The organism is Amycolatopsis sp. NPDC052450 (genome assembly GCF_044547565.1).
Classification (GTDB): Bacteria; Actinomycetota; Actinomycetes; order Mycobacteriales; family Pseudonocardiaceae; genus Amycolatopsis.
The window spans coordinates 1-56,977 of record NZ_JBIUAQ010000023.1 but is presented as its reverse complement, the minus strand read 5'-3'; the positions used below and the strand labels follow the sequence as shown (position 1 = coordinate 56,977).

The following is a 56,977-nucleotide window of genomic DNA, read 5'->3' as shown; positions in this document are numbered from 1 at the left end:
TGTTGGTGGTTTCTTTTTTTTGTGGGGGGGGGGTGTTGTGTTTTTGGGCCCCCCCCCCCCCCCCCCCCCCCCCCCACCCCCACGAAAACCGGTCATACAGCATCAACCAGACGTTTCACCACTCGAAGTGTCCCGTGCGGACATTCAAAGCGCACCGGCTCCCGGAGCAACGCCCCGAATGCCTCTTGCCTACCTTGAAGTCATCGAAGAACCTTCGTTGGAGGCCAAGCTAGGCCACGGTCATGCACACGATCGCCGCGGCGCGAGCGGACGCCGTGCGACGGCAGGTGTCATTCGAGAACCGGCACCGCCTGACCCTGGGGCCGGTAAGGTCACCCGTGCGAGGGATGCCGGGTTCGACGGTGGGCGAGGTAGCGGGTGACGGGGGAGGCCGGGCGGCTGCTGAACGGTTTCGGGCACCGTTACGCCGTCGCCGTCCGTGTCGCGACTTTGCCGCCCATCGCGGCGATCGGTCTGCTGAGAAGCTCGTCCGCGGAGTTCGCGGCCACGGTGGCGGTGGTCGCCGCCGCCATGGTCTGGACCTGCGCGCGGGGATGGTGGCTGCGGCGGGCACCGATCGGCGTGGACGTGGCGGTCCTGCTGGGTTTGTGTCTCACCGTGTTCTGGACCGACGCCGAGGCGGACGGCAACACCGGCTGGCTTCGGCTCCTGGTCATTTTCGCGTGCGTGACCTGGCAGTGGCACACCGCGCCGCTGACCGGTGCCGTCGCGGCGCTGGTCGCCGGCGGCGGGATGCTCGGCATCTTCGCCGCCGCCGGGCTCGACCTGAGCGCGTCACAGTTGTGGGTGCCGGTGATGGCCGCGATGTCCAGGGTGGCCTGGGTGCTGGTCACCCGCGCCGCCGAACGTGCCGATCGGATGGCGGCCGAGGCCGAACGGGCGCGGCGGGAGGCCGCCGTGGCGGCGGCCGTCCGCGCCGAGGAACGCGAACTCGCGAACTCACTGCACGACACCGCGGCCACCACCTTGTTGATGGTCGGCCTCGGCCAGGTTCCCCCGGACGCGAAGTGGCTGGCCTCGCAGGCACGCCGTGACCTGGCCCGGCTGAGTTTCGTCCACGACGGGCGGACATCGCCGGAGACCGACCTCGTCGAGCTGCTCGGCGCGGATCTCGGCACCGGCCACCTCATCGTCGAGCTGGACGCGCCGCCGCGGCTGCCACTGCCGTCCGACGTGGCAGGCGCGATCGCCGGAGCGGTCCGTGAGGCGCTCAACAACGTGCGCCGTCATGCGGGGACCGACCGGGCACGGGTCCGGCTGCGCGGCGACCCCCGGTCGGTAATCGCCGAAATCTCCGACGAGGGAAAGGGATTCGACGCCGGCGACAGCGTGCCGTCGCGGCGGGGGCTGCGGGAATCCGTGCACGGCCGGATGGACCGGGTCGGCGGCACGGCGACGATCACATCGGCCGAAGGGGCGGGCACGATGGTTCGGTTGGAGTGGTCGTCATAAGCGACGACGAAGCCACCCAGGAACAGCTGAGACGCGGACTGCGGATCGCCGTGCTGGTCGTCGCGGTGCTGACGGTCGACGTGCTCGGGCTGACCAATCTGGTGCGGGGACTGAGATCCCACGACCTGCCGGCGGCCCAGTTCACCGCGCTCGCCGCGTTGACCGCGGTGCTGGCCGTCGAGCTGGTGCTGGTCGTGCGACGGCGGCCGTGGGGAGTGTCGCGGTGGCCCGCCGTCGCCGTCGTGCTGGCCACGTCCACGTTGGCGTACCTGACGTTGCCGGACGGGAAGACGGCGACCACTGTGGACTGGTTGTTCGGAGCGGCCAACTGGGTCGGCATCGTCGTCCTGCTCGATCGTCCTTTCCGGACGATGCTTGCCTTCCTGCTGACGCACGAGTCGCTCGCACTGGCGAACCTGCTGTTGTTCCACGACGTGAGCCGGTCGGTGCTGGCGCGGTTCGCCACCGGTTCCGTGACGGTGTTCGGCCTTCCGCTGTGCGTCGCCGTGGTCGCGGCCGTGCTGGGCCGGATCGGGGCGCGGGCGGCCACGGCAGGCCGGGAACTGGAACGGGTGCGCACCGCGGAAGCCGTCGCGGCGGGCGCGCACAGCCGTCGCACGCGGCGATTCGCCGAGCTCGCCGACACGACCGTGCCGTTGCTGGCAGGACTGGCGGACGGTTCGCTCGCGCCTTCGGATCCCTTGGTGCAGCGGGGATGTGCGATCGAAGCGGCCCGGATGCGCCGGCTGTTCGCCGAAACCGACACGGTGGAGAACCCGCTGCTGCATGAGCTGAGGCATTGCGCGGACATCGCCGACCGCAAAGGCGTCGAGGTCGAGTTGGACGTGCGTGGCCACTGGCCCGTGCCGCCGGTGGCCGTCCGGCGAGACCTCACCGACGCCGCTCTGACCGCATTGGCGACGGCAGGCTCCTGGGCGCGGGTCACCGTGGTCGGAAGCGCGGATCTGGTGTCGGTCAACGTGGTCGCGGACTGTGCCGAGCCGATCGTGTCCACAGCGAGAACCCCGCACGTGCGGATCGAGATCTTCGACGGTGACGGAACAGTGTGGATGGAGGCCCAATGGCAGCCGACGGAGAGCTGATCACGGCGGTGATCGTGGACGATCACGCGGCGATCGCGGCGGGCGTACGGTACTGGTGTGAGCAGGCGGATCCGCCGATCGGGCTCGTCGACGCCGGCGACCGGCTCGGCGATGTGTGGACCGGCCCCGGCGCCGCCGCCGACGTGGTGATCTTCGACCTCGAACTGGTGCCCCGCAAACCGGACTTCGGCGAACTCCGCCGCCTGGTCGAGAGCGGCCGCCGCGTGGTCGTGTACTCGCAGCACGCGGACAACGCCACCGCGATCAAATGCATCGACCTCGGCGCGCTCGCGTACTTGACCAAACGTGAGGGCCCGGAGCATCTCGTGCCCGCTATCCGGGCGGTCGCCGACGGACAGGCCTACACGGCGCCGTCGCTCTCGGGTGCGCTCGCCGCGGACGACGCCCCGGGCAGGCCGCGCCTGTCCCCACGGGAAACCGAGGTACTGCGGGCATGGTTCGCCGCCTCCTCCAAGGAACTCGTCGCCGCGAAACTCCACATCACGGTCAAGACCGTCGACACGCACATCACCCGGGTGCGGGTGAAATACGCGGGCGTCGGACGTGATGCCCGCACCAAGAGCGAACTCGTCACCCGGGCACTCGACGACGGTGTCATCACGCTAGCCGAACTCAACGAGGCGTCATTGTAAGGCGTTCACCCGACATCCCCGGGGTCGCGACCGGACTAGCGTCGCCGGTGCAGGGGACGCCGCGGGCATTCGGTGTTGAGGGGCACTGGATGCCCGCGGCCCTTCGCCGCGACCAGGAGCGCGTCGCTCCGAGGAAGATGTTCGAGGAGTTCGATGAGCCAGCCCGGTCCGCCAGGGTCGTATCCGGGGCAGCAGTACCACCAGCCCTATCTCCAGCAGGGCTGGGGGCAGCAGCCGCCGCCGCGCAAGAAGAAGACCGGGCTGCTGATCACGATGCTGGCGCTGGGTACCGTCATGGTGCTCGGGCTGGCCTTCGGCGGATACTGGTTCTTCATCAGGAAAAGCGGCTCGGACGGGCCACCGCCGGTGGATGCCTCACAGGACCTGGCGAAGGCGCCGATCGGTTGTGCGCTCTTCGACAAGAGCGAGGTGGCTCCCTACATCCCCGGACGGACGGAGTTCAAGGCGCTTTCGGGCGACACCACGTCGGACTCCATGGCGCAGGGGCAATGCCTCTGGGGCAACACCGACACCTTCCTCAAGGACAAGGTCCGGGCGGCGCACGTGATCGTCACCAGCTACGTCTATCGCGCCACCCGCACGAAATCCGGCGTGGACGCCGCGACGGAACACCTGAAGCGCCAGGTCCGGAACGGGGCTTCGGTGAACGTGAAAGACGCTGATGAGGCCTTGATCGTCGAACAGGGGAAACGCGGCCACTCGGTGGCGGTCACGGCGCGGTACCGCAATGTCGTCTACCACGTCGACTACACCAACCAGACCGATGGCGCGCCGGTCAAGGACGGGGTGACCGCCTTGGCCGCCGCCGCCATCGGGAAGGTGGCATTGAAGGGCTGAGGCCTCGCGTGTCTGGATACCGCACTCGGGTGTACGGCGTCCGATCACGCGAGACCCGCGGCGGCTCCGTCAGCGGATGGCGAGCGCGACGAAACGGGTGTTCTCGCCGGGCCAGAAGTTGTCGTCGCTGACCACGAGAAGGGTGCGCTCGCCCGTGGGCAGGGCCGGCCCCCAGGACATTCCCTCGTAGTTGTCGATCAGCGGCAGCGGCAGGTCGCGGAAGTCCAGCAACAGCTTCTTGCCGACCGGTGTGACGGTGGTGCCCGCCAGTGCGTCGACGTTCTTGATGTTCGTGGCACCCCGCGTGCTCATCTCGAACAGCTTGACGTTGTAGCCGTGTCCGGTGACATAACCGCGTTCGATCACCAGGTATCGGGTCGGATCGGTGGGGTGCGCCAAAATCTCGGGGATCCCGGAGTCGGCGAACGAGCCGGGCGGGTTCGTCGCCGCGAACAACGGCTCCTGCGGATAGGCGTACTGGGCCAGCGTTGTGCCGGCGCGCGTGTGCACCGTGACCCTGGACAGGCCGCCATGGTCCGGTGTGGGAACGGGCCCGTCCTGCAGCAGCGGCGACTCCACCGCACTGGTCAGCAACGCGCCACCGGCGGCGAAGGTCATCGCCTCCAGCACCAGATTGCGCCGCGGCCCCGTCTCGCCGGTGGTGATCTTGTAGTTCTGCGGCAACGGCAACTCACCCGCATAGGCGCCGTCGCGGCCTGCGCGCTGAAGTGACGGCTGGATCACCGGATCCGTCGGCGTGGGTGTGCCGCGCGGCCGATTGCCTTCCTGGCTCCACCAGTACTTCCCGGTCCACGGATCCACCCGGATGTCCTCCGGATCGACCGTCGTCCCGTCCCCGGCCGAAGACGGCGGATACACCTGCCCATCCGGACGCAGGAACGGTTTCGTCCCGGTGAACCGCACGTCGTGCACGCCCCCGCCGTCCACGTCGATCTCCGCCGTGTAGAACCGGGCGGCCTGACGGTCCGACCGATCGTCACTGATCATCACCCACTGGCCGGTACGTTTGTCGCGGTCTATCCCGGACAATCCGCCGACTGTGGTACCCCGGAACTCCGAATACTGCGGAATGGTGCGCTCACCCAGAAAACGCACCTGGGACCAGCTTTGGGCAAGGACCGGTGCGGCCGACGCGGGCGCCGCGGCGGCGATCGCACTACCTGTCAACATCCCGGCGACAGCAAGGGCGACAACGCCCCGCGAAGATCGAATGCGCATACCCCGACCCTTGCGCAAACCCGCCACCCGCCGGCAGGACCAACCAGGTACGCCCTCCGACACGATCAGGTGGCACGCGCGCACGCACAGGTCCGTGCCCGGCTCCGCCACTGTCTACAGTGGACAAATCCGGGCCTCCGCGGCGCGCTCGTCCATCGTGGGCCGCGGTGTCACGCCGGGTCGGCCTATCGGCCGATGTACACCCGGCCGATAGGCCGATCCAGCGGTGATCATCACCCCATAGCGTGACGACTGTCAGCAATTAGTCATCTACGGGGAGTTGGCGAAATGCTTCGCAGAACAGGGATATTGGCGGTCGGCTTGGCCGCGGTAGGAGCAGTGCTGGTGCCGGGGGCCGCCGCGGCGGCTGAAGGTCCGACGCCGTACGTCATCGGCGGGCACGACGCGACCGAGGACTATTCGTTCATGGTGTCGCTGCAGGAGGGCGGGAAGCACTTCTGCGGTGGCTCGCTGATCAGCGAGAACTGGGTGGTGACCGCGGCGCACTGCGTGCAGGGAGCGCGGCCGGGGCAGGTCAGGGTCAGGATCGGGGCACGGCAGCACAACAGCGGGGGCACCGAAACCGGCGTCAGCCGGATCATCGTGCATCCGGACTTCGCCAGGCAGAAGCCGCCGGGCGGGGACATCGCGCTGGTACGGTTGGACAAACCGGTGCCCGAACAGCCGATCAAGATCGCCGAGGCCGCGGGCGACGCGGGAACGGCGACCCGGATCCTCGGCTGGGGTGAGCACTGCGCCGAGCAGAACTGCGGGGCGCCGGAGATCCTCCAGGAGCTGGACACCAAGGTCATGCCGACGGAGGAATGCCGCGATGTGGCCGCGGGCAAGGAGATCTGCACCGGTTCCGACACGCCGGACGCGATGGGCTGCTACGGCGACTCGGGCGGGCCGCAGATCAAGGGCAGGCCGGGTGAGTGGGAACTGGTCGGTGCCACCAGCCGCGACGGTGACGCGGATCCGAAGTGCGCCAGCGGTCTGGGCATCTGGACCGATGTGACGGTGTACCGGGACTGGATCGCCGAGCAGCAGACGGAGAAACGGACTCGCTAGCCCGCGAGCGGGTCGTGAGTGCCGTGCCTGCCCCCAATGTGGCATTGGAGACGGTCGGCGTCCCCAATGCCACATTGGGAGCATCAGGCCGCGGCGCGAGTCGACAAGTCGGCCACGTTTGCCTTACCCCGCAATAGAATTCCCTGCCCTGAGAGTAGGGAAGGTGCCCTTCGCTACATGCCGGGCCGAGCTCGGCCCGGGCTGAGGCTGGGGGACAAGAACGCCACCTGGAGACTCGGCACTACAGCGATAGCGCGTGAAGGCCCCCTTCCCTCGGCTCAGCCGAGGAAACTCGACCTTCACATCAGCCCCAGTACATGAAGGACCCCTTCCTTGCGTCCAGGTACAGGAAGGGGTCCTTCATGTACTTCACGCAAGAAGCGCCGCAGGTCACGCAGTAGGTACCTAAGAGAACCCTCAATGCCACTCACGACACCCTCTCAGAAACACGCAAGTATGCCAAACCGGACATGCAAGCCTGAAAAGTGTCCTTTGTGGATAGTCAAGGAGTCGCTGCCGCTGTCGACCCTGACAGTCCATGCCCGACTTGTCTCAGTAGTCGTCATGCGAGTCATTGCCCGCACTCTGTCGGTCGAGCGTAACTTTACGACGGACGTAAGTTTGTCTCGGAGGTCGACTCCGGGAAGCGTCGCGATCGGGAATCGTATTTCTGAATCGATTGCGGAGAATTTACCTGTTGCCGTTGTGAACGTATTTAGTGGCACGGTGTCGGTTAATATCCGACGCATTACCAAGCGTAGTCAATCGAGTGTCGATGGTGGCCGATGGTCGGTGGCGAAGTGCCGTCACGGTGGCCGATTCGGTCGCAAGACAGGGAAAACTGCCCCGTATGGTCCAAGATCGGTAGGCCATTCGAACCAAATCGACGGAATTCGTATTCCTAGGCGCGGCCGGTCGTCTTAACCTTGCGTAATTCTTCACCTGAATGTTCACTGGGGAGCAAGATGAAGTCCACGCCGTTGTTGTCGCGCGCCCGAAAAACTTCGGAGCGACTGCTCGACGCCCGATGACACAAGCCGGCTGTGTCAGCCGATTCGACGTGCACGCCCGGCAATCGCCCGACCGGATCGCGGTCTTCGGGCACGGCACCGGGCTCACCTACGCCCGCCTTGCCGGGCTCGCGGGCGGCCGAGCGCTGCGGTTGCGTGAGGCCGGTGTCCGGCCGGGGGAGCGGGTCGGGCTCGTCACCGGGCACGGCAGCGACGCGATCGCGGCGATCTTCGGCACGCTCGCCGCGGGCTGCACCTACGTCCCGCTGGACCCGACCTTCCCTCAGGAGCGTCTCGAGTACCAGCTCGCGGCCGCGAGGGTGACCGCCGTGCTCGCGGATCCGGAGTACGTCGAGCTGGCGGAGTCCTTGTGCCGCACCGGGTCCGCGCGGCTCGTGCGTTCGGGTACGGAGATCGCTCCGCTCCCGGTGCCCGAGTTCGATCCGGACAGTCCGGCGTACGTGCTGTTCACCTCCGGGTCCACCGGCAGGCCGAAGGCCGTCGCGCAGACCCACCGCAACCTCCTGCACGTCGTCGACAACCAGATCGCCGCGCTCGGCATCACCGCGGCCGACCGGCTCAGCCTGCTCGCGTCGTTCGGCTTCGACGCGGCGATCCCGGACCTGTACCCGGCACTGCTCACCGGTGCCGCGCTCGTGCCGGTCGACCTGCGCGCGCACGGCCTCGCCCACGCCGCGCGCGAGCTGGCCAGGCACGAGGTGACCGTCTACCACTCGACGCCCACGGTCTACCGGCATCTGCTCGACGTCCTCGGCGAGACCGGCCTCCCGTCCGTGCGGACCGTGCTTCTCGGCGGCGAGCAGGCGACCCACGCCGACGTCCGGCGCGGCCGGTTCGCGCCGGAGTGCGTGTTCGTCAACGGCTACGGCGCCACCGAGGTGACTTTCGCCGCGCACTACCGGACGACCGCCGCCGAGCTGGCCCCGGACGCCGAAGGGCCGCTGCCGATCGGGCACGCGCTGCCCGGGTTCACGCTCGCCGTGCTGGACAGCGGCGAACTCGAAGTGCGCGGGCGGCATCTCGTCGACGGCTACCTCGACCAGCCGAGCCCGGCGTTCGGGGTGACGGCCGACGGCGGCCGTCGTTACCGGACCGGCGACCTCGGCCGGCTGCTGCCGGACGGGAATCTCGTCTGCCTCGGCAGGCTCGACCGGCAGGTCAAGGTCCGCGGCTTCAGGGTGGAACTCACCGAAGTCGAGGCCAGGCTCGCCGAACAACCCGGCGTGGCGGAAGCCCGCGCGATCGTGCGCGACGGCGACCTGCTCGCGTACGTGACCGCGGCCGGCCCGCGTCCGGACGGCAAGGTGCTGCGGGCGGCGCTGGCGGACGTCCTGCCCGGCTACTCGGTGCCCGCGGCCGTCGCGGTGCTGGACGGTTTTCCGCTGACCGTCACCGGAAAACTGGACGAACTGGCGCTGCCGGACCCGCGGGCGGCCGCGACCGTCCCGGCAGAGCAGCTGACCCCGGCCGAGGAACGTGTGCACTGGATCTGGTGCGCAGTGCTGGGCCGTGACCGGGTCGGACGCACCGAGGCGTTCTTCGACGCCGGCGGCGACTCGCTGCGGCTCGGCCGGGTGCAGGCGCGGCTGGCCGACGAGTTCGGGGTGGACGTCCCGCTGCTCGCCCTGTTCGAGCGCACGACGATCGCCGCGCAGGCAGCCTGGCTGACGGAGTCCACTTCGGACAGCCGGCCGCCTGTCGCCGCGGAGGAGCGGGCCGGGGATCTCATCGCCGTCGTCGGGCTGGCCTGCCGGTTCCCGGGCGCGCCGGACGCCGCCTCGTTCTGGTGGAACCTCTGCGCGGGCGTCGACTCGATCCACGACTACGCCGATGACGAGCTCGCGGCGCTGGGCATCGGGCCAGGCCTGCGTGCCGACCCGGCGTACGTGCGGGCGGGTGGCCGGATCGAGGGCGTCGAGGGGTTCGACGCCGAGTTCTTCGGGTTCACCGCCGACGAAGCCGCGCGGACCGACCCGCAGCACCGGCTGTTCCTCGAAACGGCCTGGCGGGCACTCGAGGACGCGGGACGCGACCCCGCCGCCGAGACCGGGCCGGTCGGGGTGTTCACGGCCACCTCGGTGAACCGCTACTTCCTGTTCCACCTGTTCGGCAATCCGGCGGTGACCGGCGACGTCGATCCGGACGACTGGGAGGGGCGGCTGACCGGCCGCCAGCTCACCGACCACCTTCCCGGCCAGGTCGCCTACCGGCTGGGGCTGACCGGGCCGGCGGTGGCCGTGCAGAGCGCGTGCTCCAGCTCGCTCGCGGCGGTGGCACTGGCCGCGCAGAGCCTCGCGGACTACCGGTGCGACGTCGCGCTGGCAGGCGGGGCGAGCGTGACGTGGCCGCGATACCGCGGCGGCGGGCTCGTCTCGCCGGACGGCCGGTGCCGCGCGTTCGACGTCGCCGCGGCGGGCGCCGGGTTCAGTTCGGGCGCCGGGGTGGTCGTGCTGCGGCGGCTGGCGGACGCACTCGCCGACGGCGACCACGTTTACGCCGTACTGCCTGGCTGGGCGATCACCAACGACGGCCCCGACCGCGCGGGCTACGCCGTACCGGGACCGGCCGGACAGGCGGCCGCGGTGGCCGAGGCGCTGGCCGTCGCGGAGGTCGCCCCGGACGAGGTCGCGCTGCTCGAAGCCCACGGCAGCGGCACGCCGCTCGGCGACGCGATCGAGGTCGCCGCGCTCAACCGCGTCTACGGGGACGCACCGCCCGAAACGTGTGCGCTGGGCTCGGTGAAGACGAACATCGGGCACCTAGACGCGGCGGCGGGTATCGCCGGGCTGATCAAGACGGTGTTGTCCGTGCGGCACGGCGTCATCCCGCCGAACCTGCACTTCACGGCCCCGCACCCGGAGGTCGACCTGGCGGGCGGACCCTGGTACGTCCCGGCGAAGGCCACCGACTGGCCCGCCCGCGAGCGGCGGGTGGCCGGGGTCAGCTCGTTCGGCATGGGCGGCACGAACGTGCACGTGATCGTGGAGGAGGCCCCGGCCGGCCCACCGCGGCAGGCGGCGAACGGTCCGTTCGTACTGCCGGTGTCCGCGCGTGACGCGAAGGCGTTGCGCGAGACGGTGTCCCGGCTGCGCGACCGGCTCGCCACGGACGCTCCGGACCTCGGGGACACGGCGTACACGCTTTCTCTCCGGCGGGCGTTCGCGTGCCGGGCCGCCGTGGTGGCGGACTCGGTCGCGTCGGCGGTCGCCGCGCTCGACGCGGTGCTGGCGAACGGGACCGACGTCGAGGGCCCGGCCGGGGCGGAGCGGGACCTGGCCGCCCACTGGGCCGCGGGCGGCGAGATCGCATGGGGAGCGGACGGCGATCCCGGCCGTGTCCCGTTGCCGGGTTATCCGTTCCAGCGGGAACGCCACTGGATCGACCCACTGCCTCACAGACACTCAGACCAGGAGACCCCTCGGTGACCGACACCTTGCCCGTCGTGGGTGGCCACGGCCCGCCACTGTCCTATCCGGACACCACGCTCACCGGGCTGATCCTCGCCCAGGCCGCGCGCACCCCGCATGCCGTCGCCGTCCGGCAGGGTGACACCCGGCTCACCTATCGCGAACTGGTCGCGTCGGCGACCGGCGTCGCCCGGCTGCTGCACGCACGGGGTGCCGGGCCCGGCACCCGCGTCGGCGTCTGCGCCGACCGGCGGCCGGAGCTGATCTCGACCGTCGTGGGTGTGCTGCTGTCCGGGGCCGCCTACGTGCCGCTCGAACCCGGCGGCCCGAAGACTCGGCTGGCCGAAATCGCCGCGGACGCCGGGGTTTCCCTTGTCGTCGGCGACTGCGCGCGGGCCGAGTTCGGTGCCATGGAAGGCATCGAAGCTCTCGACGTGCCCACGCCCGCCGACGGGCTCGTCGACTGCCCCGCCGGACCGGACGACCTCGTCCACCTCCTCTACACCTCCGGTTCCACCGGCCGCCCCAAGGGCGTGCTGACCAGCCACCGCAACGTGGTCGCGTTCGTCACCGGGTTCGCCGCCGCTCTCGGGATCCGGCCCGGCGCCCGGTCGCTCGGCATCTCCTCACTCGCCTTCGACGCCTTCACCATCGACGTGTTCGTCCCGCTGGCGCACGGCGGATCGGTCCAGCTCGCCGGCGCCGCCGACCGTGCCGATCCCGAACGGCTGCGGCGGTTCCTCGTCGAGCACGACGTCGAGTGGGGCTTCGTCACGCCGACGCTGCTGTCCATGGTGGACCCCGCGGCCGTGCCCGGCTGGCGCGTCATCGCCTGCGGTGGCGAGCCGGTGCCCGCGGAGCTCGCCGCGCGCTGGCTGCCGGGGCGGCGGTTCTTCAACGCCTACGGCCCCACCGAAACCACCGTCGTGGTCGTCACCGACGAGGTCACCGGCCTCCCCACCGACCCTTTGCCGCTCGGCAGGCCGACGCCGAACCACCGGGCGTACGTCGTGGACGCCGAGCTGCGGCCGGTCGCGCCCGGCGAGATCGGCGAGCTGCTCATCGGCGGCCCTGGCCTCGCGCTCGGCTACCTCGGCAGCCCGGAGCTGACCGCGGCGAAGTTCGTCGACGATCCGATGACGCCGGGGGAACGGCTTTACCGCACCGGCGACCTGGTCCGCGAGCTGCCCGACGGCCGTCTCGAGTTCGCCGGCCGCGCCGACCGGCAGGTGAAGGTCCGCGGCCAGCGGATCGAGCTGGGCGAGGTGGAGGCCGCGCTCATGACTCACCCGGCTGTCGACGCCGCCGCCGTGGAGGCCGTCCCCGGGCCGGGCGGCACCCGGCTGGTGGCCTTCCTGGCACCGGCGTTCGCACCGTCCGATGTGGACAGTCTCGGCCGGGACCTGCTCACCGCGGCGATGCGCCCGGCCGCGCTCCGGGTGCTCGACCGCCTGCCGGTCAACCCGGTCACCGGCAAGATCGACCGGCCGGCCCTGCGAGAGCTGGCCGAAGCGGCACTGGCAGGACAACGGGAAGACCTCGGCCCGCTCGGCACCCCGGCCGAACGCGCGGTCGCGGCCATCTGGCGGCGCGTGCTCGGCGACGGCGCGGGGCCGGATTTCCTGGCCTCGGGCGGGAATTCGATCGCCGCGATGCGCCTGGTCGCGGCGTTGCGGGCGCAGCTGGCCGCCGACGTCGCCACGGAGGACGTCCTCGCCGCCGGAACTCTCGACGGGCTCGCCCGGCGGGTCGCGGCCGCGCCGCCGCTGACCGGGCCGGGGCTGACCACCGGGCACGCGCCCGCGCTGTCCCCGCCGCAGCGGCGGCTGTGGTTCCTCGACCAGCTCGCCCCGGACGCCGCGCCGTACAACATCGCGATGGCGTTCCGGCTGACCGGCGCGCTGGACGTCGGCGCGCTGCGCCAGGCCTTGCGCGCGGTCGCCGAGCGGCACGACGTGCTCCGCTGGCGGATCCGCGCTGTCGACGGCGCGCCACTGGCGGATCTCCTGCCGCCGTCGGACATTCCGCTGCCGGTGGCACCGGTGATCGAGGACGGGCTGCGGGCCCGGCTGGCCGCCGACGCCGCGACGCCGGTGCGTCTCGACCGCGAGGCTCCCTGGCGCGTAAGGCTTTACCGGCTCGGCGAGACGGACCACGTGCTCGGCTTCACGCTGCATCACGCGGTGTTCGACGGCTGGTCGCAGGACCTGCTCTGCGCCGACCTGTCGGCCGCCTACCGGGGCGAGCCGTTGCCACCACCGGTGGCGTCCTATGCGGACTACGCGGTGTGGCGGGCCGGACGCGACGAACGCAGGGAGGCCGTGGACGTCGCCTGGTGGAGCGAACATCTCACCGGTGCGCCGACCACAGTGGACCTTCCGCGGGACCGGCCGCGCCCGGCCGTGCAGACCTACCGGGGCGCGAGCCTGCGTCAGTCCTTTCCGGACGGTGCCGTCGAGTCGGTCCGGGCACTGGCCGCCCGCACCGGCACGACGCGCGCGGGGGTGCTGCTGGCCGCGTTCGGACAGCTGCTGCGGCGGCTGACCGGCGCGACCGATCACCTGGTCGCCACGGTCGTCGCGGACCGGCAGCTCGCCGAGTGCCAGGACGTCGCGGGGTTCTTCGTGGACATCGTGCCGGTGCGGCTGCGGGCCGACGACGCCGCGGACTTCGCCACGCACGTCCGCGACGGCGGTGCGGAACTCCTCGCCGCGACCGCGCATCCGGCCGCGCCGGTCGAGCGGCTCGTCGAGGCGCTCGGCGTGCCCCGCGATCCCGCGCACGCCCCGCTCGTGCAGGTGATGTTCAACGTCCTGAACTTCACCGAGCCGCGGCTGGACCTGCCCGGCGTGGCCTCGGCGTGGCTGCCGGTCGACAAGCCGGGGTCGCCGTTCGACCTCACGGTGTACGTCCACGACGACGGCGTCGAACTGCTGTACAACCCGGACCTGTTCGGCCACGCCCGGATGGCCGGGCTCGCCGAGGACTACGTCGCCCTGCTCGGGGCGCTGGCCGCGGCGCCGGACGCGCCGGTCGGGACGAACGTGCCGGAGCTGCCGCGGGAGGGTGTCCGCACCGCCGCGCCCGCCGCGATGACCCGCGCCAGTGCACGCCCGCCGTCGGTGGCCGCGGATCCGGCGGTGCTCGCCGTGACCGAGGCCGTGATCGCCCGTGCCTGGTGCGACGTCCTCGGCGTCGCCGAAGTCGGGCACACCGACAACTTCTTCGACGTGGGCGGGAATTCGCTCGCCCTGGCACGGGTGCACGCCCAGGTCACCGCCCGGCTCGCCCGCCGGATCCCGTTGGTCGACCTGTTCAGCCATCCCACCGTCCGCGCCCTCGCCGCGCACCTGCACTCCGGCGGCGCCGCCGTCCCGGAACTGGCCCGCGCCGCCGAGCGCGTCGCCGCCCGCCGCAGCCGCACCCAGACCAGAAGACCCCGTCGCACCGCCGGCCCGGCCGGCACCTGATAGGAGCACCACCGTGAACCACCTCCCCGAAACCGGCACCGGCGATCCCGGAGCCGAACCGATCGCGATCGTCGGACTCGACATCCGCGTGCCCGGCGCGCGTGACGCGCGGCAGTTCTGGCGCAACCTCGTCGACGGCGTCGAGTCGATCGTGCCCGCCACCCGAGAGGAGATGATCGCCCGCGGCGCCGCACCGGACACTGTGGACGATCCGAGCTGGGTGAACGCCACCGCAGTGGTCGACGGCTTCGACGAGTTCGACGCCGAGCTGTTCGGCATGACCAGCCGTGAGGCCGAGATCACCGACCCGCAACACCGGCTGTTCCTCCAGGCATGCCACGCCGCGCTGACCGACGGGGGCTACGACCCGGCCCGGTTCGACGGCGCGATCGGCGTCTACGGCGGTTCCGGGGGCACCGGATACCTGACCGAGAACCTGATGCGCAACGAGCGGCTCCTCGCCTCGCAGCACGGCGGTATCGGTATCTCGACCGGCAACCAGCCGAGCTACCTGACGACTTCGGTGTCGTACAAGCTCAACCTGCGCGGCCCGAGCCTCGCGGTGTTCACCGCCTGCTCGACGTCACTGGTCGCGGTGCACCTCGCGTGCGAGGCGCTGCGCAACGGCGAGTGCGACATGGCGCTGGCAGGCGGGGTCAACGTGGAGATGCCGCACGGTGTCGGCTACATGGGCGTCGACGGCTTCACCTCGCCGGACGGCCACGTGCGCGCGTTCGACGCCGGCGCCAACGGCACGGTGTGGAGCAGCGGCGTCGGAGTCGTGCTGGTGAAGCGGCTGTCGCAGGCGATCGAGGACGGCGACCACATCCGTGCCGTCGTACTGGGCAACGCGATCAACAACGACGGCGCCACCAAGGTCGGCTTCTCCGCGCCCAGCGTGTCCGGGCAGACCGAGGCGGTCGCGCAGGCCGTCGGCATGGCCGGTGTCGACCCGCGCACCATCGGCTACGTCGAGGCGCACGGCACCGGAACCGCGCTGGGCGACCCGATCGAGATCACCGCACTGTCCACTGTGTACGGAGACAGGGCCGCGGACACCGGCTGGTGCGCGATCGGCTCGGTGAAGTCCAACATCGGCCACCTGTCGCAGGCGGCCGGCGTGGTCTCGTTGATCAAGGCCGTGCTGGTGATGGAGCACGGGCTGATCCCGCCGACCATCAACTACCAAGAACCCAACCCGGGCATCGACTTCCCGGCGAGCCCGTTCTACCCGGCGCGCGAGGTGACGAAGTGGGAGGCGGGCCAGGCACCGAGGCGGGCGGGTGTCAGCTCGTTCGGTGTCGGCGGCACCAACGCGCACGTCGTGCTGGAGGAGGCGCCGGTCCTCGAGCGGTCCCGGACGCCGCACCCGGCGCACCTGCTGCGGGTGTCGGCCAACACCGCGGAAGCGCTCTCGGCCGCGGTCGACCGGCTGGCCGAGCGGCTGGCGGGGGACGTCGATCTCGACCTCTCCGACGTGGCCCACACCCTGGCCGCCGGGCGCACCGAATACCCGCACCGCGCGGTCGTCGTCGCCCGTGACTCCGAGGACGCGGTCGACGGGCTGCGAGATCCCCGGCGCCTGGTGTCCGCACAGGCGGGGGAGACGAACGTGGCGTTCCTCTTCCCCGGTCAGGGTTCGCAATACGCCGGGATGGGGGCGGAGCTGTACGAGGCCGAGCCGGTGTTCGCCGCGGCCGTCGACGAATGCCTGCGGCTGCTCGAATCCGAGCTGCCGGAGCTGCGCGATCTGATCTTCCGGTCCGGTGGCGAGCAGGCGCTGCGGGAAACCCGCGTGACCCAGCCCGCGCTGTTCGTCGTCGAGTACGCGCTGGCGAAGCTGTGGCAGAGCTGGGGTGTGCGGCCCGCGGCGATGATCGGCCACTCGGTCGGCGAGTACGTCGCCGCCACCGTCGCCGGGGTCTTCACCCTGCCGGACGCGCTGAACCTGGTCGCCACGCGCGGCCGCCTGATGCAGTCGATGCCCGCCGGGGCGATGCTGGCTGTCCAGCTCGACGAGGAGAGCGTCGCCGCGCGGCTGCCGGGCACCCTCGCGGTCGCCGGGGTGAACGGGCCCGGCACGTGCGTCGTGGCCGGGCCGTCGGACGCGGTCGCGGATTTCGCGGCGACGCTCAAGGCCAGCGGCGTCCAGTGCCGCGAGCTGGTGACCTCGCACGCGTTCCACTCGCCGATGATGGACCCGGTCCTCGCCGAGTTCACCGCGGCTGTCGCCGCCGTCGCCCGCATCGCGCCCGCGCTGCCGTTCCTGTCGAACGTCACCGGCGACTGGATCACCGACGCCCAGGCCACCGACCCCGCCTACTGGGCCTCTCACCTGCGTCAGGCCGTCCGGTTCGGTGACTGCGTCAAGAATCTGTTCGCGCGCGGCGGCCGTTGGGCGCTCGTCGAATGCGGCCCGGGTCATCAGCTGTCCGGACTGGCCCGCGGCCAGGTGCCGAAGGGCATGCCCGCGCCGCAGCCGAGCCTGCCGGGCCGAACCGAGCGGATCGGCGACGTCGAAACCCTGTATGGCGCGGCCGGTCTCTTGTGGACGAACGGGGTTTCTATCCAGCCGCGGACGTTCGGACACCGGGTGCCGCTGCCCGGCTACCCGTACGCGCGCAAGCGGTACTGGGTCGATCCGGACCCGGCCACGGCCGCCCAGCCCGCGCGGCGGAGCGGTCCGCTGCCTCTGTCCGAGTGGTTCGCGGTCCCGGCGTGGCGCCAGGCGGAACCGGACCTGAGACGCGAGCCCTTCGCGAACGCGCTCGTCTTCGCCGCCGACGACTTCCTGCCCGGTCTGCTGCGCGACGCGGGTGTGACGGTCACCGAGGTGCGACCCGGTGACGGGTTCGCCGCGACGGAAACCGGATTCACCATCCGGCCCGGGGTGCGCGAGGACTACGACGCGCTCGTGGCCGCGCTGCCCGCCCGGCCCGAACGGGTCGTGCACGCCTGGACGCTGGCCGGGGAAGAACGCGGCATGGCCGCACAGGACCACGGGTTCTTCAGCGTCCTCAACCTCGTCCAGGCATGGGGCGAGCCGGTGCGGATCGACGTGCTGAGCACCGGCATCGCCGACGTCACCGGCACCGACCTGACCCGCCCCGAGCACGCGACCCTCGCCGGCATCGCGCGGGTGGTGCCGCTGGAGGTCCCGGGCACGGTGGTGCGCCGCATCGACGTTGTCGACGTCATGGACGCCGTCGCCGAGCTGTTCCGCCCGGCCGACGCGGCGGCCGAGGTCGCGCTGCGTTCCGGCCGTCGCTGGGTGCTGGACTACAGCCAGCTCGAACTGCCCGCGAGCACCGAACCGGTGCTGCGGGACGGGGGCCGGTATCTGATCACGGGCGGGACCGGCGGCATCGGCATCACGCTCGCCGAGGACCTCGCCCGCCGGGTGCGGGCGAAGCTCGTGCTCCTGGCCCGCACCGGGCTGCCGCCGCAGGCGGAGTGGGACGCGCACCTCGCCGCGCACGGCGGCACCGACCGCGCCGGGCGCACGATGCTCGCCGTGCGGCGGATGGAGGCCGCGGGCGCGGTGGTCCACGTCGCCGCCGCCGACGTCACCGACGCGGCGCGCCTGCGTGAGGTCCGTGAGCTGGCCGAGCGCGAGTTCGGCGGCCTCGACGGGATCGTGCACGCCGCCGGGCTGCCCGGCGGCGGCGTCGCCGAGGTGAAGGAGCGGGCCGCGGCCGAGGCCGTGCTGGCCCCGAAGATCGCCGGGACGCTGGCTCTGGCCGAGGCGTTCGCCGACCTGCCGATGGACTTCGTCGCGCTGTGCTCGTCGATCACCGCGGTGGCGGGCGGCATCGGACAGGTCGACTACTGCGCCGCCAACAACTTCCTCGACGCCTACGCGCGGGGAAACCACGGCTGGCGTGCTCGGCTCGTTTCGCACGCCTGGGGTGGCTGGGACGAGGTCGGCATGGCCGCGGAGGTGGCCGCGCCGACCACGATCCGCACCGCCCGGTCGCGGGCACTCGGAGCGGTCGAGCACCCCGTGCTCACCACGCGCACCGGGGACGGCGCGCACGGGCTCGTCTCGGCGGCCACGCACTGGCTGCTCGACGAGCACCGGATCGCCGGGGTGCCGGTGGTCCCGGGCACGGGGCATCTGGAGACCATCCGCGCGGCGGTGGCCGCGGCGCTGCCGAAGCCCGGTGACGGGCACGTCGTCGAGCTGCGGGACGTCGCGTTCCTGGAGCCGTTCGGCGTCCCGGACGGCTCCACCGCGGAGTACCGCGTGGAGTTCGACGGCGACGACTTCACCGTGACCAGCCATGTCGCCGGCGCGAGCCGGACCCACGTGCGCGGTTCCGCGGGATGGGCCGAGGCGGGCTCGACGTCCACTGTGGACATCGAGGCGGTGACCGGGCGGACCGAGCCGATCGACGACGGGAACGGCTTCGGCACCGGCCGCACCAGCATGGTCACCTTCGGCCCGCGATGGGCGGCGCTGCGTGAACACCGCATCGGAGCACAGGAGGAGCTGGCCACGATCACCGCTCCCGACGCGGCGGCGGGTGACGCCGGCGCGTGGGGCCTGCACCCGGCACTGCTGGACGTCGCGACCGCGTTCGGCCGCGGCCGGGGGAGCGGAACCTACCTGCCGATGAGCTACGGCCGGATCGTCGTGCACGACGCGCTCCCGGCGAGTTTCCGCAGCCACCTGCGCTACCGCGACTCCGGCGGCGACCAGGTGGTGGCGGCCGACCTCTCGCTGTGCGACGAGTCCGGTCGCGTGCTCGTCACGATCGAGGACTTCGTGCTGCGGCAGGTCGATCAGGATGCCGTCGGCGGTGGCCTGACTTCGGCGCCTGCGATGTCTACTGTGTCCAATTCGGACAAGACGTCGACCGGGATCCGGCCGGTGGACGGCGCCGAGGCGTTCGTCCGGGCGCTGGCCCCCGGCCTCGGCGGGCAGGTGGTGATCAGCACCCTCCCGGTGCGAGAGCTGATCGAGCGCCAGGTCAGCGTCGAGGAGCTGGACGAACCGGATGAAGCGGCGGTGAAGGTGTCGGAGGACGACTACGTCGCCCCGCGCACCGACCTGGAGGCCGAGATCGCCCGCCAGTGGACCGAGCTGCTCGGTGTGGAGAAGATCGGCATCCACGACGACTTCTTCGCCCTCGGCGGCAACTCGCTGGTCGCCATCCAGCTCATCGCCCAGGTGCGCAAGGCCACCGGCACGCGGCTGGCGATGAAGACGCTGTTCGAAGCGTCCACAGTGGCCACTCTGGTCGAGCGGATCGAGGAGCTGCGCGCCGACAAGGCCGAGGCGACGGCCGAACCCGCCCGGACCACCATCCCCAAGCTCGAACGCTGAGCCTGTGGGCGGTTTCGGGTTATTGAGGGGTAAGGCAACGGTGTCGTGTCCGGGTGCGGTGCCGGTGACTGGTCCCGCTGTCGGGCCGCGTCCCTCACCGTGTGGATTTCGGGACGTCAGATGTCCCGAAATCCACACAGTCCAGCGTGACAGGTCCTCTGAACACCTGTTCCGGAAGGGGTGTGTGGAAACAGGGACATTCAACGTCCCTGTTTCCACACACCCTGAACTGACACCACCTTTCACGACCCGGTCCGGAAACCGCATGTCGCGAAAGCCACTTTCGCGACATGCTCGCCAGGCGGCAGCCGAGACCCGACCGGTCTCGAATCCGCCAACAGACACTGAGAACAGGAAATCATGAGCGACACGAAGGAATGGACGTTCCCGGCCTCGTTCGGGCAGGAGCGGATCTGGCTGTCCGGTCAGCTCGACCCGGCGTCACCGGTGTACAACCTGCACTGCCAGGCCCGGCTGGACCGTCCGCTGACCGCGGACCAGTGGCGCGCCGCGCTCGGCGTCATCGTCGGGCGGCACGAGGCGCTGCGCACGTCGTTCCGGATGGACGGCGGCGCGCTCGTGCAGGTGGTGCACGCCGAGGTGCCGATCGAGCCCGAGGTGCACGACCTGCGGGACCTGCCCGCCGACGCCCGCGGTGACCGGCTCGCCGAACTCGTCGGTGATGTGTCGCGCGAGGCCATCCCGCTCGACTCGCCGCCGCCGTGGCGGGCCCAGGTGTGCCGCACGGCCGACGACGAGTGGGTGCTCACGTTCGTCGTGCACCACACCGTGTTCGACGCCGCCTCGGTGCTGGTGCTGGGATCCGAGCTCGGCGAGGCGTGCGACGCCGTGTTCGAGGGCCGCGAGCCGAAGCTGCCCGAGCTGTCCATCCAGTACGCGGACTACTCGGCCTGGCAGCGCGGGCAGCTCGAAGCGTCGAGCGAACAGCTGGACTACTGGCGGACGCAGCTCGCCGGGCTGCCGCCGGTGCACGGCCTGCCCACCGACCGGCCGCGGCCGTCGGAGCTGACGTTCGCCGGTGACCAGGTGTACTTCGCCCTCCCGGACGGCCTGATCGACCGGGTCGGCGAGCTGGGCCGGGAGCTCTCGGCGTCACCGTTCATGGTGCTGCTGGCCGGTTACGCGGCACTTCTGTCACGACTGTCCAGAGTGGACGATGTCGTCGTCGGCGTCCCGGTCGCCGGCCGCGACCTGCCCGAGCTGGCCGACCTGATCGGCATGTTCGTCAACCAGATGGCCGTGCGGGTCGACTGTTCGGGCGCACCCGCGTTCACCGAGCTGGTCGGCCGGGTCCGGAGCACGCTGCTGGAGGCGATCGACCACAGTCAGGTGCCGTTCCAGACGGTCGCCGAGGCGGCCGTGGCCGAGCGCGATCCCGGCGTGCAGCCGGTGTATCAGCTCGGGTTCAACTTCCTGCCGGACTCGGGGCTGGAGCCGATCCGCTCGGCCACCGCGAAGGACGACATCGCGATCGACCTGACCGCCGTGGACGGCAGGCTCGTCTACCGCACCGACCTGTTCGACCGCGAGACCGCCGAAGCCGTGGCCCAGCGGTACGTGCGGCTGCTGACTGCGGCGGTCGCCGACCCCGCTCAGCCGGTCGTGGATCTGCCGCTGCTTTCGGACGCCGAACGTGAATTGGTCTTGAACGGGTGGAACCCGACGAAACTGTCCACTTCGGACACCAAGACGGTGCACGCTCGTTTTGAGGACCAGGCCCGGCGGATCCCGGACGCACCCGCCGTCGACTTCGGCGGAATCCGCCTGACCTACGCCGAGCTGAACATGCGTGCCAACCGCGTCGCACACCGGCTGCGCGAGCTGGGCGCGGGTCCCGGCACCGTCGTCGGCGTGTGCGTGCCGAACTCGGCGGATCTGCTGACCGGTGTGCTCGGGGTGCTGAAGAGCGGCGCGGCCTACGTCCCGCTCGATCCGGACAACCCGGCCCCGCGGCAGGCGCTGATCCTCGCCGACGCGGGTGTCCCGTTCGCGCTGGTCACCGGCGAGTCCACTTTGGACACCAAGACGCTGGCACTGGACGACCCCGCCGAGTGGTCCGCCGCGGCCACCGAAGACCCGGAACCGGCCGCCGGACCGGGCGACGTCGCCTACGTGATCTACACGTCGGGCTCGACCGGACGCCCCAAGGGTGTCGAGGTCGAGCACCGGGCCGTCGACACGTACCTGGCGTGGGCGCGTGAGGCGTACCCCGGCCTGGCCGGACGGGCGTTGCTGCACACGTCACCGTCGTTCGACCTCACCGTGACGACGCTGCTCGGCACCCTCACCGCCGGGGGTGCGGTGGTCGACGGCGGCCGCCCGACGTTCGTCAAGGCGACCCCGACGCACCTCGCCGTCCTCGCCGAGGACCTGTTCCCGACGGGTGAGCTGGTGCTCGGCGGCGAAGCGCTGACCGCCGAGGCAGTTCAGCCGTGGCGGGAGCGGCACCCCGGCACGGTCGTCGTCAACGAGTACGGCCCGACCGAGGCCACGGTCGGCTGCGTCGTGCACCGGATCGAACCCGGGGACGAACTGCCGTCCGGACCGGTCCGGATCGGCCGTCCGGTGCCCGGCACCAGCGTGTACGTGCTCGACGAGCGGCGGCAGCCGGTGCCGCCGGGCGTTCCGGGCGAGCTGTACATCGCCGGGTCGCAGCTCGCCCGCGGCTACCTCGGGCTGCCGGAGCTGACCGCCGAAAAGTTCACCGAAGGTCCGTACGGCCGGATGTACGCGACCGGCGACCTCGCCCGCTGGCGCCGCGACGGCACGCTCGACTACCTCGGCCGCGTCGACGAGCAGGTGAAGCTGCGCGGCTATCGCATCGAGCCCGGCGAGGTCGAAGCGGCGCTGCGTGAGCTGCCGGAGGTGCGGGACGCGGCCGTGGCGGTCCGCGGTGACACGCTCGTCGGCTATGTCGTCGGCGGCACCGAGGGGGCGGCCGACGCCCTGCGGAAGACGTTGCCGGACTACCTGGTGCCGACCCGGTTCGTGACGCTCGAGGCGCTGCCGATGGCGGCCAGCGGCAAGCTCGACCGGGCCGCGCTGCCGGATCCCGAACCCGGCGAGGCGCCGGCGTACGTCGCACCCAGGACCGCGGCCGAAGAACTCGTGGCCGAGGTGCTCGGCGAGCTGCTCGGCGTCGACGACCTCGGCGCGCACGACGACTTCTTCGCCCGTGGCGGCAACTCGCTGCTGGCGATCCGCGCGATGTCCCGGATCCGCAAACAGGTCGAAGTCGACATCCCGGTGCGAGGGCTGTTCTCCCTCACCACCGTCGCCGGGCTCGCCGCCGAGATCGAACGGCGGCTCGCCGAGGACCTCGACCAGCTCAGCGACGAAGAGGTCCAGCGTCAGCTGGCCGAAGGCGAGCTCTCATGACCGCGATCGACGAAACCAGCAGCGCGGCCGCGCGCCGGGCCCTGCTCGAACAGCGGCTGCGACGGCGCACGGAGCGGGCCGCGACCATCACGCCGCGCCCCACCGACGCCGTCGTCCCGCTGTCCTATCAGCAGGAACGCGTCTGGTTCATGGAACAGTTCGCACCGGGCACCGGGTCGTACCACATCCCGGTGCCGATCCGGCTGACCGGCAGGCTCGACGTCGCCGCGCTCCAGTCCGCTTTGGACACCCTGCCCGCTCGGCACGAGGCGTTGCGGATGAGGTTCCCGGCTGGAGACGATGGGCAGCCGACCGTCCACATCGAACCCTCGGTCACGGTCGGCCTGTCTCTTGTGGACGCTGGAAACGAGGAAGCGGCCCGTGCCGCCGTCGACGCCGCCGCGGCCGAGACGTTCGACCTCGCCACGGGTCCGCTGCTGCGGGCGACCCTGGCCAAGGTGTCCGACGAGGAACACCTGCTCGTCCTGTGCACGCACCACATCGTGGGCGACGGCTGGTCGGTCGACCTGCTGCTGCGTGACCTCGCCGCGCGGTACCACGCCCTGAGCACCGGCGGCACGGCCGAGCTGCCCGCGCTGAGCATCGGGTACGGCGACTTCGCGCACTGGCAGCGCCGCACGCTCACCGGTGGCGAACTCGACCGGCAGCTGGAGCACTGGAAGGCGCAGCTCACCGGAGTCGAACCCCTGGAGCTGCCCACCGACCGGCCCCGGCCCGCCAAGCAGAGCTTCGACGGCGCGATCCACGAGTTCTTCGTCGAGCGTGAGCTCGCCGGCGCCCTCGGTGAACTGAGCCGCGAGCACGGAGTCACGCTCTTCATGACCTTGCTGGCCGCCTACCAGGTGCTGCTTTCGCGGTACTCGGGCCAGGAAGACTTCGCGATCGGCTCGTCGTCGGCCGGGCGCGGCCTGCCCGAGCTGGAGGGCGTGGCGGGCATGTTCATCAACATGCTGCCCCTGCGTGCCCAGCTCGAGGGCGACCCGACGTTCGCCGAGCTGCTCGAACGCACCCGGCGGCATGTGCTGGACGCGTTCGAGCACGCCGACGTCCCGTTCGAGCGGCTGGTGAACGCGCTCGGCGTGCCCCGCGACGTCAGCCGCTCGCCGGTGTTCCAGGCGATGTTCGTCCTGCAGAACTACGAGATGGGCCGGATGGGCGCGGCGGGAGAGTCCGAAGTGGACTTCCGCTGGCTGCCGATGGACCTGCCCGCGACCCGGTTCGACTTCGAATTCCACGCGATCGAGGTCGAACGCGGGCTGATCGGCAAGTTCGTGCACAACACCGCGCTGTTCACCGCGGACACGGTCGCCGGGATGGCCGGGAGGCTGGTCACGCTGCTGCGCTCGATCGTCGCCGACCCGGACCGGCGACTGTCCGAATTGGACATCCTCGACGACGGGCAGCGCGAACTCGTCCTGGAACGCTGGAACGCCACGACGGCCGAGTTCCCGCAAACCACGCTGCACGCGCTCGTCGAGGAGCAGGCCGCCCGGACGCCGGACGCACCCGCGGTGACCTTCCGCGGCGCGTCGCTGACCTACCGCGAGCTGGACGAGCGGGCCAACCGGCTCGCGCACCGGCTGCGTGGCCTCGGCGTCGGGCCGGGCGTGCTCACCGGTGTGTTCGCGGAGCGGTCGTTCGGGCTGGTCGTCGCGCTCCTCGGCGTGCTGAAAGCCGGTGGCGCGTACGTGCCGCTCGACCCCGAGTACCCGGCCGACCGGCTGGCGTTCATGCTGCGGGACGCGGCCGCGCCCGTCGTGCTGACACAGGCGGCGTTGCGCGAAACGTTGCCACCGGGGGACGCCACCGTCGTTGTCCTGGACGACCCTGCCGACCTCCCCGAGACGGCAGGCACGCCCGAGCCGCTTGCGGGACCGGACGACCCGGCGTACGTCATCTACACCTCGGGCTCGACGGGCCAGCCGAAAGGTGTGCCCAACGGTCACCGCGGCATCGTCAACCGGCTCGACTGGATGCAGCGCGCGTATCGTCTCGACGGTACCGATTCGGTGCTGCAGAAGACCCCGGCCGGTTTCGACGTGTCGGTCTGGGAGTTCTTCTGGCCGCTGATCACCGGCGCGCGGCTCGTGCTCGCCGAACCCGGCGGCCACAAGGACGCCGCGTACCTGCGTGAGCTGCTCGCGTCCGAAAGCATCACCACCGCGCACTTCGTGCCGTCGATGCTCACGCTTTTCCTTGCCGAGCAAGGCGTCGAGACCTGCACGGCGCTGCGGAGGGTGGTGTGCAGCGGCGAGGAGTTGCCGCTCGACGCCGCCCGCGAGTTCGTCCGGCGGCTGCCGCACTGCGAGCTGCACAACCTCTACGGCCCGACCGAAGCCGCCATCGACGTGACCTCTTGGCAATGCACGCCCGAGGCGCTCGCCGAGGTCGCGTCGGTGCCGATCGGAGCGCCGATCCAGAACATCCGGATCTACGTCCTCGACCGTGCCGGACGGCCCTGCCCGGTCGGCGTGCCCGGTGAACTGCACATCGCCGGCGTCGGCCTCGCCCTGGGCTACCACAACCGCCCGGAGCTGACGGCCGAGCGGTTCGTGCCCGATCCGTTCCACAGTGGACGGATGTATCGTACCGGCGACCTGGCGCACTGGCGCCCGGACGGGACGATCGCTTTCCTCGGCCGGATCGACCACCAGGTCAAGCTGCGCGGTCTCCGTATCGAGCTGGGGGAGATCGAGACGACGTTGCGTGCCCAGCCGGGTGTGCGCGACGCCGCCGTGATCGTCCGCGAGGACACGCCGGGGGACAAGAGGCTGGTCGGATACGTCGTCGGCGACGCCGAGCCCGGAGCGCTGCGGACGGCGCTCAAGCAGAGCCTCCCGGACTACATGGTCCCGCCGTCGTTCGTCGCGCTCGACGAGCTGCCGCTCACCCCGAACGGCAAGCTCGACCGCAAGGCGCTGCCCGCGCCGGTCGCGTCCCGGGACGCGACCAAGGAGCTGGTCGCGCCGTCGACCCCGGTCGAAATCCTGCTGGCCGATATCTGGCGTGACGTGCTCAAGGTGGACGAACTGGGCGTCGACGACGACTTCTTCGACCTCGGCGGCCACTCGATGCTGGCCACCCAGGTGGTGGCGCGGATCGGCAAGGCGGGCGCCGGCCAGGTCGGTGTCATGGATCTGTTCCAGCACCGCACGATCCGCGAGCTGGCGTCCTTCATGGACGGTGACGCCGCCGACCGGCCGCGGCATCTGCTGTACGAGCTGACCAAGCCTGCCAAGCAGCGGACGCTGACCTACGTCTGCTTCCCCTACGGCGGCGGCAGCGCGATCGTTTACCAGCCCCTGGCCGACGCGCTCCCGGAGGGCTACTCGCTCTACTCGGTCGCCATCCCCGGCCACGACGTCGGACTGTCCGAAGAGGCCCTTCCCTTCGACGACCTGGTCGAGCGGCTGGCCGACGAGATCCTCGACCGCGTCGACGGCCCGCTGGCCATCTACGGCCACTGCGGGGTCGGCAACGCGCTCGCCGTCGCCGTCGCCCGGCTGCTCGAAGAACGCGGCCGCGAGCTGGAGGTCGTCTACATCGGCGCGATCTTCCCGTTCGCCCGCATGAAGGGGCCGGTGGGCACGCTGCGCACCCGGCTGGAGAAGCTGCGCAGCAACCGGTACTACTCGAACTGGCTCAAGGGCATGGGCGTCGACACCGACGACCTCGACCCGGCGCAGGCCGACCGGATCATCACGAACATGCGCGCCGACAGCCGCGCCGCCGAGGAGTACTTCAGCGGCCTGCTCGACGCCCGTGTGGCCAAGCTGCGCGCGCCGATCGTGTCGGTGGTCGGCTCCGAGGACCCGGTCACCGACTACTACGCCGAGCGGTACCGGGAATGGGAGTTCCTCACCGACACCACCGCGCTCGTGGTGCTCGACCGGGCAGGGCACTTCTTCCTGCGCTACCGGGCCGGCGAACTCGCGGAGATCGTCACGCGCGTGCACCCGGCGCTGGACGATCCCGGCGAACTCGACGTCCGGGTCCGCGGCGAAGACGCGGGCTGGGCGGTGCACGAAACCCATCGGGCAGAAGTGGACGAGAAACCCGCGGTGCGGCCGAGTATGGCCCGGTTCGTCACGATCACGATCGGACAGCTGGTGTCCTCGACCGGCTCGGCGCTGACGTCGTTCGCCGTGCCGATCTGGCTCTACACCCGCACGGGCTCGGTCGCCGACCTCGGCCTGCTGTGGGCGCTCGCGCTGCTGTTCGGCGTGCTCGTCCTGCCGGTGGCGGGCGCACTGGTCGACCGCGGCGACCGGCGGCGGATCATGATCGCGGCCAGCAGTGTCGCCGGCGGGATCCAGCTGATACTGGCGTTGCTGCTGATCACCGGGCACGTCCAGCTGTGGTTGTTCTATGTACTGATCCCGCTCGGGTCGGTGGCAGCGTCGTTCCAGCGCATCGCCTATCAGTCATCGGTGGCGCAGCTGGTGCCGAAGCAGTACCTCGGGCACGCGATGGGTCTCGCGCAGCTGTCCACCGGTTTCGCCCAGCTGCTGATGCCGGTGCTCGCGGCCGGGCTGCTGGCGACGATCCAGCTGTCCGGCATCCTCATCCTGGACATGGCGAGCTACGCGTTCGCGATCGTGGGCCTGCTGCTGGTGCGGTTCCCGGACATGATGGGCTGGCGCCCGCGCGAACCGCTGCTGACGGCGATCGCGGGCGGGCTGCGGTACTCATGGAACCACCGCGGCTTCCGCACGATGCTGCTGTACTTCGCGCTGGCGAACGTCTTCCTCGCCCCCGCGCTGGTGCTGGTGTCGCCGCTCGTGCTGTCGTTCGGCTCGGTCACCGACGTCGCGCAGGTGGCGCTGGCCGAGGCCGTCGGCGCGGTGGCCGGCGGGATCGGGATGGCGCTGTGGGGTGGCCCGCGGCACCGGCGGATGGTCGGCGTGCTCGTGGGCAACATCGGCATCGCGCTCGGCAGCCTGGTGATGGGCCTGCGGCCGTCGCTGATCGTCGTCGCGGCCGGGGTGTTCCTCCTCGCCGCCGCGATGTCCGTGTCGCAGGGCATCTACGCGACGCTGGTACAGGTCAAGGTGCCGCAGCGGTTCCACGGCCGGGTGTTCGCGATCAACCAGACGATCACCTGGTCGACGCTGCCGATCGGGTTCGCGGTGCTGGCGCCGCTGGCCGTCGGCTGGTTCTCGCCGCTGCTGGCGCCGGGCGGCGCGCTGACCGGGTCGGTCGGCACTGTGCTCGGAACGGGGGAGACCCGGGGCATCGGGCTCGCCTACGTCGTCTTCGCGCTGCTCCTGCTGCTGATCAACGTGGGCGGGTTCTCGATGCGGCGGTTGCGCCGGTTCGACACCGAAGTGCCCGATTCGCTGCCGGACGACCTGGTCGGGGCGCAGGAACGGGAACGCAAGCTTGCCGGGAAGGAAGCCGCATGAGTACGGCAGTGCTGGTCAGGGAGGCCCGCGGGCACTGGGTCGGCGAAGTCGCGCCTGCGATGCGGGCGGCCGGGCACCGCGTGGTGCTGCTCGCCCCGCCGATGGACGCGGCCGAACGGGCCGCGCTGGACGGTGTGGTGGACGACGTCGTCGCGCTCGACGACGTCCACGACCCGGAAGCCGTCGCGGCGAAGGTCCGGGAGATCGACGGCGGCGCGTTGGCCGGCCTCTTCACCGGCTCGGACGGCGCCATCGCGAGCACCGCCCGCGCCGCGGAGCTGCTCGGGGTGGCGCGCTGCCCGGCGTCGGTGTTCGCCTTGTGCGCGAACAAGTTCGCCGTCCGGGAGGCTCTCGCCGCGGCCGAGCTGCCCGGACCCGCGCACGCGCTGATCTCGTCGGCCGACGGGGCGGCGTCGGTCGCTGCGGCGGTCGGGCTCCCGGCGATCGTCAAACCGGTCAACGGGGCGGGCAGCAACCTCGTCCGCGCCGTGTCCACTGTGGATGAACTGGCTGCCGCGTACGAGCTGCTGGCCGCGCGACTGCCCGAGTCGGCGGATCCGCGCTACCACCGTCCATTGGGGGCACTGGACCCTTCGGCGACGTTCCTCGTCGAAGGATTGCTGTCCGGCCCGGAGTACGCGGTGGACGTGCTGGTCCGTGACGGCGTGGCCGAGCCGGTCGAGATCCTCGACAAACCGCTGATCGACGAGCGGAAGTTCGAGCTGGCGCTGTCGTGCCCGCCCGCCGGGCTCACCGCCGACCGGGCCGAGCTCGTCACCGCGGCGGCGGTCGCCGCCGTCCGAGCGCTGGGTCTCGACAACACCTGCGCCCACGTCGAGCTGATCGATGACGTCGACCGCGGTCCGACGATCGTCGAGGTCAACGCGGGCAGGCCCGCCGGGTCGATCATGCCGCTGCTGGCCAAGTTGCGCACCGGCATCGACGTGTTCGCCGAGCTGGCGGCGCTCGCGGTGAGCGCTCCGCCGCCGGCGCGGGAACCCGCGAAACTGCCGATCCCGCTGGGCATGCTGATCCTCTACGCGGCCGGTTCGGGCCGGTTGACCGGCATCGGCGGGCTCGACGAGATCGCCGAGCTGCCCGAGGTGATCGACGTCGTCACCACCGTCTCGCCGGGGGAGGTGCTCACCGACGAACAGGAGACCTACGCGGTCAACCTCGTCGTGGCCGGGTTCGCCGATCACGACGACCTCGCCGCGCTGCACGCGGAGGCGAGCAAACTCGTCCGGCTCGAACTGGAGGAAGTGTGAACACCGCGTTCGTGGTCTGCGAGACCACCGGGCAGTGGATCGCCGACTTCGTGGCCGCCATCCGCGCGGCCGGGCTGGGGGCCGAACTGGTCACGCAGCCCTTGGAACCGGCCGAGCAGGCACAGCTGACGGAACTGGTGGACGGCATCGTTTTCGTCGACGACGTCCGTGACGCCGAAGCCGTCGCCGAGGCGATCCGGGCGCGGACCGCGCGTCCGGCCGGAGTGGTGACCGCCGCCGAAGGGATCATCGCGAGCGTCGCGCGTGCGGCCGAGCTGCTCGGCGTCGCGCGCTGCCCGGCGTCGGTGTTCACCGTGACGCACAACAAGTTCGCGGTCCGGCAAGCGCTGGCGGCGGCTGGATTGCCGGGGCCGCGCTGCGCGCTGATCTCGTCGGCTGCCGAGGCGGAGTCGGTGGCTTCGACGGTCGGGCTCCCGGCGATCATCAAGCCGGTGAACGGCGCCGCGAGCAACCTCGTGCGCACGGTGTCCACTGTGGACGAACTAGCGTCGGCGTACCGGCTGCTTGCCGAGCGATTGCCGCTGTCGGCGGACGCCCGGTACCACCGGCTCATCGGTGGCGGACCGTCGCCGATCGACCCTCTGCAGGTGTTCCTCGTCGAAGGCCTGCTGCGCGGCCCGGAATACGCGGTCGACGTCCTGGTGCGCGACGGCGTCGCGGAGCCGGTGGCTGTGGTGGAAAAGCCGCTGATCGACGAGCGCAAGTTCGAGCTGGGCATGGTCTGCCCGCCACTCGAACTGTCCGAAAAGGACACCGAACGGCTGTTCGCGGCCGCGACGGCCGCCGCGCTCGCCCTGGGGCTGGACAACACCTGTGCTCACTTGGAGCTGATCGACGATGCCGAACTGGGCCCGACGATCGTCGAGGTGAACGCGGGCCGCCCGGCAGGCGGCGCCCAGCCGGTCCTGCTGAAGCTCGCGACCGGTATCGACGTCATCGCCGAAGCCGTGTCGCTGGCATTGGGCACGCCACCGCCCACGCGAGGTGTGGGCCTGCCGGTACCGGTGGGCTACCTGATCTTCTACGCCGAAGGCACCGGGCGGCTGGTCCGCGTCGAGGGCACCGACGAGGTCGCCGACCTGCCCGAGGTCCTGGAGGTCGTCACGATCGTCCGCCCCGGCCAGCTGCTCACCGACGATCAGGAGATCTACGCGGTCAACGTGCTCGCCGCGGGGTTCGCCGACACCGAAGACCTCGCCGCGCTGCACGCCGAGGCCGCCAAGCTGATCCGATTCGAACTGGAGGAGTCATGACCGCCGAACTCACGGCGAACCTCGGTCACATCGAGGGCAATGAACACACGAAGCTCACCGTGTACGCGGCCACGGGTCTGGACTGGGTACGCGCGCACCGCGAAGCACTGCAAGACCGGCTGCGCGAGCACGGCGCGATCCTGCTGCGCGGGATGCCCGCCGACCTGGCGGTGTTCAACCAGGTCACCGAGGAGATCGGCGGCTCGCTGCTGACGTACACGGAACGGTCGACGCCGCGATCGGCGGTCTCGGGCAACATCTACACCTCGACGGAGTACCCCGCGGCCGAGTCGATCCCGATGCACAACGAGAACTCGTACTCGGCACACTGGCCGGCCCGCCTGTTCTTCCTGTGCGACACGGCGGCCGAAACCGGTGGTGCGACGCCGATCGCCGACAGCCGCGCGATGTACCGCCTGCTGCCGTCGGACCTGCGCGAGCGGTTCGCGGGCGGCGTCACCTACGCGCGGGCGTTCCGTGAAGGCCTCGGGCTGACCTGGCAGGAGGCGTTCCAGACCGACGACCGCCAGGCGGTGGAGGACTACTGCACCAGTAACGGGCAGACGTACGAGTGGACCGACGAGGGCCTTCGTACCCGGCACGTACGTCCGTCCTTTATGGAGGAACCGCACACCGGCGTGACGGTGTGGTTCAACCAGGCCAACCTGTTCCACGTCTCGAGCCTGGGGGAGGAGGTCAGCGAAGCGCTGCTGGAGCTGTACCCCGAAGAGGACCTGCCCCGCCACGCGTTCTTCGCCGACGGCTCGCCGATCCCGCAGGCGGACCTGGCCACGATCAAGGCGACGTACGACGAGGTCAGCTACGCGTTCCCGTGGCAGCCGGGCGACATCATGGTGATCAACAACATGCTGATGGCGCACGGACGCGAGCCGTTCACGGGGAAGCGGCGGACCCTGGTCGCGATGACCTGACCCGGCAGTTTTCGGTCGGGGTCGTGGTGGCGATTCGGGTTCTGGCGAGCCTCTGCTTAGGCACCTACTGCGTGACCTGCGGTGCTTCTTGCGTGATGCCGGATTTGAAGTACATGAAGGACCCCTTCCTGTACTGGGGTTCTGCGTGTGAAGGCCCTCTTCCCTGCTCTTCGGCGCTTCTCACGGCCAGGCGTCGAACTCTCATGTCGTGAAGGGTCCCTTTGAGACGGTGAAGGTCTCAAAGGGGCCCTTCACGACATCCCCACGACCGCGACAACTCACGCGAGCGCCTGACGGGAGTCCTGCACGTACCTGGGGAACGTCGAGTTTCCTCGGCTGAGCCGAGGGAAGAGGGCCTTCACGCGCAGCCGCCGTGACTGCTAGTGCCTGAGGGGCGAACGTGGCGATTACCGAGTCCGCGGCCTGGCATCAACCGCAGCCTCAACCACGTAGGTACCTAAGACGCCTTCGGGTTCTAACCCGAATCGCCACTCACGACCACCCCGTGGGCGAGTTCACCGGACGTGCCACGTTTGCGTGGCCCGCTTACGAGCGCCTGGGGAACCCGGTTCTGCCTGCTCTCGGTCACGCAAGTGCGAACTCCTTCTCATCGCAAATCACCCGTCGGTGTTGTTGGTTCGATTTCATTGTTGCTTAAAATTACGAACGCTTGTTCGATTGTTTGCGGTATTGTTGTGGGGTGTCCGAGACTTTCCTTCCCGAGTTGCCGCAGGAGTTGTGGCGCGCTGGCAAGCTGGAGCTTGCCCATGGCGTGCAGCAGTCCTTGCAGGTAATCAGGATGGCCACCGCCGGACTGGGGAAATTCTTGGCGGAGATCGAGTCTCGGGGCGCTAAAGACTTGTACGGGTATGGGGCCACGGCCGCGTGGTTCGCGGATGTGGCGGGGTTGTCACGGGGCGAAGCAAGTCCGGTGGTGAACCGGGCGATCGCGTTGAACCCGACCCGGGCTTTGGATGGCACCGAAGTTCCGCCTGTCGCGCCCGCCACGGCCGCTGTGGCTGCGGAAGGTCTGGTCGGGGATGAGCGAATCGACCAGATCCTGGAGTTTTTGAAGAAACTTCCCGCCGATACCTCGGTTGAGGATCGGGCCGGTGCGGAGAAGATCCTGGCCAACCTTGCCCCGAGTGCCGGTCCCCGGCAACTCGCGGAAGCCGAGGCGAACCTGCTCGCGTTGCTGAATCCCGACGGCAACGAACCCAAAGACCCCGAACCCAAGGAACCGCGCCGGGAAATCACCCTGGAACGCCGCAAAGACGGCTTCTGGAAACTCACCGGCCTCCTCGACGATGAAACGGGTGCCCGTACCGCCGCCGCCCTGGAGGCCTATGCCCGGCCGCGGCCGGTGGACGAGTTCGGCCAGGCCGATCTGCGGATGAAATGTGAACGCATGGGTGATGCGTGGGTCGACGTCCTCGACCTCGCCGTCGCCTGCCCGGACCAACCCGGCACCAGCGGCTACCGCACTCTGCTGCATGTCACCATCGGACTCGACGAACTCAAAACCGGCCTCGGGACCGCCTGCTTGGACTTTGTCGGGACGATGACCGCCCGCGAGGCAAGGCTCGCGGCTTGTGACTGCCTGATGCTGCCGGTCGTGATGAGTGCTGCCGGTGAGCCGCTGGATGTGGGGCGGCTGCGGCGGTTCGTCACCCCCGGCCAGCGACGTGCGTTGAACATCCGGGATGGCGGTTGCGCGTTCCCCGGCTGTGACCGCAGGCCGAAGAACTGTCACGCTCACCATATTCATCATTGGGCAGACGGAGGCCCTACGGATCTCCGGAATCTCGTGCTGCTGTGCGGTTTCCATCACCGGTTGATCCACCACGGTGATTGGGAAGTCCGCATGGCCGCCGAGGGGCTACCGGAGTTCATCCCACCCCAATATCGAGATCCGCTTCGAAAACCCCGCCGCAACACCCTCCACCACCGCTGAGCCCGAGGAGCCCGCCAGCCACACCGGCGACGGGCCCCTCGTCATGCCCACTGGAAAGTCCCGCCGGCCGCATCGTCCGCCGCGACCCGCGTGACTGCGACGACACCGTCGCCCGCTACTGCTTCACCGGCGACGGCGACTCCGCAGACCTGACCTCAACGCCGGGAACCACCTCACTTCGCTGTCGCTGGTCCTTCCGGCGGAGTCCTTTACACCTGCAAGGTCGGCGATGACCGGGGTCCGGGGTGACCTGGTCTTGTCCACCGACGCGGGGCCCGGGTATCAGGTCGGCGTCACCCGCCGACTCGTAGACGGCCGCGAGGTTGTTGAGCAAGAGCAGTGTGGCGGGCGAGATCGCGTTCGTGGTCAGGACTCGGCGTGCAAAGTGTCAAGCCTGAGCGCCCCCTTCCTCTGCCGCATCGGGAGCGACGATTTGGTCTTGTCAGGTAGAAACTCGACCAGCATTCCCTCATCGGCTACCCAGGTCGTCCAGGTCGATCTAGAGTCGGGCCGCATGGAGCCTGTCAGCGGACTCGCCGCCAAGTCCGCGCCAAGCAGAATGAGCTTCTACACCGCCATCTACTTGACCAGCGTGCTTCTTCCAGGGGCCGTAGTGGTGACCGAGCTTCTCGTGCTCTGCGTGCACCTTGCCAGGCGCGGACAGTCCGATATCGCGTTCATCATGAACACGCTCACCAATGTCAAGGGTGCTGCCATCGTCGTGCTCGTCTTGGTGGCCGTCGCGGCCAGTTTCGTGATCGGCTATCTGGCCAGGGAGGTCGGCTTCAAGCTCACCGCCCTGTTGGAGCGGTTCGACCGCCGCAAAGCAGCGCCCACGCTTCCTGCGTCGTGGGCCAGGATTCGGGTTTCCTTCGGCGACGAGTTCGCCGAGCGTCTCGCCGGGTTGCACCCGATCCTGCGACACCTGGATTCCCACGAGCAGCGCCGAGACGACGCCCTCGATCGCAGCCTGCCCGCGGGCGGCGGACATCAGGCGAACGCGTCGTTGCACCTGTTCGCCTACAGCAAGCTGTGGCTGCGCGGACGCGCGCCTGCGCTCAGCGTCGACAACACCGAGGCAGAGATCAACATCCTGGTGTCGACCATCGTGCCCGTGCTCCTCGTCGCCCTCGACGCGACCGTGCTGTCGGGCACGCCTGTCGCTATCAAGGTCATCGCCCTACCGGGAGCGGTGCTCATCAGCCTCGCGATCATGACCGCCGTGCTGCGCCTGCGCAAGACCGAGCAGGGCGAGGCACTGCGCAACCTGGCGTTTGACTTCGCCATGCGCGAGGCGGAGGCCAAGTACCCCGCCGTGGAACGGGGCGCTGAAGAGGAAGCGACCTAGCGCGAGTAGTGCCGAAGATCGGGCAACATCCCGGAATCTGTTGGACCACAAAGAAGGTAAAGTATAAACCGGGTATCGGCGTCTGCCAGGTACGCCGCCGCCACGCGATGGTTGCCGTCGAGCAGCACCACCTCGTCACCGACTCGGTAACCCGGGAGTGTCAGCTGCACGGGCCTGGCCGTGCGGGTGTACTGCTCTCGCAGCGCAGCGATCATGGACGCACGAGCGCGTGGCCACGACGCTTCGGTGATCGCGACCTCTGACACCCGCAACGGGCGGGCGCCCGGGTGGTCGTAGCGAGCGTCGCGTCCGGACTCGTCGGCGTACCAAACGGTGCACAGTTCGCCGAGTTCCTTGCGGGAGCGGCTATACCGTTCCTCGACGACACACTCGTCAACGACCCGTTGCCAGTCCAGCTTCGCCCGTACGACTCCATCACCGAAGATCAGCGCGAAGGCGGATGTGTCCATATCAAGAGACGGTACCGGCCAGCCCCACGGCGGGCCGAGTGGCAACGACACGTTGACGGTCCAGCGTCCGCCCATGCCGCTTATCGCCCGGCGTTTCCGAAGACCGGGTGGTCAGTCACCCTTGGCCAACCGGTCGTTGATCCGGCGGGCCAGATCGGCGGTGAAGCCCGCGGCCGGCACGGTGTGACCGAGAGCGGTGAGGATCACGTCGAGATGGGTGTCCACCGTGGCTTCGATCAACGTGGTGAGTGTCGCGGTGGTGGATCGGGCTCGGCTCCACCCCAGCACGGCGGTGCCGATTCCGGCCAACATCGCGGGGTACCAATGGATCCCGAGGCCGACGTACAGCACGCCCCAGCCGACGAGCCTGGTGGCCGACCTGAACTGGGATTCGGCCGTCTGCACTGGAGTACGGACCGTTTCCGGGACCACCAACCACAAGCGCGGCCACACCAAGCCCAGATCGAGTCCGTGGTACTGCCCGGCGATCCGGACGTTCAGCAGCCGGAACCGCTCGCCGATCCAGGCCGGGTGTCGTGGACGGTAGGCGGATACCGGGTCCACCCCCGCCTTGGCCGCCGCCCGATCGAACAGCCTGCCGCGCAAGGCCACCAGCCCCCGCGCGAGCCAGCTCGCCGGTGCGCGCCACGGTCTGGTCCAGACCGCCTCGGCCAGGCTGCCGACCGCCTGCGCGGCCATGGCCGCCGCCGTGGCACCGGCCAGCAGGAACACGGCCACCACCGCGATCGGCAGGCGCGGCGCCTCCCGCACGATCCAGTCGGCAACCGAGGCGAGGTCGAACGCGGAGCGGTGGCCCAGCCGGACCGCGCACACCACCGCGGCGATGAACAACGCCCCCGGCAGCACGAGAGTCGCGACCCATCGCTCGGCGAGTTTGCCGCTCAGCGACGACAAGAAGGGGTTCACGGCATCGCGCCCGTCGGCAGCATCGGCTCGTCGTCGAACAGGGCGCATACGGGCGGGTGCCCGTCGTTGTCCCGATGGTCGTGGCGTGAGCACAACTTGCGCGGGCAGCTGTAGTCGCCACGCCCGGTCCGTGGCACGCGAGCGCTCCGTGGTGTGGGATACACGGGCATGCGGTCGGGAGTGCCCGCGCTCCTGGTCGGCTCCGCCGACTCGGCGTCCAGTAGGTCGAACTGCCGGCACGCGTCCAAGGCCGAACCGCCCGCTCGCACTCGGGAGGCGGCGCGTTCGAGCCTGTCGGTCCATCGGCCGGCGATGGCGGCCTGGCGCAGATCCGGCATGCCAGTGCACCACAGAACGAGTGCTTGTCCCTCGTCGAATACCGCCACGTCGCCCCTCCCTTGTGCCATCCTGAATCGTCTACCGCACCGTAGTGGGTGGCGAAGGAGGAGTGGACATCTCGCTCTTGGGACGTATTCGCCGTTGTCTGGAAACAGGCGAGGCCGACGAGGTCACCACGCCCGCCGCCGTGGCGGACGCCGCTCGCCTGGTCCTGCCTGCCATCGGTACCGGCCTGCCTCCCGGGTTGCTTCGAGAACTGGGAATGCTGCACTGGCTGCGGCATTGCGCCCTGCCGCCGGGCAGCGTCGGGCCTGATCTCCAGATCTGTACGGAACTGTTCGCCCCGCTTGCCGAATCCTTTCCTGACGTAGTGCCACCGCCGGTGCTCAGCTGGCTTCAGGAGAATCACTATCCGGGGCTCACGCCCGCGGAGCTCGGACCTTTCTACGCGTCGGTGATCACCGACGCCGCTTTGGCGGCCGCGGATCCCGTCCTGACCGACCTGGGGGCGGCCGCATGTCGAGCCGCCGTCGACGTCGGCGGCGAGGCCGACCGTCCGGCGCACCGGCTCAACCTGATGGTGCTGTTGAATCAGCGCTTCGAATGGACGACCGCCGAGGCGGATCTGGACGACGCCGTCGCGGCAGGCCGCGCGGCACTCGAGTCGGCCGGGCACCCGATGGCCGCGGCGGTCCGGTTTCCCCTCGGGGTCGTTCTGCTTACCCGGTTCGGCATCCGCGGGCAGGAACGTGACCTCACCGAAAGCACGGTGCTCCTGCGGGAAGCGGCATCGTCTCTGCCGCCCGGTGACCCGAACCGCGTCGCCTACCTGTCGCAGCTCGCCTTGGCCTTGGAGACCCACGCCAATATCGGTGGTCCGCTCGCCGTGGTCGAGGAGTACGTCGAGGTGACCAGGGAAGTCCTCGCGAGCTGCGCTTCGGACGACCCGGTATTCGGTGAAGCGCTCCTGTTGCGAGGCAGCGCCCTGCGGGCCAGGTTCGTCCGTACGGGCAATCCCACCGACATCGCCGAAAGTGTCCGATACCTCCGGGAGACGCTGAGGAGCCTCCCCGAGGGCAGCGAGTCGCATGTCACCGCGAAGCTCAACCTCGCGAGCTCGCTCCAGACCCGGTTCGCGTATGCCTCGGCCTTCACCACACCTGGTGGTCCCGACGAAGCCGATCTGGCCGAAGCCATCACACTGTCCAGGGAGGCCGACGCGGCCATTGGAGAAGGCCACCCGCTGAGGTGGGCGGTCGAGGCCACGCTGGCGACCGTGCTGCGAGCCGGCAACACGGACCCCGCCGAGGCGATAAGGGCGGCGAGAGCGACCTTGGCGGGACTTCCGGCGGACAGTCCGCTTCGAGGGACCGCGCTGCTGTCTCTCGGTGAGTCACTTCGCCGCCAGTACCAGGCAACCGGTGGCCAGGAGGTCCTCCGGGAAGCCGTGGACGTCCTTCGTGAGGCGAAGGCGGCCGGCGCGGGCGGTCCACACGGCCGGGCGCCGATGCTCACGGCCCTGTCGATGGTGCTGTATGAGGCGATCAAGCCGGCGGGCACCGACGGCGCGATCGATGACAGTGAGCTCGGCGAGCTCGACGAGGCCATCGAGACGACGAGAGCGGCCGCGCAGGGCATGCCCGGTGACACGGTGATCCACGCCCAGCAGCTCTGGCAGCTGGCGGAACTGCTGCGGTGGCGCTTTCTGCGCACAGGCCAGGCGACGGACCTCGACGAACGGATCGAGACGCTGCGGGCGACGGTGCCGCTGGCTCCCGACGTCCCCGCGTTGACGCACTGCTCGTCCGCCCTCTCGAACGCACTCAGCTTCCGGTACAGCCGGAATTCGGACCCGGCCGACCTCGACGAGTCCGTCGCCGTGTTGTGCCGGGTCGTCGAGGCCCTGCCCGCGGACGGCGCCGAACTGCCCGGCCTGCAGGCGGACACCGCGTTGGCACACTTGCAACGCTTCGAAGCCAGGGGCGAACCCGCCGACAGGGAGACGGCGTCCCGGCTGATCCGCTCAGCGCTCGCCGCCACCGACGCGGACGACTCGAGCCGATATCGGATGCTCGGCATTCTGGCCACGATCCTGGCCTCGACGGCCACCTCGGAGCGCGACCCCGAGAAGCTCACCGAAGCCATCGAAACCTGCTACGCGGCAACGCCACCCGGCGAGGTCCCGACGGTGACGGTCACCCTCACCCTGGGCAACGCGCTTACGTCCCGCTACGAGAACACCGGTGCCCAAGCGGATCTGGAGGCGGCCGCCACGACACTGCGGGCCGCGTTGGCGCATGCCACCGGAATGAACCGGGCCATGTTCGCGAACAACCTCATCCAGGTGCTTCGCATCCGCTTTTACCGCCATGGCGACAGAAGCGCACTGACCGAAGCGATCGACAGCGGCAAGGCGGCCCTTCGGACAAGCCCCGACGCGTTGCTGCTGGCGGGGAATGTCGCGGCCGCACAAATCGACCGGTACGAGTGGGTCCGCGACCCCGCCGATCTCACCGAGGCCGTCGACGCGCTGCGGTCGGCGCTCGGCCGGGCCAGGACGGACAGTCCAGACTTGCCGACGCTCCGGGTCTATCTCAGCTTCGCCCTGCGGGCCCGCTTCCAGGCCATGGCCTCCACCGCGGATCTGGACGAGGCTATCGCGGTGCTGCGGCCCGGTCTTGCTTCGTCCGGATCGCGCGACCAGACGGCCCAACTCAGCCTGATGCTGGGAGGCGCGCTGTCGCTTCACGGGCAGTGGTCGAACGACCCGGCCGCGCTCGCCGAGGCGAGTGAACTGCTGGAAGTCGCGGGTGACGGGCTACCAGTGGCGAACCCTGGCCGGATCACGGCCGGGATCCTCTTGGCAGGCACGCTCCGCCTGCGTTATCTCGACTCCGGAGAAGAGCCTCTGCTCACCAAAGCGATCGAAATCGGCAGGGAGGTCCTCGCCCGCACCCAGGACGAGGAGGCCAACCGGGCTCACACGCTGATCACGCTGGGCACCCTGCTGGCCCTGCGGTTCGAGCGGACCGGCGACATCGGGGTGCTGGCCGAGTCGATCGAGGTGCTGCGCCGCGGGGTGGCCGCCGCAGGCACGAACAACGCGATAGCGGCGAACGCCTTGTCCGAGCTGGCGTCCGCACTGCGTGGCCGGTACAGCATCCTGGCGGAGCGCGCCGATCTGAACGAGGCCATCGCGGCCGCCGAGCGCGCCGTGGCCCTGCCGGGCACGACACCGGCCGAACGGGGTGTCCATGTCACCGCGCTGGCCATTGGCCTGCTAACCAGATCGCTGGCCACGGGCGATCTCGACGACCTCGACGCCGCCATCGACTTGGGCCGCGAGGCCGCACGCTCGCCCAGCTGGTACATCGCCTCGGCGGTCAACCTGATGACGCTGGGGCTGTCACTGTGGTCCCGGTTCGATCGGACCGGAACGGTTTCCGACCTCAACGCCGCCATCGACGCGTTGTTCGAGGCGGCGGAGGACGCCCACCCCGGGCACACGATGCGGCCCATCATGCTGACCAACCTGTCCAACGCGCTACGTACGCGGGCGGGCCTGCTCGGCTCGGCCGCCGACCTCGACGCCGCCGTGGACGCCGGGCGATCGGCCGTCGCCGCCGCGCCGGCGAACCACCCGGCGGTGTCGATGTGCCTGATGAACTTCGGGACCGCGCTGCACATCCGGTACCTGGAAAGGCGCGACACGGCGGACCTCGACGCCGCGGTCGCCGCCTTGAACGAGGCGGCGGACCGCAGCACGCCCCAGAGCCCGAACCGGAGAGAGATCCTGATGAACCTGGCGGGGCTGCTGCGCACCCGCCGCGACCGGCGCCCGGGCCGGGACACACTGGACCGGGCCGTCGCACTCGGCCGGGAGGCGGTCGCGATCACCGACGTGACGCACTCGATGTACCCGCTGTGCGTCCTCAACCTCTCGACCGTGCTGCACACCAGGTACGACCGCGGTGGTGACGACGCGGACGCGGCCGAGTCGATCCAGTTGGCCGGACAGGCGATCGACAGCATGACCGCCGGTGACCCTCGGGTCGCGCTGGCCTGGGTGACGCTGGGGAGGCTGCACGAACGCAGGCGTGTCGAAGGCGGGGGAGGCCTCGACGCCGCGGTCGCCGCCTACCGAGCCGCGGTCGAATCTCCCGCCACGGCACCGACGTATCGGGCGGCCGCGGCCAGATTGTGGGCCGAGTCGGCCGTCCGGCAGCGCGACTGGGCCTCCGCGACGGAGGCGTTCGGCGTCGCTGTCGCGCTGATGCCCCAGGTGGCCTGGCACGGCGTCGAACGCGACGCGCGCGAGCGCAGGCTGACGGTGTGGGAAGGCATGGTGAGGACGGCCGCCGCCGCGACGCTGGAGGCCGGTGACCCCGGCCGCGCCGTGGAACTGCTCGAGCAGGGCCGTTCTGTGTTGTGGTCGCAGGCGTTGCAGACCAGGGACGACCTGTCGATGCTGCGGGAACGTGACCTCGCGTTGCACGATCGGCTGCGCGCCGTGGCGACGAAGCTGGCGGGCACGACCGTGCCCGACATCCCGGAGGCCGCCGCCACGACCGATCCGTGGAGCGACCCGAGCCAGCGCATGCGGTCCGACCGGATCAAGCTGGCCGAGGACTGGGACCGGTTGCTCGCCGAAGCACGCGCCTTGCCCGGACTGGAGTACCTACTGCGGATCCCGCCGCTGGACACCCTGCGCGAGGGTCTGCCCGACGGTCCCATCGTCCTGCTCAACGTCGACGAAGCCCGATGTGACGCCTTGATCGTGCACCGGGACCGCGACGTCGAGCACGTTCCGCTGCCTGCTTTGTCGTATGTGGAGGCCGAGCGACGGGCCGAGGGGTACCTGCGGGCGTTGGAGCTGCTGGAAAATCCAGGCGAGCCGGGCGACCTCGCCACCACCGGCGCCAGGCAAACGGTGCACGCGACCCTGGAATGGTTGTGGGACACCGTCGCCGATCCGGTGCTGACCTGGTTGGGCTACACGGGTCACGACGAAGCGTTGCCACGACTGTGGTGGTGCCCCACCGGATCACTGACCCTGCTCCCGCTGCACGCCGCCGGTTACCACGACCCGGCCGACACCCCCACCGGACGCACGGTGATCGACCGCGCGGTGTCGTCCTACACGCCGACACTGCGTGCGCTGGCGAAGGCGAACAGCGCCGACGCTGTCGAGCCCGCCGACCGACGTGTCCTCGTGGTCAGCATGCCGGAGACCCCACCAGTTCCGGGCACCCCGGACCTGTGCCCGCTGCCCTGCGCCCGCGCGGAAGCCGAGTTCATTTCCAGCACGCTCCCTCTCGGTCGCACGTCGCGTGTCGCCGACACCGCCACTCACGCCGCGGTCACCGCAGACCTGCGCACTCACGCACTCGCACATTTCGCCTGCCATGGCGGACAAAACCTGCAACAGCCCTCTACGGGAAGTCTCTACCTGTGGGACAAACCACTGACCGTGCTCGAGGTCGCGGAGCTGGATCTCGAGAACGCCGAACTCGCCTACCTGTCGGCCTGCAGCACGGCGATCGGTGGCACGACCCTGCCCGACGAGGCCATCCACCTCGCCGCGGCACTCCAGCTCGCGGGTTACCGGCAGGTGATCGCGACCCTGTGGACCATCACGGACCGGACTGCGGCCGAGGTGACCAAGAGTGTGTACAGCGGGCTGCTCGGGCCTTCGGGCCTGCGTCTCGACGGCACCGCCCAGCTGCTCCACCGCACCGTGCGTGCCTTGCGCGACTCGGCTCCCCGCAACCCGGCCATCTGGGCCTCATACGTCCACTTCGGACCGTGAACGACCGGGCGCCCGCGGCGGATGGTGCCGACCCGCCGGAGCACCGCCCCGGCGCTTGCCTGCTCCGGGGCGGTGACCGGTCAGGGCAGGATCTTGCCCGCTCCCGCGCCGGCGGTCACACTGCCCTTCACCGCGCTCGCGGACTCGAGGCTGTAGGAGTACGGAATTCCGGCCACCGTTCCGCTCGCCTGCGGTGAACCGGATCCGGTGAAGAGGTTCCCGCGCTGCACCAGGGTGCCTGCCGGTGAACCCGCGTAGCCGACCAGCGTGGGTTCGTCGACGTTGTCGAAATGGTTGTTCTCGACGAGGACGCCCCCCTTGCAGGTGGACGCGACACCGTATTCGTTGTCTCGATAGTAGTTGTTGAACACGTGTACCGGATTGGCGAATCGCACACGCGGATGCCGTGTCCCGGAGCCGTCGAAGTAATTGTGATGATAGGTCACCCGCAAGGTGCCGATATCCTGGCTCCCGTTGTCGTCACTGTGCCCGAGCAGCATCGACTTGTTGTGCCCGTGCACGCGGTTCCAGGACACCGTGATGTAATCCGAAGCGCGCTTGATGTCGACGGCGCCGTCGTATCCGTTGGTGAACGTGTTGTGGTCGACGACCACGTTGGTCGAGGCCTTTTCGATGTTGATCGCGTCGTCGTCCCAGCCCCGGAAGGACAGGTTCTGGATCACCACGTTCTTGGATCCGCTCAAGGTCAGGCCGCAGCCATCGATCGTGGCGCCGGCATTACCGAGAATGGATTTGTTGGACCCCACCTTGAGCATGCCGGAACAGGAAATGGTGCCGGAGACCCGCACCACCGCCGCCGCGGTTCCGCTGACCGCCGAGCTCAACGCGGACGCCGAGGTCACCGTGATCGGCGGTGCGGCACCACCGCCGTGGGTGCCGCCGTTCTGGCTCGCCCAGCCGATCGGTGCCGCCCGCGCGGAGAGTTCCGCATTGACGCCGGTGGCCACCACGGTCGTCGAAGCGACCACGGTCAAAGTCAGAATCGAAAGAAATCTAAAAGGACGCAAATTCATCACGCCGCCTCCTTGCGGTCGATGAAAACTGAATGTCCTAAGAGGAGTGATTCGGATCCGATGGCGAAGCGCCGAGAACAGGAGACCAATGAACCGGCGTCGCGTCAACCCTCGATCGCCGATTCCCGGTTCACACTGATGAATCGTGTGGCCAGCCGCACCGCGATTCGCCGATATTGCTCCAGGTGGACGATCCGGCTTGACGGGAGCGCTCCCAGCTATCACGATGCGTTTACAAGTGTGGACGTCGTTCGGATATGTGAATCGAGATGTGATCATGAGCCTCACGCGCCGCAGCTTCGGATTCCTCGCCACCGCTGTGCCGGTGGCCGTCCTCGCGGGTGGACACCAGACCGTTCATGCCGCCGTGCCGGGAATTCCGGCGGCCATGCGCCGGGCCGCGGGGTTCTTCGACGAACAGCTCTCCCATCGCGGCGCCTATGTCTGGAGCTACCTGCCCGACCTGTCCCAGACCTGGGGTGAGATGGCGGCCAACCGCACCATGTGCTGGGTGCAGCCGCCGGGCACGCCGTCGATCGGGCACAGCCTGCTCGACGCGTACCACGCCACCGGTGACGAATCCTTCTACCGCGCCGCCTCGCGCACCGGTCTCGCGCTGGCGGCCGTCCAGTTGCCGGTCGGCGGCTGGAATTATGTGCACGATTTCGCGGGTACGAAGGCGCTGCGCGAGTGGTACGACACCGTCGGTGCGAACGGCTGGCGACTGGAGGAGTTCCAGCACTACTACGGCAACGCGACTTTCGACGACGCGGGTACGTCCTCCGCCGCGCAGCTCATTCTGCGCCTCTACCTGGAACGCGGCGATCACCGGTTCCGCGTGGCCCTCGATCGCGCCCTGCGCTTCGTGGTCAAGGCGCAGATTCGCGGAGGGATCGCCGACGGCGGCTGGCCGCAGCGCTTTCCCCGGTTCGCGGGGGCCGTGAAGGACACGCCGTGGCCCGAGGTGCTGCCGTCGTGGCTGCCCGCCGACATCCGGCACGGCATGGAGGACGGTGACTACACCGGGCACGTCACCTTCAACGACGACGTCCTCGGTGAGAACATCAAGTTCCTGCTGATGTGCATGTCCACTTTGGACATGCCGGGCCTGGCCGGGCCGATCCGGCGCGCGATGGACTGCCTGCGCCGCCTGCAGCAGCCGGGCCCGCAGGCGGGCTGGGCGTTGCAGCACCTGGCCAGGGAATCGGGCGGCAGGCCCGCGGGTGCTCCGGCGGGTGCGCGGTCCTACGAACCCCGCGCCCTGGCCACGCACACCACCCAGACCAATGTGCAGCAGCTGTTCCACTACTTCCGGCTCACCGGTGATCGAGTGTTCCTCGACCGTGTTCCCGAAGCCATTGCCTGGCTGGACACTTGCCCGCTCTCCGCGCGGCAGCATGCCGAGAACCCGTTGCTGGCCGGGCGAACCCATCCCACCTTCGTGGATCTGGAGACCAACCGGGCGCGGTTCGTCCACCGCTTCGGCTCGAACGTCCGCAACGGCGCCTACTACACCGACAACGACCACCGCGCGACGCTGAGCCATTATTCCGGCGGCCGCGTGATCGACACCGTGGCGCTGCGCGCCACCTACGAGCAACTGCGGGCCCTCACCCCCGCGCAGGTCGCCGACCTGAAGGCGCGCTCGCCGCTCAGCGGCGTCCCGGTCCCGCTCCCTCGCTACTTCACCCCGCGCGAGCCTCAGCTCACCGACCTCTTCCTCGGCGCGCCGTCACAGCTGCCTCTCGTGTCGGACGCGGAGGCGACGGCGCTGGCCGACGGGCTCGGCGGCAAGGACTACTGGCTGACCCCTGCGGACGCGATCACCAACCCTTATCGCGGTCTCTCCCCGGCCACGCCCTACGTCGGAAAGGCGTATATGAGCAAGCACGTGGGAGACCTGTACGACACCTCGCCCTACGATCCACTCACTCCACCCGAGGAGCCGCCGTACCGGCCGAAGGAGCGTCCGCCGGTGATCAGCACCGGCACCTATGTGGCCAACATGGGCAAGCTGATCTCCTGGGCCGCGACCCACGGTCACGCGCCCTCAGGTCGAAGAGCGTGATCCGGCCAGGCCGCGCGGTACCATCTGGTGTGCCCCCGGCATTCGATGTCTACGTATGGGTGGAGCCCGTCGACCGGGACGGCTCGCTGTCGCGCTTCATCGATCGCTACGTCGACGTCGAGCGGCCGGGCGACCCGAGATTCCCCGCGTTCGTTCGGACTTTTGTCTCGCACGAACCCGCTCATGGCGACGCTGACGCGCTGGCGGAGCTACGCCGGGATGACGCGGCCGAACGTGCCTTCTCCCTGTACCTACGAGCAATCGGACATTGCGGCGCCATCGTCACCGTTACGGAAGAAGGAGCCCTCGTACTCGGCCTCAGTCTCGATGGTCCCTTGAACGCGTCCGAGACGACGCGTGAGGCAGCTGATCTGATGGCCGACCTCATGGCGGAGTTCGCCGCAACTGGCGGGATAGCCGGAGTCGAACTCGCGCCACCACAATCCGCATCCGAGTGGAGAGACGCGTACGTCCTCCTGCGTACCGGTGCGTCCGAGGAGCGATCAAGATGACCTGGCCGAAGAAGGACACTCGTCGAGTCTCGCTTCGCAACGGCCAGTCGTTCCTCTGGCGCAGGTCCGCCGCGCCATTCGTGACGCCTTTCGCGCCGGCCGGCGGCCCGCCACGCCGTGTCCGCCACTCGAGATGGTCTTCGACGGTGAGCGCTTCGTGCCCGGGTGTCGCAGTTCCGAGGACTGAGCGGCAGACCTGCCGCAACCGGGCTTACCGGACAGTCCACTGATATCTTGCGGGCCATGTCGGAGTCCAATGCCCCTGACCACGGCCGACAGGCCGATCCGCCGCGCCGTAGCGCCGGGCGCGTCATCCGCGGGATCATCCTGATCCTTGGCGCGGTGGCCCTGTTCGTCGTCGGGATCGACGCGATCGCCGATCCAGATTCCGTCATCGCCAATTCGTCGAACTCGGCGCGCAGCCCGGACACGGACGCCGAGGCGAAGATCGGCGGCCTGCTGCTCTGCTTCTTCGGGATCACGGTGCTGACCTTCGGGATCGGGCTGATCGTTTCGAAGGGGCCCCTCTTCGCGAAGAAAGCCGAGTGATCCCTACGATCCCGACACGAGACGCTCGTGGACCTCGACGGCCTCCGGCACACCCATCTCGGTGTACGCGGCGTGCGCGGTCTGCCAGTGTTTTCGCGCGGTGACCGGATCACCGGCGGAGAACAGTGCGTCGCCGAGTCCACTTTGGGCTCTGGCCAGTTCGTAGCGGCTGTCCGCCGCGGTCGCCGACTCGATCGACTGCCGCAGGCAACGCACGGCGCCGGCCGCCCGCCCGGCGGAAAGCAAGGTCGCCGCCATGTCGTTGCTCGCGGCCAGGAGTCCTTCCCTGCTGCCGATCTCCTTGGCCAGATCGATGGCCTGCCGGTGATGCGCCAACGCCTCGTCGAACCGCCCTGCCTCGACGAGGAGGACACCGAGATGGTTGAGTACCTTGCCCTCGTCGGCCCGGTTGTGCGTCTGCCTCGCCACGGCGAGCGCCTGTTCGTAACAGGCCCAGGCGTCGGTGTCCTTTCCCATCCGCCAGAACGTGGTGCCGAGACCGTCGAGCGTCCGGCATTCGCAGAGATGGTCACCGCTCGCCCTGGTCACGTCGAGGGCCTGGGACAACGCGTCGACGGCGGCGGGATAGTTCCCCAGCCGCATTTCGGCGAGGCCGATATTGCACAACTGCCGTGCCCGGAACGACTCGTTGTTCCTCGCGACGGCGAACTCCATGGCCTGCCGGAAACAGGGCAACGCGGCGCGATAGTCGCCGAGGCTGGTCAGCAACAGGCCTACGTTCCCCGACAGGTTGACGACGTAATCGGATTCACCGGCGGTGGAGAACTCCTTGATCGCGTCCTCCAGGACGACGAGCGCCTCGGCGGTGTTCCCCCGCTGCCAGTGGGTCATGGCCAGCCCGTTCAGAACGTGCCCTCGGGTGACGCCGGACGCGACCCGGACGGCGTTGCCGAACAGGGCTTGTGCGTCACTCACGTGGACGCGGGCCTCGAAATAGCTCGTCATCACGCACGCGAGCCGCGTGACGTGCTCGTCGCGGCCCTCGCTCAGCGCCCAGCCGGACGCGACGACGAGGTTGACCCGCTCGGCGTCCAGCCATGCCATCGCTTCGTCCGCCCCGTCGAACACGAGAGCCCGCATCGCGGGTGTCGGCAGGTCCTCCCACCGCTCCGCCTCGTGGGGGAAACAGGTGACGAGCGCGGCTCGGGCGGTGGCCAGCTGGAAGTCGAGCAGCCGGGCCGCCGCGGCCCGGCGCACCCGGGCCTGGACGTTCTCCCGGACGCGTTTCTCGGCGAACACCCGGACCAGGTCGTGCAGTTCGAACCGGGACGCGCGGGCGGTGACCATATTGGCCGCCACCAGATCGTCGAGTTGCCGGCGGACGACGCCGACCTCGACACCGGCCAATGCCGCGGCCGCGTGGTCGTCGACATCTCGACCCGCGTAGGCGGCGAGCAAGCCGAGCAGTACCCGGTCCGGTTCGGCCAGCTCGTCGTACGACGTGCGCAACGCGACTTCGACGCCGTCGTCCAGCCGCAGCATGGTCCGCAGATCGGCGAGGCGGTCTCGATGGTCGGCCATCGTCCACTCGTCCGAGGCGGCCAACCGGCGGGTCACCAGTGCGAGGGCCAGCGGTAACCGGCCGACCAGTTCGATGATGTCGGCCGCTTCGCCCTGCTCCGCGTCGACGCGTTCGTCGCCGATCCCGTCGCGGAGCAACTCGACCGATTCTTCCGGCGTGAACACGTCGAGCGTCACGTGCCGGGCCGCGTCCAGCCCGGCGAGGCGGCGCCTGCTCGTGACCAGCACCAGGCAGGTCGGCAGGGCGGGCAGCAACGGCAGCACCTGGTCGACCGACTCCGCGTTGTCCAGCAAAATCAGCGCGCGCCGTCCGTCCAGCAGCCTGCGGAACAGCGCGCTCCGGTCGGCGAGGGTGAGGCAGCCGATCTCGCTCCCGGACGCCCCGAGCCGGCGCAGAAAGCCTTCGAGCACCGCGGCCGGGTCGGCGGCGGGCCGATCCGCGTCGAAGCCGCGGAGATTCACCACCAGCCGCACGTCGGCGAACCGGCCCCGCTCGGCCAGCAGCCGCGCGACCTCGCTGGCGAACCGGGTCTTGCCGACCCCGGCCATTCCGGAGATCGCCCACACACCGGCGTCGTCCGGCCCGGCCTCCAGCACCTGGCGCAGGTGCTCCTGTCTGCCGACGAACCCGCCGACCCCGGCGGGCAGGTGATCGGCAACGCTGATCACGGCCGCCTCGGTGGCGTCTCCGGTGATCACCCGGTGCGCCTGCCGCCATTCCGCCGCGACGTCCATGCCGAGCAGCACGGCCGCGATGTCGACGACCAGCTCGACGTCCAATCGCTTGCGTCCCGGCAGCAGGCAGCGGTACACGGTGTTGTAGGCGGGCAGGTCGGCCGACCCCCGGGCCGTGCGCAAGCGCCGCACCCGCCGGTGCAGCTCCCGATGGGTCAACCCCGCCCAGGCCAACGCCTGCCGCAGCCGCTGGGAAAGCTCGTCATACGACCGAGCTCCGACCGGGCTCGGCGGCTGTTCCTCCGTCACGGGAACCCCCTGGACACGTGAAACCGATCCGTCCGGCGGTGACTCCCGGACCGATGCTGACCGACCTTAGACGAGATTCGGCGGCCGCTGGTGCCGGATGGGCTCTTGCTCGCCTGGGTACAGGAAGGCCCCCTTCCTGTACCCAGGCACTCACCACTCACGAGGTCCAGCACCGGCGATGTCACGTGATCGAACGGACGACACGGGTGATCCGGGGGACGACACGCGTGGCTGGATGGACGACACGACCCGCTGGTCCAGGCGAGTGCGCGGACGAGCCTCGGTGCGGTCTATCTGCGTTTCAACCGCTATCAGGAGAGGAGGAGTGGCGGTGTCCCGGATCCGTGGTGGTCGCCGGTCAGACCGGTGCGAGCAGGCTCACTTCCAGCTGTACGCGGCGCCGCCGAAGCCAGGCTGGACCTTCGCCCGCACCCTGGGGGTTCCGGCGAGGCCGAGGTAGCCGCCCCCCTTCTTCGGCGGGCCCGACCAGCGCACGACAACCGTGCCGCCGGTTCCGCAGCCTGCCGTCGTCCAGGTCGCGACGCTCTTCTTCTTCTTGGTGCTCCAGTAGTGGCCCTCCGCCTGGACACAGACCCGGCCGTTGCTGCCGGCCGGGATCTTCCACGTGTAGCGGCGGTGCTGCGGGTTCTTCTTCGAATCCCCGCTGATGTAGCCACAGTTCGCCTTGCTCACCTTCCACTTGCCGTAGCCGGCCAAGGCGCGACGCCAGTCGCCGCAGTCGGCGGCGGTGACGTCGCCGCTCTCCTGGGCCTCTTCGGTGAGCTCCACCTCGGCCGTGCCGTCGTCGACTCCCGATTCGGCGACCGTGGTGGTGTCCGCCTGCTCCTCAGCCACCGCCGGCGCGGTCTGCGCGGTGAGCACCATGCCCGCGGCCACCAGACCGGTCGTGACCCGTGTCGTCCATTTCTTCAAAGTTCATCTCTTTCTCGTCGTTCGGATCGAACGCCGTGGCGAATCCCCCCAAACCCCTTGATGGCATTCGATAGGTCAGTCGGCCCTCTGGTTCATTCGCGCGCCAGAAGAGGCCGTCTTATTCGAGTGAGTGATTTCCATCAGTCAATTACCTGACCGCGGCAGACGTTATCGGCAACTCGCGGACCGGCATAGTGATCTTGTGCGGTGACCTTGATCGAAGTTGTTCGAAAACGCCGGACGGCGAGTTCCGGTCACGAAGCCACCATCGCGATGCCCATCGCCTCGTACAGCGACCGCGCGCGTTCGCGGTACGGCCTGGCCTTGTCCGGAGCGCCGACGTCGTCGTGGGTCGCGGCGATACCGGTCAGCGCGCGGGCCTCCTCATGCGGCTCGCGGGTGAGCCGGGCGAGTTCGGCGGCCCGCGTGTAGTGCGCCAGCGCGGACGGCCGGTCACCGCACGCCAGCGCGCTGTCCGCGAGCCCGTTGTGCACGAGGGTCTCCAGCGGCCGGATGCCGGTCGCCACCGCGATGTCGAGCGCCGCTTCCTGATGCAGGCGGGCCGTGGCCGCGTCGCCCTGCCGGAGGTGCACCAGCCCGAGATAGGCCAGTGCGTACCCTTCGGCCTCCCGGTGCCCCTCGGCCCTGCTGACCGTCAGCGACCGGTGGAGGTGGTCGTGGGCTTCCGTCCACCGGCCCAGCGCGCGGTACACGTCCCCGAGATTGTGCAGTGAAATCGCCTCGCTCAGCCGGTCGCCGATGCGCTGGGAAATCGTCAGGCACTGCCGATAGCAGTCGAGAGCGGCGTCCAATTCGCCCCGGCGTTCGTGGATGAAGCCGAGGTTGGACAGCGAGCGTCCCTCGTTGAGGCGGTCGCCGGTCTCCTGGGAAACCGTGACCGCCTTGCTCAGGTGGTCCGCCGCGTCGGCGTACCGGCCCAGCTGTGCGTTCACGGTGCCGAGGATGTTCAGCGCGCGGCCGGCGACGACCGGGCTCCCGTCGACGTCGAGGCAGCGCGTCAGATGCGTCACCGCCTCGTCGAAATGGCCCAGCCTGGCGCAGATCGCGGCCAGGTCGACGAGCGCCTGCTGGGTGCCGATGGCGTCGCCCGTCCGCTGTGCCTCGGTGAGCGCGAGACGGTGCAGGGTACGCAGGGCGCCGTAGTGACCGTGCACCCGCAATGCCTGCCACAGCACGGTCGAGAGGTCGCGGGCGTACGTGTCACCGACTGCCGACGACTGTTCCGCGATGGCGATCAACGTGGGCAGTTCCGCCGCCAGCCAGGCCGCCGCGTCCTCCGCGCCGGTGAACCTGACGTTCTCGGTGATCGGCGTGAGCAGCGGTCTTCGGTTGGGGTCGCCCGCCGTCAGCGACCCGGCCGCGTCGGCCGCCCCGGCCACACAGTGCTCGGCGAGGCGGCGCAGGGCGGCCGATCGCCGCTGCGCCGGTTCCTCGTCGGCGCGGCCGCGGGCGTAGTCGCGGACCAGATCGTGGAATTCGAACCGGTCGTCCGCGCGGTGCGTGAGCAGCAGATGGCTGTCGACGAGCGCGTCGAGGAGCCTGCCGGTCTCCGGCGGATCCGTGCCCAGCAGCGCCGCCGCGGCGGCGGTATCCCAGTGCGGCCCGGGGTGGAGCCCGAGCAGACGCAGGGCCGAGGCCACGTCAGCGGGCAGCGCGTCGTAGGACCAGGACAGCACGGAGGGCAGTGACGTGGTCTTCTCTTCGGTGGTCAGCGCGGCGAGCCGGTTCCCGGCCGGACGCATCGAGGACGCCACGCTCGTCAGGTTCCGGTTGTGCGCGAGCCGCTCACCGACGATGCGCAGGGCGAGCGGCAGACCGCCGCATCCCGACACCATGTCGGCGAGCGCGGTGCGGTCGGCGAACCTCCGTCCGGGGCCTGCCAGCCGGTCGAGCAGGGAGAACGACTCCTGCTCGGTCAGCAGCGGCACCGGCACCCGGTGCGCGTCGGCGCTGATCGTCAGCCCGTGCAGTGCCGAGCGGCTCGTCACCACCACCGCGCAGCCCGCGTGGCCGGGCAGCAGCGGCCGGACCTGGTCCGCCGAGCGGGCGTTGTCCAGCACGATGAGGACCGAGCGGCCTGCCAGCTCACTGCGCAGCGACGCGGCCCGGTCGTCGAGGTCGGCGGGCACATCCGCCACGGGCACGCCGAGCGCCCGCAGGAACGACCGCAGCACCTCGCCCGGGTCGGCGGGCGCCCCCGGCCCGTACCCACGCAGGTTCGCGAACAACTGCCCGCCGGGGAAGTCCTGCTTGACCCGCTGCGCCCACTGCACGGCCAAGGAGGTCTTGCCGACCCCGGCCATGCCCTCCAGCACCGCCACGACGACACCCCCGCCGTCTCCTTCGCCTAGGAGGGCGTCGAGCGCGTCGATCTCCCGCTGCCGCCCGATGAACGACGTGATACCCGAGGGCAGTTGCGCGGGCACCGAAGCGACCGGCGTTCTCGGGGGCGACACCGCGTCCGGGCAGTAGTGCCGCACGAACCGGCTCCCCTGCTCGCCCTGGAGACCCAGCCCCAGCGCCAATGCCTCCACCGAATGGCGCCGTGGCCGGGCGACCCGGCCACGCTCGATGTTGCTGATGCTGCGCACCGTCAGCCCGGTGCGCTCCGCCAACTCCTCCTGCGTGAGCCCGGCGTCCCGCCGTGACTCACCCAGCAACGAACTCGGACGACGGTCCATTTTCCGGATGTTAGAGCGGGTGCGACGACGAAAAGTCATGGTTCGCCGACGATTCTGATCGAAATTGATCGAAAACGCGGTAGTCGGGGCTGAAGGGGGCCTTCCCTCATCTCACGCGGCCATCGCCGCTCTCCACGGACGCTTCATACGGGTCTCCTCCTGCGGCGGGTTCCCGGCGCTGACGTGCCGGTGGTCGGTCGATACGAAACCGCTGCTCGTTCGAAGTCGGCGCGAGCCTGGCCGGACAGGCCGAGCCCGGCCGCGATGAGCCGGACCGTGTCGCGGCGGGGCCTGCCGACCCTGCCGTGCTCGAGGTCTCTGATCGCTCGGACGCTGACGGAGGAGCGGGCGGCGAGAACCCGCTGGGTCGTGCCGAGACTGTGCCGGTGGCTCCGCAGCAACTCGCCGAAGCGGGCCGGACCCTCATCCGCCGGGATCACGGTCCCGCCCAGGTTCGCCCGCAGCGCCGACACGTAGAGCCGTACCCGGTCGGCGTTGAGCAGGCTGGTGTGAACACCTTGAGTCACTGGCGTCCTCCGCGTTCGCTCGGCGACGCACGTCACCGATGCCGCATCAGAGTCGGCAAGCGGCACAGGAGGGACAACCGGAAACTTCGACGAAAAAGTGCCGGTTCAACGTCAGGTCGCCGGGCGCGCGACCGGAGGAGCCCGCTCGGCTCAGGCGGCGACGTTATCCGCAGCAGATGTTGTAGCCGTGGTTCCGCCAGAACAGCGACGGGCCCGGGTTGTCGAGAACCGGATCGCCGGTGCTGTCCGACGCGCTCTCGTGCCTGCCCGGCCGGTACTCGACGTGCGTGTGGGTGGATCCGGCGCCGCGGTACTCCTCGGTGCCGAGCTGCTGGCCACGGTTGACGAACTCACCGACCGCGAGCCCGTTCGACGGGTTGAGATGCAGGTAGACGACGGTGAAATCCTGATCCCGGTTGTAGATCGCCAACGTGGACAGGCCGCCGCTGCCGTTGCTGCCCTCGGTCTTCCTGATCACGGAGCCCTGGGTCATCGAGTACACCGGAACGCCGAAGCCGCGCGCGAAGTCGATCCCCTCGTGTCTGCCTGAGGTATTCACATAGCCGTCGAAATAGGACGTGATGCGGCCGGAGTCGCTGTGGTACAGCCCGGTTTCGAGCCAGTCGTTCCCCACCAGACCGAGCAGGTGCCCGACGTTTTCGTTGTACGTCGAGGTTAGATTTCCTTTGGCGCCGTGCGTGAACGAGTCGATCGGTCCCGTCCAGCCGCCCTTGAAGAACACGGTGACCACCGCGTCCCTCCGGTTCCACACCGAGGCCGCGTTGTCCTTCACGCACAGGCCCTTCCCCGCGCCCGCGCCGAGGAAGTGATAGCAGTCCGAGCCCGTGCCGTAGTTACCGACCGACGCGTCGAAATCGCTGACCGATCCCTGCTGATCACTGTTGTAGTACAAGCAGAACTCGCCGTCCTCGCAGACACCGTTCCGTGCCGTCGCGGCCTGCGCCGACGGGGTGACCAGGAGAGTGCTGCTCAACGCCAATGCCACGCCGAGCAGTACGACCATCAATCTTCTCAACGACGTTCCCTTTCTCCTTGACTGCGGCGAATCAGCCAGTGCGCGACGGTACGGACGTGATGGAGGCCAGGGAAGCGATGAAGGGCAAACTGCCGCTCATTCGGCGGCCGGCGCGGCAACTGCTCCGCGTGGTTTGCCTCGCTGATGCGGTGTTGTGCGCGGAAAGTCGGGTATCCGGTCGGCTTCGGCCGTGTCGCCGCTCGCGGCCCGTGTGTCGGACAGCCTGGCAAGCGAGTCGATGACCAGGTGGGCTGCGGAAGGCGATGATGGGGAAGTTACGCCGGTTGGCGCCCCACCCTGACGAGACCGGCCGGCGACTGGCAACCTCAGCCGTCAGCTCGGCTGGTTGTCGGCGCAGGTGGGGTGGGAGGCCCGTGGAGTCTTCGAGCGGCCCAATGTCGGCCGGCGTCCCTCGTGATCGCCTCAACCGTTGTGACCAACTCTGCGGCCGCGTCGTCGCTGTCGTAAGGCGGTGCCTTGACGAGATAAAGGGCCACTTCCCGCTCGATGGCATAGCGAATTTGGCTCTGCTCAACCCAATTCTCGTGGAGGCCGAATGTCGTTCGAACGCTGGTGGCGACCAGGACAATGGAGCCGAGTACGGCAACGACAAGGGACGGCAAAGGTGTCGCGGCGACTACCGGGATGGCAGCGGCGCCGCAGATTGCCACCAGCTCCATCGCGGCGTAGCGGCGCCTATGGCGTGTGCTTCCGGAGCGGTACCACTCCCATTTGGCGGTCACTGTGACCGGCAAGGGCTGACCGCCGGGTCTGACGGCCAGCATCCAGTGCTGCTCGGCTCCGGGTTGTTTCGATGCTGATCGAGATGCCATGCACGGACTATCGCGACTGCCGGGTCCGATAGCGCGCGGTCCAAGTAATCGGATTCGTACTGTGATGAATCGCGTGTCCGGGGCGCGGGCAGACGGAATTCCGGACAGTGGAGCGGGAACTGGAGTGCCGCGCTCTCGCCGGTCGCCAGCGCGACCACGACATCGACCATGCAAGACGGCGACCCGGGTCTCAGGCGTGTCGATCACTCAGGGGGCGGTGTCACGCCCCGATCGCGGCTGCCACGACGGCACCGGTTTGCGTCATGCCTGTCGCGTTGGGGTGAAAGGGGGTGGCAGGCGAGGTCGGCAGCGTGCCTTCCATCCACTTCTCTGTGATGCTTTCGCAGATGCCGTGCCCCGCGCTGGGTGTGCGGACATCGACGAACTCGGCGTTGTGCGCTCCGGCTTGTGTGGCGAGTGTGGCGTGTAACCGGTCCCAGGTCGCTTGCAGGTAGTCGGCGTCGACGCCCCAGATCCTCTCCTTGGGGTAGCAACCGCCCGGCTTGAAGTATGTGGCGTAGCTGACCACGACGACCCGGGCGTCGGGCGAGCGGCGGTGGATCTCATCGAGGACCGCGCCGACCCTGGGGGCGATCGCGGCGATCCGCCCGGTCAACTGATCCACCCCGCCCGCGGTGTAACGGGCCTTGCACGAGGATCCGATCGGCTGCGGGAACGCGTTGTAACAGGACGGCACCACGAACCCGAGGCCGATGTCGTTGGCGCCGACGGTGATCGTGACCAGGTCGGTGTCCGGCCGCAACGCGTCGTACTGGGGCGCGACGAACCCGAGTTGCCTGCCCGCCATGTCGTCGATCGTCGCGGCGTTGCAGCTCACGTCGGTCAGCTCCGCACCGAGCAGCCGTGCGACCACGTTCGGCCAGTTCCGGAGCGACCGCAGGCAAGGCGAGAAATCCTGGGGCAGGATCCCGGGCCCTGCCACCGACGAGTCTCCGAGCGCGACGTACGTTACCGGCTCGGCCGTGGCAGCCGAAGCCGATCCGGCGCCGACGGTCACGGTCAGCGCCAGCGCTGCCGCGATCAGCGCACTATCCAGCCTCATATGTGGTCTCCGTCTGATAGTCGCCGTCTCATCGAGGCAGCGTCGGGGCATGCCTGTTTTCGCGCAACGGTCCACTCGGGACTTCCGCATCTGAATCCGGCGATGCGGGCCTCCTCCAACGCTGACGTGGCTCCTGCTTGCGGTCCACCTGACAGCCTCGCAACACATCGAGTGTGTTGTCGACGCCCTGATCGAGTGGTCAAAGCCGGCCACGGATACGGGGTAGCGCGGTCCAGCTTGTGGCAAGGTGCCGCCGACCGGACGACACCTCGCTAGTGTCCCGAGTCGGAAGTTCGTGTGGTGATTCGGCGTGGTGCCGAAGGATCTTGTTCTTGCTTCGCGCGGTGAAGATGCTGTCGCCTGAGGCCGTGAGCATTCCGCTGACTTCATGGTGTCGGGTCGCGGGGATTCGCT

Annotated in this window: 31 protein-coding genes; 19 read left to right on the top strand and 12 right to left on the bottom strand. The window is 69.7% G+C overall.

Annotation, left to right across the window (positions count from 1 at the left end):
• The first annotated feature begins 378 nt into the window (after nt 1–378).
• The 4 genes from ACIHAO_RS30235 (at nt 379) to ACIHAO_RS30220 (ending at nt 4,087) form a co-directional block, all read left to right on the top strand.
• Nucleotides 379–1,473, top strand: coding sequence for a sensor histidine kinase (locus ACIHAO_RS30235; RefSeq protein ID WP_396563506.1), 1,095 nt, complete (start codon nt 379–381; stop codon nt 1,471–1,473).
• The gene (locus tag ACIHAO_RS30230) at nt 1,461–2,576 is read left to right on the top strand and encodes a hypothetical protein (protein ID WP_396563504.1); all 1,116 of its coding nucleotides are present in this window, start codon (nt 1,461–1,463) and stop codon (nt 2,574–2,576) included. The genes ACIHAO_RS30235 and ACIHAO_RS30230 overlap by 13 nt, the downstream gene beginning before the upstream one ends.
• Nucleotides 2,555–3,229, top strand: coding sequence for a response regulator (locus ACIHAO_RS30225; RefSeq protein WP_396563502.1), 675 nt, complete (start codon nt 2,555–2,557; stop codon nt 3,227–3,229). The genes ACIHAO_RS30230 and ACIHAO_RS30225 overlap by 22 nt, the downstream gene beginning before the upstream one ends.
• A gap of 153 nt (nt 3,230–3,382) precedes the next feature.
• Entirely contained in the window at nt 3,383–4,087 is a 705-nt protein-coding gene (locus ACIHAO_RS30220; RefSeq protein ID WP_396563500.1) for a hypothetical protein, read from the top strand.
• Nucleotides 4,088–4,156: 69 nt separating this feature from the next.
• Here the strand turns inward: ACIHAO_RS30220 and ACIHAO_RS30215 are convergent, their stop codons facing one another.
• Complete coding sequence (locus tag ACIHAO_RS30215) at nt 4,157–5,437, bottom strand: esterase-like activity of phytase family protein (protein ID WP_396563498.1); 1,281 nt, start codon at nt 5,435–5,437, stop codon at nt 4,157–4,159.
• A gap of 177 nt (nt 5,438–5,614) precedes the next feature.
• Between ACIHAO_RS30215 and ACIHAO_RS30210 the strand changes: the two genes are divergently transcribed.
• From ACIHAO_RS30210 to ACIHAO_RS30160, 11 genes are all read left to right on the top strand, one after another.
• Nucleotides 5,615–6,397: a S1 family peptidase gene (locus tag ACIHAO_RS30210; RefSeq protein ID WP_396563496.1), complete on the top strand. Its 783-nt coding sequence runs from the start codon at nt 5,615–5,617 to the stop codon at nt 6,395–6,397.
• 1,027 nt (nt 6,398–7,424) lie between these two features.
• A complete protein-coding gene (locus ACIHAO_RS30205) occupies nt 7,425–10,853 on the top strand; it encodes an AMP-binding protein (RefSeq protein WP_396563494.1) in 3,429 nt (1,142 codons plus the stop codon).
• A complete protein-coding gene (locus tag ACIHAO_RS30200; protein ID WP_396563492.1) occupies nt 10,850–14,305 on the top strand; it encodes an amino acid adenylation domain-containing protein in 3,456 nt (1,151 codons plus the stop codon). Before ACIHAO_RS30205 ends, ACIHAO_RS30200 begins: the two co-directional genes overlap by 4 nt.
• Before the next feature lie 13 nt (nt 14,306–14,318).
• Nucleotides 14,319–19,634: an SDR family NAD(P)-dependent oxidoreductase gene (locus ACIHAO_RS30195; protein WP_396563490.1), complete on the top strand. Its 5,316-nt coding sequence runs from the start codon at nt 14,319–14,321 to the stop codon at nt 19,632–19,634.
• Nucleotides 19,635–19,994: 360 nt separating this feature from the next.
• Complete coding sequence (locus tag ACIHAO_RS30190; RefSeq protein WP_396563488.1) at nt 19,995–23,033, top strand: amino acid adenylation domain-containing protein; 3,039 nt, start codon at nt 19,995–19,997, stop codon at nt 23,031–23,033.
• Nucleotides 23,030–28,459, top strand: coding sequence for an amino acid adenylation domain-containing protein (locus ACIHAO_RS30185; protein WP_396563486.1), 5,430 nt, complete (start codon nt 23,030–23,032; stop codon nt 28,457–28,459). The genes ACIHAO_RS30190 and ACIHAO_RS30185 overlap by 4 nt, the downstream gene beginning before the upstream one ends.
• Nucleotides 28,456–29,727 (top strand): ATP-grasp domain-containing protein, encoded by a 1,272-nt coding sequence (locus ACIHAO_RS30180; RefSeq protein WP_396563484.1) that lies wholly within the window; start codon nt 28,456–28,458, stop codon nt 29,725–29,727. Before ACIHAO_RS30185 ends, ACIHAO_RS30180 begins: the two co-directional genes overlap by 4 nt.
• Complete coding sequence (locus ACIHAO_RS30175) at nt 29,724–31,001, top strand: ATP-grasp domain-containing protein (RefSeq protein WP_396563482.1); 1,278 nt, start codon at nt 29,724–29,726, stop codon at nt 30,999–31,001. The genes ACIHAO_RS30180 and ACIHAO_RS30175 overlap by 4 nt, the downstream gene beginning before the upstream one ends.
• Complete coding sequence (locus ACIHAO_RS30170) at nt 30,998–31,933, top strand: TauD/TfdA family dioxygenase (protein ID WP_396563480.1); 936 nt, start codon at nt 30,998–31,000, stop codon at nt 31,931–31,933. The genes ACIHAO_RS30175 and ACIHAO_RS30170 overlap by 4 nt, the downstream gene beginning before the upstream one ends.
• 700 nt (nt 31,934–32,633) lie before the next feature.
• Nucleotides 32,634–33,887, top strand: a complete 1,254-nt coding sequence (locus ACIHAO_RS30165; RefSeq protein WP_396563478.1) for a DUF222 domain-containing protein — start codon at nt 32,634–32,636, stop codon at nt 33,885–33,887.
• Between the two features lie 514 nt (nt 33,888–34,401).
• Nucleotides 34,402–35,235: a hypothetical protein gene (locus tag ACIHAO_RS30160; protein ID WP_396563476.1), complete on the top strand. Its 834-nt coding sequence runs from the start codon at nt 34,402–34,404 to the stop codon at nt 35,233–35,235.
• Here ACIHAO_RS30160 and ACIHAO_RS30155 read toward each other — a convergent pair.
• From ACIHAO_RS30155 to ACIHAO_RS30145, 3 genes are all read right to left on the bottom strand, one after another.
• Complete coding sequence (locus tag ACIHAO_RS30155; protein ID WP_396563474.1) at nt 35,232–35,705, bottom strand: hypothetical protein; 474 nt, start codon at nt 35,703–35,705, stop codon at nt 35,232–35,234. The genes ACIHAO_RS30160 and ACIHAO_RS30155 overlap by 4 nt on opposite strands.
• Nucleotides 35,706–35,816: 111 nt before the next feature.
• Entirely contained in the window at nt 35,817–36,632 is an 816-nt protein-coding gene (locus ACIHAO_RS30150; protein ID WP_396563472.1) for a hypothetical protein, read from the bottom strand.
• Nucleotides 36,629–36,970, bottom strand: coding sequence for a hypothetical protein (locus ACIHAO_RS30145; protein WP_396563470.1), 342 nt, complete (start codon nt 36,968–36,970; stop codon nt 36,629–36,631). Before ACIHAO_RS30145 ends, ACIHAO_RS30150 begins: the two co-directional genes overlap by 4 nt.
• Before the next feature lie 110 nt (nt 36,971–37,080).
• Between ACIHAO_RS30145 and ACIHAO_RS30140 the strand changes: the two genes are divergently transcribed.
• The gene (locus tag ACIHAO_RS30140; RefSeq protein ID WP_396563468.1) at nt 37,081–42,780 is read left to right on the top strand and encodes a CHAT domain-containing protein; all 5,700 of its coding nucleotides are present in this window, start codon (nt 37,081–37,083) and stop codon (nt 42,778–42,780) included.
• A gap of 80 nt (nt 42,781–42,860) precedes the next feature.
• Here ACIHAO_RS30140 and ACIHAO_RS30135 read toward each other — a convergent pair whose 3' ends face one another.
• On the bottom strand, nt 42,861–43,814 hold the full coding sequence (locus tag ACIHAO_RS30135) for a polysaccharide lyase family 1 protein (RefSeq protein ID WP_396563654.1): 954 nt from the start codon (nt 43,812–43,814) through the stop codon (nt 42,861–42,863).
• A 277-nt stretch (nt 43,815–44,091) separates the two neighbouring features.
• Here ACIHAO_RS30135 and ACIHAO_RS30130 point away from each other — a divergent pair, with 277 nt between their 5' ends.
• The 3 genes from ACIHAO_RS30130 to ACIHAO_RS30120 all read left to right on the top strand — a co-directional run bounded on the left by ACIHAO_RS30130 (nt 44,092) and on the right by ACIHAO_RS30120 (nt 46,943).
• Nucleotides 44,092–45,882, top strand: a complete 1,791-nt coding sequence (locus ACIHAO_RS30130) for a pectate lyase (protein WP_396563466.1) — start codon at nt 44,092–44,094, stop codon at nt 45,880–45,882.
• Between the two features lie 29 nt (nt 45,883–45,911).
• Nucleotides 45,912–46,394: a hypothetical protein gene (locus tag ACIHAO_RS30125; RefSeq protein WP_396563464.1), complete on the top strand. Its 483-nt coding sequence runs from the start codon at nt 45,912–45,914 to the stop codon at nt 46,392–46,394.
• Between the two features lie 243 nt (nt 46,395–46,637).
• Nucleotides 46,638–46,943, top strand: coding sequence for a hypothetical protein (locus ACIHAO_RS30120; RefSeq protein ID WP_396563462.1), 306 nt, complete (start codon nt 46,638–46,640; stop codon nt 46,941–46,943).
• A gap of 3 nt (nt 46,944–46,946) precedes the next feature.
• Here the strand turns inward: ACIHAO_RS30120 and ACIHAO_RS30115 are convergent, their stop codons facing one another.
• The 7 genes from ACIHAO_RS30115 to ACIHAO_RS30085 all read right to left on the bottom strand — a co-directional run bounded on the left by ACIHAO_RS30115 (nt 46,947) and on the right by ACIHAO_RS30085 (nt 56,563).
• Nucleotides 46,947–49,469: a tetratricopeptide repeat protein gene (locus tag ACIHAO_RS30115; RefSeq protein ID WP_396563460.1), complete on the bottom strand. Its 2,523-nt coding sequence runs from the start codon at nt 49,467–49,469 to the stop codon at nt 46,947–46,949.
• 378 nt (nt 49,470–49,847) lie between these two features.
• On the bottom strand, nt 49,848–50,402 hold the full coding sequence (locus tag ACIHAO_RS30110) for a hypothetical protein (protein ID WP_396563458.1): 555 nt from the start codon (nt 50,400–50,402) through the stop codon (nt 49,848–49,850).
• Nucleotides 50,403–50,656: 254 nt separating this feature from the next.
• On the bottom strand, nt 50,657–53,104 hold the full coding sequence (locus ACIHAO_RS30105; RefSeq protein WP_396563456.1) for an ATP-binding protein: 2,448 nt from the start codon (nt 53,102–53,104) through the stop codon (nt 50,657–50,659).
• A 143-nt stretch (nt 53,105–53,247) separates the two neighbouring features.
• Nucleotides 53,248–53,631, bottom strand: coding sequence for a multiprotein-bridging factor 1 family protein (locus tag ACIHAO_RS30100; protein WP_396563454.1), 384 nt, complete (start codon nt 53,629–53,631; stop codon nt 53,248–53,250).
• A gap of 163 nt (nt 53,632–53,794) precedes the next feature.
• Nucleotides 53,795–54,667, bottom strand: coding sequence for a peptidoglycan DD-metalloendopeptidase family protein (locus tag ACIHAO_RS30095; protein ID WP_396563452.1), 873 nt, complete (start codon nt 54,665–54,667; stop codon nt 53,795–53,797).
• 326 nt (nt 54,668–54,993) lie between these two features.
• On the bottom strand, nt 54,994–55,500 hold the full coding sequence (locus tag ACIHAO_RS30090) for a DUF4231 domain-containing protein (RefSeq protein ID WP_396563450.1): 507 nt from the start codon (nt 55,498–55,500) through the stop codon (nt 54,994–54,996).
• Nucleotides 55,501–55,720: 220 nt separating this feature from the next.
• Nucleotides 55,721–56,563 (bottom strand): SGNH/GDSL hydrolase family protein, encoded by an 843-nt coding sequence (locus tag ACIHAO_RS30085; protein WP_396563448.1) that lies wholly within the window; start codon nt 56,561–56,563, stop codon nt 55,721–55,723.
• Nucleotides 56,564–56,977 lie beyond the last annotated feature (414 nt).

Bases quoted from the DNA above. Each gene is read 5' to 3' on its own strand.
- ACIHAO_RS30170 (WP_396563480.1), top strand. From the start codon at position 30,998: ATGACCGCCGAACTCACGGCGAACCTCGGTCACATCGAGGGCAATGAA.
- ACIHAO_RS30205 (WP_396563494.1), top strand. From the start codon at position 7,425: ATGACACAAGCCGGCTGTGTCAGCCGATTCGACGTGCACGCCCGGCAA.
- ACIHAO_RS30220 (WP_396563500.1), top strand. From the start codon at position 3,383: ATGAGCCAGCCCGGTCCGCCAGGGTCGTATCCGGGGCAGCAGTACCAC.
- ACIHAO_RS30210 (WP_396563496.1), top strand. From the start codon at position 5,615: ATGCTTCGCAGAACAGGGATATTGGCGGTCGGCTTGGCCGCGGTAGGA.
- ACIHAO_RS30105 (WP_396563456.1), bottom strand. From the start codon at position 53,104: ATGGACCGTCGTCCGAGTTCGTTGCTGGGTGAGTCACGGCGGGACGCC.
- ACIHAO_RS30160 (WP_396563476.1), top strand. From the start codon at position 34,402: ATGGAGCCTGTCAGCGGACTCGCCGCCAAGTCCGCGCCAAGCAGAATG.
- ACIHAO_RS30135 (WP_396563654.1), bottom strand. From the start codon at position 43,814: ATGAATTTGCGTCCTTTTAGATTTCTTTCGATTCTGACTTTGACCGTG.
- ACIHAO_RS30185 (WP_396563486.1), top strand. From the start codon at position 23,030: ATGACCGCGATCGACGAAACCAGCAGCGCGGCCGCGCGCCGGGCCCTG.
- ACIHAO_RS30190 (WP_396563488.1), top strand. From the start codon at position 19,995: ATGAGCGACACGAAGGAATGGACGTTCCCGGCCTCGTTCGGGCAGGAG.
- ACIHAO_RS30155 (WP_396563474.1), bottom strand. From the start codon at position 35,705: ATGGACACATCCGCCTTCGCGCTGATCTTCGGTGATGGAGTCGTACGG.
- ACIHAO_RS30180 (WP_396563484.1), top strand. From the start codon at position 28,456: ATGAGTACGGCAGTGCTGGTCAGGGAGGCCCGCGGGCACTGGGTCGGC.
- ACIHAO_RS30120 (WP_396563462.1), top strand. From the start codon at position 46,638: ATGTCGGAGTCCAATGCCCCTGACCACGGCCGACAGGCCGATCCGCCG.
- ACIHAO_RS30130 (WP_396563466.1), top strand. From the start codon at position 44,092: ATGAGCCTCACGCGCCGCAGCTTCGGATTCCTCGCCACCGCTGTGCCG.
- ACIHAO_RS30090 (WP_396563450.1), bottom strand. From the start codon at position 55,500: ATGGCATCTCGATCAGCATCGAAACAACCCGGAGCCGAGCAGCACTGG.
- ACIHAO_RS30145 (WP_396563470.1), bottom strand. From the start codon at position 36,970: ATGCCGGATCTGCGCCAGGCCGCCATCGCCGGCCGATGGACCGACAGG.
- ACIHAO_RS30085 (WP_396563448.1), bottom strand. From the start codon at position 56,563: ATGAGGCTGGATAGTGCGCTGATCGCGGCAGCGCTGGCGCTGACCGTG.
- ACIHAO_RS30225 (WP_396563502.1), top strand. From the start codon at position 2,555: ATGGCAGCCGACGGAGAGCTGATCACGGCGGTGATCGTGGACGATCAC.